General features: G+C 70.4%; 54 protein-coding genes, 1 tRNA gene and 1 pseudogene (1 of these 56 only partly in view). 36 read left to right on the top strand and 20 right to left on the bottom strand.

Annotation, left to right across the window (positions count from 1 at the left end; translation table 11 throughout):
• On the bottom strand, positions 1-2,530 hold the 5' portion of the coding sequence (locus tag ACIHFD_RS45965; RefSeq protein ID WP_397372266.1) for an alpha-L-arabinofuranosidase C-terminal domain-containing protein. It extends 878 nt beyond the left edge of the window; the window shows 2,530 of its 3,408 coding nt (coding positions 1-2,530); its start codon is at positions 2,528-2,530; the stop codon falls past the left edge of the window.
• A gap of 337 nt (positions 2,531-2,867) precedes the next feature.
• Here ACIHFD_RS45965 and ACIHFD_RS45960 point away from each other — a divergent pair, with 337 nt between their 5' ends.
• The 11 genes from ACIHFD_RS45960 (at position 2,868) to araA (ending at position 16,510) form a co-directional block, all read left to right on the top strand.
• Positions 2,868-3,839, top strand: a complete 972-nt coding sequence (locus ACIHFD_RS45960) for an ABC transporter substrate-binding protein (RefSeq protein ID WP_350741722.1) — start codon at positions 2,868-2,870, stop codon at positions 3,837-3,839.
• Between the two features lie 184 nt (positions 3,840-4,023).
• Positions 4,024-5,535, top strand: a complete 1,512-nt coding sequence (locus tag ACIHFD_RS45955) for a sugar ABC transporter ATP-binding protein (RefSeq protein ID WP_397372265.1) — start codon at positions 4,024-4,026, stop codon at positions 5,533-5,535.
• Complete coding sequence (locus tag ACIHFD_RS45950; RefSeq protein WP_355204847.1) at positions 5,532-6,545, top strand: ABC transporter permease; 1,014 nt, start codon at positions 5,532-5,534, stop codon at positions 6,543-6,545. Before ACIHFD_RS45955 ends, ACIHFD_RS45950 begins: the two co-directional genes overlap by 4 nt.
• The gene (yjfF, locus tag ACIHFD_RS45945) at positions 6,542-7,525 is read left to right on the top strand and encodes a galactofuranose ABC transporter, permease protein YjfF (RefSeq protein WP_363966436.1); all 984 of its coding nucleotides are present in this window, start codon (positions 6,542-6,544) and stop codon (positions 7,523-7,525) included. The genes ACIHFD_RS45950 and yjfF overlap by 4 nt, the downstream gene beginning before the upstream one ends.
• A 192-nt stretch (positions 7,526-7,717) precedes the next feature.
• A complete protein-coding gene (chvE, locus tag ACIHFD_RS45940; RefSeq protein WP_363966434.1) occupies positions 7,718-8,833 on the top strand; it encodes a multiple monosaccharide ABC transporter substrate-binding protein in 1,116 nt (371 codons plus the stop codon).
• Positions 8,834-8,892: 59 nt separating this feature from the next.
• Complete coding sequence (gene mmsA, locus ACIHFD_RS45935; protein ID WP_397372264.1) at positions 8,893-10,425, top strand: multiple monosaccharide ABC transporter ATP-binding protein; 1,533 nt, start codon at positions 8,893-8,895, stop codon at positions 10,423-10,425.
• Positions 10,422-11,681, top strand: a complete 1,260-nt coding sequence (gene mmsB / locus ACIHFD_RS45930) for a multiple monosaccharide ABC transporter permease (protein ID WP_350741734.1) — start codon at positions 10,422-10,424, stop codon at positions 11,679-11,681. The genes mmsA and mmsB overlap by 4 nt, the downstream gene beginning before the upstream one ends.
• 63 nt (positions 11,682-11,744) lie before the next feature.
• Entirely contained in the window at positions 11,745-12,728 is a 984-nt protein-coding gene (locus ACIHFD_RS45925; protein WP_355205051.1) for a LacI family DNA-binding transcriptional regulator, read from the top strand.
• A gap of 58 nt (positions 12,729-12,786) precedes the next feature.
• Entirely contained in the window at positions 12,787-14,409 is a 1,623-nt protein-coding gene (gene araB / locus ACIHFD_RS45920; RefSeq protein WP_397372328.1) for a ribulokinase, read from the top strand.
• Between the two features lie 2 nt (positions 14,410-14,411).
• Positions 14,412-15,059: an L-ribulose-5-phosphate 4-epimerase gene (locus ACIHFD_RS45915; protein WP_350741736.1), complete on the top strand. Its 648-nt coding sequence runs from the start codon at positions 14,412-14,414 to the stop codon at positions 15,057-15,059.
• Complete coding sequence (araA, locus tag ACIHFD_RS45910) at positions 15,056-16,510, top strand: L-arabinose isomerase (protein ID WP_397372263.1); 1,455 nt, start codon at positions 15,056-15,058, stop codon at positions 16,508-16,510. Before ACIHFD_RS45915 ends, araA begins: the two co-directional genes overlap by 4 nt.
• Here the strand turns inward: araA and ACIHFD_RS45905 are convergent.
• Positions 16,507-16,851, bottom strand: coding sequence for a PLD nuclease N-terminal domain-containing protein (locus ACIHFD_RS45905; protein WP_363966426.1), 345 nt, complete (start codon positions 16,849-16,851; stop codon positions 16,507-16,509). The two genes, araA and ACIHFD_RS45905, sit on opposite strands and share 4 nt — an antisense overlap.
• A 79-nt stretch (positions 16,852-16,930) precedes the next feature.
• On the opposite strand from ACIHFD_RS45905, the gene ACIHFD_RS45900 reads away from it, so the two are divergent.
• From ACIHFD_RS45900 to ACIHFD_RS45890, 3 genes are all read left to right on the top strand, one after another.
• Positions 16,931-18,139 (top strand): FAD-binding protein, encoded by a 1,209-nt coding sequence (locus tag ACIHFD_RS45900; protein WP_397372262.1) that lies wholly within the window; start codon positions 16,931-16,933, stop codon positions 18,137-18,139.
• A gap of 91 nt (positions 18,140-18,230) precedes the next feature.
• Positions 18,231-19,007 (top strand): LLM class flavin-dependent oxidoreductase, encoded by a 777-nt coding sequence (locus tag ACIHFD_RS45895; RefSeq protein WP_397372261.1) that lies wholly within the window; start codon positions 18,231-18,233, stop codon positions 19,005-19,007.
• Positions 19,008-19,042: 35 nt separating this feature from the next.
• Positions 19,043-19,435: a DUF3224 domain-containing protein gene (locus ACIHFD_RS45890; protein WP_350741746.1), complete on the top strand. Its 393-nt coding sequence runs from the start codon at positions 19,043-19,045 to the stop codon at positions 19,433-19,435.
• Here the strand turns inward: ACIHFD_RS45890 and ACIHFD_RS45885 are convergent.
• Positions 19,411-20,214, bottom strand: a complete 804-nt coding sequence (locus ACIHFD_RS45885) for a hypothetical protein (RefSeq protein ID WP_397372260.1) — start codon at positions 20,212-20,214, stop codon at positions 19,411-19,413. The two genes, ACIHFD_RS45890 and ACIHFD_RS45885, sit on opposite strands and share 25 nt — an antisense overlap.
• Before the next feature lie 109 nt (positions 20,215-20,323).
• Positions 20,324-20,785, bottom strand: coding sequence for a MarR family transcriptional regulator (locus ACIHFD_RS45880; protein ID WP_350741750.1), 462 nt, complete (start codon positions 20,783-20,785; stop codon positions 20,324-20,326).
• 53 nt (positions 20,786-20,838) lie between these two features.
• On the opposite strand from ACIHFD_RS45880, the gene ACIHFD_RS45875 reads away from it, so the two are divergent.
• Both ACIHFD_RS45875 and ACIHFD_RS45870 read left to right on the top strand, forming a co-directional pair.
• Entirely contained in the window at positions 20,839-22,965 is a 2,127-nt protein-coding gene (locus tag ACIHFD_RS45875) for an LLM class flavin-dependent oxidoreductase (protein WP_397372259.1), read from the top strand.
• Positions 22,966-23,856 (top strand): annotated as a pseudogene (locus ACIHFD_RS45870) (LLM class flavin-dependent oxidoreductase); the annotation flags it as partial.
• Between the two features lie 12 nt (positions 23,857-23,868).
• Here the strand turns inward: ACIHFD_RS45870 and ACIHFD_RS45865 are convergent.
• A complete protein-coding gene (locus tag ACIHFD_RS45865) occupies positions 23,869-24,534 on the bottom strand; it encodes an SDR family oxidoreductase (protein ID WP_397372258.1) in 666 nt (221 codons plus the stop codon).
• A gap of 80 nt (positions 24,535-24,614) precedes the next feature.
• On the opposite strand from ACIHFD_RS45865, the gene ACIHFD_RS45860 reads away from it, so the two are divergent.
• A complete protein-coding gene (locus ACIHFD_RS45860) occupies positions 24,615-25,136 on the top strand; it encodes a TetR/AcrR family transcriptional regulator (RefSeq protein ID WP_397372257.1) in 522 nt (173 codons plus the stop codon).
• 6 nt (positions 25,137-25,142) lie between these two features.
• On the opposite strand, the gene ACIHFD_RS45855 is transcribed toward ACIHFD_RS45860, so the two are convergent.
• Positions 25,143-25,559: a hemerythrin domain-containing protein gene (locus ACIHFD_RS45855; RefSeq protein ID WP_355204815.1), complete on the bottom strand. Its 417-nt coding sequence runs from the start codon at positions 25,557-25,559 to the stop codon at positions 25,143-25,145.
• A 22-nt stretch (positions 25,560-25,581) separates the two neighbouring features.
• On the opposite strand from ACIHFD_RS45855, the gene ACIHFD_RS45850 reads away from it, so the two are divergent.
• Positions 25,582-26,220 (top strand): helix-turn-helix domain-containing protein, encoded by a 639-nt coding sequence (locus ACIHFD_RS45850; protein ID WP_350741756.1) that lies wholly within the window; start codon positions 25,582-25,584, stop codon positions 26,218-26,220.
• 44 nt (positions 26,221-26,264) lie between these two features.
• On the top strand, positions 26,265-27,353 hold the full coding sequence (locus ACIHFD_RS45845; RefSeq protein WP_397372256.1) for a methyltransferase: 1,089 nt from the start codon (positions 26,265-26,267) through the stop codon (positions 27,351-27,353).
• Positions 27,354-27,356: 3 nt separating this feature from the next.
• Here ACIHFD_RS45845 and ACIHFD_RS45840 read toward each other — a convergent pair whose 3' ends face one another.
• On the bottom strand, positions 27,357-28,328 hold the full coding sequence (locus ACIHFD_RS45840) for a helix-turn-helix domain-containing protein (protein ID WP_397372255.1): 972 nt from the start codon (positions 28,326-28,328) through the stop codon (positions 27,357-27,359).
• Here ACIHFD_RS45840 and ACIHFD_RS45835 point away from each other — a divergent pair.
• From ACIHFD_RS45835 to ACIHFD_RS45825, 3 genes are all read left to right on the top strand, one after another.
• The gene (locus tag ACIHFD_RS45835; RefSeq protein WP_397372254.1) at positions 28,327-29,391 is read left to right on the top strand and encodes a type III polyketide synthase; all 1,065 of its coding nucleotides are present in this window, start codon (positions 28,327-28,329) and stop codon (positions 29,389-29,391) included. The two genes, ACIHFD_RS45840 and ACIHFD_RS45835, sit on opposite strands and share 2 nt — an antisense overlap.
• On the top strand, positions 29,388-29,891 hold the full coding sequence (locus tag ACIHFD_RS45830; RefSeq protein WP_397372253.1) for an isoprenylcysteine carboxyl methyltransferase family protein: 504 nt from the start codon (positions 29,388-29,390) through the stop codon (positions 29,889-29,891). The genes ACIHFD_RS45835 and ACIHFD_RS45830 overlap by 4 nt, the downstream gene beginning before the upstream one ends.
• Before the next feature lie 153 nt (positions 29,892-30,044).
• Positions 30,045-31,520 (top strand): von Willebrand factor type A domain-containing protein, encoded by a 1,476-nt coding sequence (locus ACIHFD_RS45825; RefSeq protein WP_397372252.1) that lies wholly within the window; start codon positions 30,045-30,047, stop codon positions 31,518-31,520.
• Positions 31,521-31,525: 5 nt separating this feature from the next.
• On the opposite strand, the gene ACIHFD_RS45820 is transcribed toward ACIHFD_RS45825, so the two are convergent.
• Both ACIHFD_RS45820 and ACIHFD_RS45815 read right to left on the bottom strand, forming a co-directional pair.
• Positions 31,526-32,047 carry a hypothetical protein gene (locus ACIHFD_RS45820; RefSeq protein ID WP_397372251.1) on the bottom strand — a complete coding sequence of 174 codons (522 nt, stop codon included), beginning with the start codon at positions 32,045-32,047 and terminating at the stop codon, positions 31,526-31,528.
• Between the two features lie 27 nt (positions 32,048-32,074).
• Positions 32,075-32,758: a tRNA-dependent cyclodipeptide synthase gene (locus ACIHFD_RS45815; protein ID WP_397372250.1), complete on the bottom strand. Its 684-nt coding sequence runs from the start codon at positions 32,756-32,758 to the stop codon at positions 32,075-32,077.
• A gap of 105 nt (positions 32,759-32,863) precedes the next feature.
• On the opposite strand from ACIHFD_RS45815, the gene ACIHFD_RS45810 reads away from it, so the two are divergent.
• Positions 32,864-32,936, top strand: a tRNA-Ala gene (locus tag ACIHFD_RS45810).
• Positions 32,937-33,001: 65 nt separating this feature from the next.
• On the opposite strand, the gene ACIHFD_RS45805 is transcribed toward ACIHFD_RS45810, so the two are convergent.
• On the bottom strand, positions 33,002-33,487 hold the full coding sequence (locus tag ACIHFD_RS45805; RefSeq protein WP_397372249.1) for a DUF6653 family protein: 486 nt from the start codon (positions 33,485-33,487) through the stop codon (positions 33,002-33,004).
• Positions 33,484-34,080 (bottom strand): TetR/AcrR family transcriptional regulator, encoded by a 597-nt coding sequence (locus ACIHFD_RS45800; protein ID WP_397372248.1) that lies wholly within the window; start codon positions 34,078-34,080, stop codon positions 33,484-33,486. The genes ACIHFD_RS45805 and ACIHFD_RS45800 overlap by 4 nt, the downstream gene beginning before the upstream one ends.
• 84 nt (positions 34,081-34,164) lie before the next feature.
• Here ACIHFD_RS45800 and ACIHFD_RS45795 point away from each other — a divergent pair, with 84 nt between their 5' ends.
• Complete coding sequence (locus ACIHFD_RS45795; protein WP_397372247.1) at positions 34,165-34,398, top strand: hypothetical protein; 234 nt, start codon at positions 34,165-34,167, stop codon at positions 34,396-34,398.
• 38 nt (positions 34,399-34,436) lie between these two features.
• Positions 34,437-35,336 carry a GNAT family N-acetyltransferase gene (locus ACIHFD_RS45790; protein ID WP_397372246.1) on the top strand — a complete coding sequence of 300 codons (900 nt, stop codon included), beginning with the start codon at positions 34,437-34,439 and terminating at the stop codon, positions 35,334-35,336.
• On the opposite strand, the gene ACIHFD_RS45785 is transcribed toward ACIHFD_RS45790, so the two are convergent.
• The 3 genes from ACIHFD_RS45785 to ACIHFD_RS45775 all read right to left on the bottom strand — a co-directional run bounded on the left by ACIHFD_RS45785 (position 35,275) and on the right by ACIHFD_RS45775 (position 37,258).
• Positions 35,275-36,177 (bottom strand): pyridoxamine 5'-phosphate oxidase family protein, encoded by a 903-nt coding sequence (locus ACIHFD_RS45785; protein ID WP_397372245.1) that lies wholly within the window; start codon positions 36,175-36,177, stop codon positions 35,275-35,277. The genes ACIHFD_RS45790 and ACIHFD_RS45785 overlap by 62 nt on opposite strands.
• Complete coding sequence (locus ACIHFD_RS45780) at positions 36,177-36,620, bottom strand: VOC family protein (protein ID WP_397372244.1); 444 nt, start codon at positions 36,618-36,620, stop codon at positions 36,177-36,179. Before ACIHFD_RS45780 ends, ACIHFD_RS45785 begins: the two co-directional genes overlap by 1 nt.
• Before the next feature lie 74 nt (positions 36,621-36,694).
• Positions 36,695-37,258 carry a CGNR zinc finger domain-containing protein gene (locus ACIHFD_RS45775; RefSeq protein WP_397372243.1) on the bottom strand — a complete coding sequence of 188 codons (564 nt, stop codon included), beginning with the start codon at positions 37,256-37,258 and terminating at the stop codon, positions 36,695-36,697.
• Positions 37,259-37,358: 100 nt separating this feature from the next.
• Here ACIHFD_RS45775 and ACIHFD_RS45770 point away from each other — a divergent pair, with 100 nt between their 5' ends.
• Positions 37,359-37,964, top strand: a complete 606-nt coding sequence (locus ACIHFD_RS45770; RefSeq protein ID WP_397372242.1) for a TetR family transcriptional regulator — start codon at positions 37,359-37,361, stop codon at positions 37,962-37,964.
• 9 nt (positions 37,965-37,973) lie between these two features.
• On the top strand, positions 37,974-39,425 hold the full coding sequence (locus ACIHFD_RS45765) for an FAD-dependent monooxygenase (RefSeq protein WP_397372241.1): 1,452 nt from the start codon (positions 37,974-37,976) through the stop codon (positions 39,423-39,425).
• On the opposite strand, the gene ACIHFD_RS45760 is transcribed toward ACIHFD_RS45765, so the two are convergent.
• Positions 39,422-40,252, bottom strand: coding sequence for an SAM-dependent methyltransferase (locus tag ACIHFD_RS45760; protein ID WP_397372240.1), 831 nt, complete (start codon positions 40,250-40,252; stop codon positions 39,422-39,424). The two genes, ACIHFD_RS45765 and ACIHFD_RS45760, sit on opposite strands and share 4 nt — an antisense overlap.
• Before the next feature lie 70 nt (positions 40,253-40,322).
• Positions 40,323-41,270, bottom strand: a complete 948-nt coding sequence (locus ACIHFD_RS45755; protein ID WP_397372239.1) for a GlxA family transcriptional regulator — start codon at positions 41,268-41,270, stop codon at positions 40,323-40,325.
• A gap of 71 nt (positions 41,271-41,341) precedes the next feature.
• On the opposite strand from ACIHFD_RS45755, the gene ACIHFD_RS45750 reads away from it, so the two are divergent.
• Positions 41,342-42,607: an MFS transporter gene (locus ACIHFD_RS45750; protein WP_397372238.1), complete on the top strand. Its 1,266-nt coding sequence runs from the start codon at positions 41,342-41,344 to the stop codon at positions 42,605-42,607.
• Positions 42,604-43,263: a peptidyl-tRNA hydrolase gene (locus ACIHFD_RS45745; RefSeq protein WP_397372237.1), complete on the top strand. Its 660-nt coding sequence runs from the start codon at positions 42,604-42,606 to the stop codon at positions 43,261-43,263. Before ACIHFD_RS45750 ends, ACIHFD_RS45745 begins: the two co-directional genes overlap by 4 nt.
• On the opposite strand, the gene ACIHFD_RS45740 is transcribed toward ACIHFD_RS45745, so the two are convergent.
• Positions 43,253-44,221 carry a DUF3616 domain-containing protein gene (locus ACIHFD_RS45740; RefSeq protein ID WP_397372236.1) on the bottom strand — a complete coding sequence of 323 codons (969 nt, stop codon included), beginning with the start codon at positions 44,219-44,221 and terminating at the stop codon, positions 43,253-43,255. The genes ACIHFD_RS45745 and ACIHFD_RS45740 overlap by 11 nt on opposite strands.
• A 162-nt stretch (positions 44,222-44,383) precedes the next feature.
• On the opposite strand from ACIHFD_RS45740, the gene ACIHFD_RS45735 reads away from it, so the two are divergent.
• The 5 genes from ACIHFD_RS45735 to ACIHFD_RS45715 all read left to right on the top strand — a co-directional run bounded on the left by ACIHFD_RS45735 (position 44,384) and on the right by ACIHFD_RS45715 (position 49,282).
• The gene (locus ACIHFD_RS45735; RefSeq protein WP_397372235.1) at positions 44,384-45,169 is read left to right on the top strand and encodes a hypothetical protein; all 786 of its coding nucleotides are present in this window, start codon (positions 44,384-44,386) and stop codon (positions 45,167-45,169) included.
• A gap of 36 nt (positions 45,170-45,205) precedes the next feature.
• Complete coding sequence (gene ftsH, locus ACIHFD_RS45730) at positions 45,206-47,140, top strand: ATP-dependent zinc metalloprotease FtsH (protein ID WP_397372234.1); 1,935 nt, start codon at positions 45,206-45,208, stop codon at positions 47,138-47,140.
• A 67-nt stretch (positions 47,141-47,207) separates the two neighbouring features.
• Positions 47,208-47,921: a DUF937 domain-containing protein gene (locus ACIHFD_RS45725; RefSeq protein WP_397372233.1), complete on the top strand. Its 714-nt coding sequence runs from the start codon at positions 47,208-47,210 to the stop codon at positions 47,919-47,921.
• A 34-nt stretch (positions 47,922-47,955) separates the two neighbouring features.
• A complete protein-coding gene (locus ACIHFD_RS45720) occupies positions 47,956-48,537 on the top strand; it encodes a Maf family protein (protein WP_355204750.1) in 582 nt (193 codons plus the stop codon).
• A gap of 10 nt (positions 48,538-48,547) precedes the next feature.
• Positions 48,548-49,282, top strand: coding sequence for an EI24 domain-containing protein (locus tag ACIHFD_RS45715; protein WP_397372232.1), 735 nt, complete (start codon positions 48,548-48,550; stop codon positions 49,280-49,282).
• A gap of 534 nt (positions 49,283-49,816) precedes the next feature.
• On the opposite strand, the gene ACIHFD_RS45710 is transcribed toward ACIHFD_RS45715, so the two are convergent.
• The gene (locus ACIHFD_RS45710; RefSeq protein ID WP_397372231.1) at positions 49,817-50,038 is read right to left on the bottom strand and encodes a hypothetical protein; all 222 of its coding nucleotides are present in this window, start codon (positions 50,036-50,038) and stop codon (positions 49,817-49,819) included.
• Positions 50,039-50,048: 10 nt separating this feature from the next.
• Between ACIHFD_RS45710 and ACIHFD_RS45705 the strand changes: the two genes are divergently transcribed.
• On the top strand, positions 50,049-51,062 hold the full coding sequence (locus ACIHFD_RS45705; RefSeq protein ID WP_363966364.1) for a DUF4192 domain-containing protein: 1,014 nt from the start codon (positions 50,049-50,051) through the stop codon (positions 51,060-51,062).
• A 768-nt stretch (positions 51,063-51,830) separates the two neighbouring features.
• On the opposite strand, the gene ACIHFD_RS45700 is transcribed toward ACIHFD_RS45705, so the two are convergent.
• Positions 51,831-52,178 (bottom strand): hypothetical protein, encoded by a 348-nt coding sequence (locus tag ACIHFD_RS45700; protein ID WP_350741812.1) that lies wholly within the window; start codon positions 52,176-52,178, stop codon positions 51,831-51,833.
• A gap of 180 nt (positions 52,179-52,358) precedes the next feature.
• Here ACIHFD_RS45700 and ACIHFD_RS45695 point away from each other — a divergent pair, with 180 nt between their 5' ends.
• Positions 52,359-52,907 carry a DUF1707 and DUF4870 domain-containing protein gene (locus ACIHFD_RS45695; RefSeq protein ID WP_397372230.1) on the top strand — a complete coding sequence of 183 codons (549 nt, stop codon included), beginning with the start codon at positions 52,359-52,361 and terminating at the stop codon, positions 52,905-52,907.
• Between the two features lie 850 nt (positions 52,908-53,757).
• On the opposite strand, the gene ACIHFD_RS45690 is transcribed toward ACIHFD_RS45695, so the two are convergent.
• Complete coding sequence (locus ACIHFD_RS45690; protein WP_397372229.1) at positions 53,758-54,480, bottom strand: septal ring lytic transglycosylase RlpA family protein; 723 nt, start codon at positions 54,478-54,480, stop codon at positions 53,758-53,760.
• Positions 54,481-54,999: the final 519 nt, after the last annotated feature.

Here is a 54,999-nt window from a genome sequence, read left to right as displayed (position 1 = left end):
AGTAGTTCGGCGAGCCGTAGACCTGGTCGTTGTCGAACCAGATGAGGTCCGGCGTCCAGTCCACGTAGTCCACGTTGGCCAGCAGCGGCGCGTACGACGCCAGCCGCACGACGTCGGAGTTGCGCTCCAGGCCCGTCATGTACGACGCCTCCGCCAGCGCGTTGTGCCACGTGTTGCCGCGCGAGGCGTACTCGCCCACGAACACCTTCGGCCCGCCGCGGTCATAGGCGTCGTAGCGGTGGTTGTTGGTCAGGAACCACTCCGGGCTGTTGTAGTAGTGCTCGTCGACGAGGTCGGCCTTCTGGTCGCGGGCGAACTGCCACATCCGGTCGAACCAGGCGCCCTGTGACGTCTGCCCCGCGTTGCTGATGATCTTGACGTCCGGGTACCTGGCCCTGATGGCGTCCGCGAACTTCGGGTAGTTCGCGAAGAACTCGGGGTAGATCTCCTCGTTCCCGAGCCCGATGTACTCCAGCCCGAACGGCTTCGGATGCCCGAGCCGGGCCCGCTTCCCGCCCCACTCCGAGGTGACCGGCCCGTTGGCGAACTCGATCAGGTCGAGCGTGTCCTGCACCCACCGGGCCAGCTTGGCCTCGTCGGTCAGCGGCCGGTTCTCGCCGCACCCGTTCACGCCCACCGACAGCACCGGCAGCGCCCGCGCCCCGATGTCCTCGGCGAACTGGAAGTACTCGTAGTAGCCGAGGCCGTAGGACTGGTTGTAGCCCCAGAAGTTGAAGTTGGTGGGCCGCTCCTCGACCGGGCCGATCGTCTCCTTCCACTGGTAGATGCGCCGCCGGTCCTGGTTGTCCGCGTACGGGTCGTACGTGCCGACGTTCGTCACGCACCCGCCGGGGAAGCGCAGGAACCTGGGCTTCAGGCCGGCGACCATCCTGGCCAGGTCCGTCCGCATGCCGTGCCCCTTGAACGTGTCACGCGGGAACAGCGACACCATGTCCAGGTCGGTCCGGCCGCCCGGCGCCAGCACCACCAGCCGCCCCGCGTCCGTCGTCCCCGAGGCCGTGAACGACGCGGTGTACTTCGCCCAGCCGCCGGCCTTCACCCGCAGCGTGGCCGTACCGAGTACGGTGGAGCCGCTCTCCACCGAGACCGTCAGCGGCCCCGCCGCGTCACGCCTGGCCCAGAGCGACACGTCGTACCGCTTGCCCTGCTTCACGGGGATGCCGCGGTTGAACCCGGCGTTGCTCGCGCCCGCGGTGCCGTCGCCGGTCACGTCGAGCCGCAGGTAGTTGCGGTTGGCGGCGTTCAGCGGCCGGTCGGTGCCGATCGCGAGCTCGGCGGTGGCGCCGCGTTCGGCCTTGGACCACGCGGTCAGGCCCGTGTAGGAGGGCTCGTCCACGCTGTTGAACTCGAACGAGCGGTTCTGCACCAGCTCGGCGTAGAGCCCGCCGTCGGCGGCGTGGTTGATGTCCTCGTAGAAGACCCCGTAGAGGTCGGGGCTGACCTCGGTGCCCCTGGCCCCGGTGTCCACGGCCAGCTTGCCCGAGCTGTAGCCCTCGACCCTGAACTTCGTGATCGCGCTCCCCACGACCAGGGTGCCGTCGCCGACGGAGACGTTCTGGCCGCCCGAGGAGAGCACGACCTTGCCGCCGCCCGCGTCCTTGAGCCGGAAGACCGACGCGGTCCCGCCCAGCCGCACCTTCCCGGTGGCGACCCGCAGGAATTCGCCGCTCGCCACGTCCTTCAGCGTCACGCCGTCACCGGCGACCGTGGCCGTCAGGGCCAGGCTGGTCATCCCCGCCTTCGCCGACGCCCGCACCACCCCCGACGGGCCGGCCGACAGGTACGGCAGCGAGCCGGAGCGCAGCGTGAACGCCCCGGACGGCACCACCGGCCTGCCCTCGCTCACCTTGATCGCGATGTAGTCGAACGCCGCCGTCATCGACGTGCCGTTCTGCGCCGACAGCGCGAACAGGCCGAGCTGCTTGACGTCCAGCTTCGCGCTCACCTTGGCCGCCTGCACCCAGGCCGAGCCGTCCCAGTACGAGGAGACGAACTCGTCGCCGGTCCTGGCCAGCTTGACGATCTCGCCGGTCGAGCCGGGCCGGGCCGCGAAGCTCGCGTTGAACGAGGCCCCGACCTCGGTGTCCGTCTCGATCACCGGCCCGCCCGCGGACCCGACGTGGGCGAGCCCGGCGCGTACGTAGTTGTCCCAGTCCTGCCAGGCCAGCAGGCCCGCGCTCTGGTAGTCCAGCGCGACCGGGGCGCTCAGCTTGGTGACCACCTCGAAGTCGCCGGCGGGGACGTCCACGAGGAAGAGGTTCCTGGCGGTGTTGGTGCCCTGGTACGTGTCGCCGGTCAGGCTCTCCACGCGCAGCGCACCGCCCGACAGCGACCAGCGGGAGCTGTCCGGTGACAACACCGTCCAGTCCTCGCCGAGCGTGGTGCCGTCGAACTGGTCGACCACGGCGCCGTCCGGGATGGGCTCGGCAAGCGAGGCCGCCGCGGTCGCCGGCGGTGGCGCCACCAGCGAGGCCGCCAGGAGCAGGGCGGATAAGGCGATTCGCGTCATGAGTGGGGGGCTCCTCAAGGTTGTTAGCGTTAACAAGGCAAGTGAGCGTTAACAACGGCGATCCGCGACAAGTTAAGGACTGGCCCAGACCCTCGTCAAGGCCCAGCCCATGTGATCCGACCGTAATCAGGCGGCCCCTTGACGAGACCGGTTGTTAACGTTCACAGTCGGGGCGAGCTCACCAAGCACTTCAAGCATCCTCAGCACATCGAAAAGTAGGCGTCGGCGACGCCCTCGGGGACCGGTGTGGCCGGTGCGTAGGCCGTTGCGCAAGGCAGGAAGGCGCCGGCGTCCCGCGTTGGGATGTTAGCGCTCACATGAGAAGGGAACCCCCCACGTGTTGAAGAGGATCTCGGCTTTAGTTCTCGCCGGTCTGACCGCGATGTCCATGACCGCCTGCGGCAGCGGCGGTGGCGGCGGCGGTGGCGGCGGCTCGATCACCATGGGCTTCTCCCAGGTGGGCGCGGAGAGCGGGTGGCGTACCGCGAACACCAAGTCCGTGCAGGACTCGGCCAAGACCGCGGGCATCACGCTCAAGTTCTCCGACGCCCAGCAGAAGCAGGAGAACCAGATCAAGGCTATCCGCTCCTACATCCAGCAGAAGGTGGACATCATCGCCTTCTCGCCGGTGGTGGAGTCCGGCTGGGACACGGTGCTCAAGGAGGCCAAGGACGCGAAGATCCCGGTCATCCTGACCGACCGCGCCGTGGACTCCAAGGACACCTCCCTCTACAAGACCTTCCTCGGCTCGGACTTCGTCGAGGAGGGCAAGAAGGCCGGCCAGTGGCTGGTGAACGAGTACAAGGACGCCAAGGACCCGGTGAACATCGTCGAGTTGCAGGGCACGACGGGCTCGGCCCCGGCCAACGACCGCAAGTCCGGCTTCCAGGGGGTCATCGGGGCCGATCCCAAGTTCAAGATCATCGCCTCGCAGACCGGCGACTTCACCAGGGCCAAGGGCAAGGAGGTCATGGAGGCCTTCCTGAAGTCGAACCCGGACATCGACGTCCTCTACGCCCACAACGACGACATGGGCCTGGGCGCGATCGAGGCCATCGAGGGCGCGGGCAAGGTGCCCGGCAAGGACATCAAGATCATCACCGTGGACGCCGTCAAGGACGGCATGCAGGCGCTCGCCGACGGGAAGATCAACTACATCGTCGAGTGCTCGCCGCTGCTCGGCCCGCAGCTCATGGACCTGGCCAAGAAGGTCGTCAAGGGTGAGCAGGTGCCGGCCCGCGTGGTGACCGAGGAGACCACGTTCACGCAGGAGCAGGCCAAGCAGGTCCTCTCCTCCCGCCAGTACTGACCCGCCTTCCGGCTGCGCGCCTCCGTACTCCGGCTGGGGCCTCCGTGCTCCGGCTGGGTGCTCCCACCGGTCGGAGTGCGGGGGCGCGGCCGTCCTTCCGGATGCCCCCGGGCCCTGGACCGGGGCGCAAGGGAGGCGTAGTGACGAGGCAAGGCGGCGGTTTTCCTGCCATATGAGGAGAGACATGGTCACACCCGCGCCGGTCCTGACGATGAGCGGGATCGGCAAGCAGTTCCCTGGCGTGAAGGCCCTGGATGGCGTCGACCTGCGGCTGCTACCGGGCGAGGTGCACGCGCTCATGGGAGAGAACGGCGCGGGCAAGTCCACCCTGATCAAGGTGCTCACCGGCGTCCACCCCGCCGACGCGGGCACCATCGAGCTGGGCGGCGCGCCCGTCGCGTTCGGCAGCCCCCTGGAGGCGCAGCAGGCCGGCATCAGCACGGTCTACCAGGAGGTCAACCTCTGCACGAACCTCTCGGTGGCCGAGAACATCTTCATCGGCCGCGAGCCCCGGAAAAGGGGCCGTATCGACTGGAAACGGATGCGCACCAGGGCCGCCGAGCTGCTGTCCCGGCTGGAGCTGAGCGTGGACGTGGCGGCGCCGCTGTCGACGTACTCGCTGGCCGTCCAGCAGATGGTGGCCATCGCGCGGGCGATCGACATCGAGGCGAGGGTGCTCATCCTGGACGAGCCCACCTCCAGCCTGGACGCCGACGAGGTCGAGCAGCTCTTCCGGGTGATGAGGCGGCTGAAGGAGGAGGGCATCGCCATCCTCTTCGTCTCCCACTTCCTCGACCAGATCTACGAGATCTCGGACCGCATGACGATCCTGCGCAACGGCAGGCTCGTCGGCGAGTACCTCACCGATCGGCTCCCGCAGGTCGAGCTGGTCGCCAAGATGATCGGCCAGGAGCTGGCCGCGCTGGAACGGCTGCACGGCGAGGCCAAGGTCTTCGACCGGCCGCTGGTCGAGGCGCGCGAGCTGGGCCGGCCGGGAGCCATCGAGCCGTTCACGCTCACGATCCACGAGGGCGAGGTGGTGGGCCTGGCCGGGCTGCTCGGCTCCGGCCGTACGGAGATCGCGCGGCTGCTGTTCGGCGCCGACCACGCGGGCACGGGCGAGATCGCGGTCGGCGGGACCCCGGCGTCGTTGCGCACGCCCCGCGCGGCCATGAACCACAAGATCGCGTTCTGCTCCGAGAACCGCAAGGCCGACGGCCTCATCCCCGACCTGACCGTGCGCGAGAACATCATCCTCGCCCTCCAGGCGACCAGGGGCTGGACCAGGCCGGTGCCGCGCGAGCAGCAGGACGAGCTGGTCGGCAGGTACGTCAAGGCCCTGAAGATCAGCCCGCCCAACCCCGAGCACCTCGTACGCAACCTCAGCGGCGGCAACCAGCAGAAGGTCGTGCTGGCCAGATGGCTCATCCTCGAGCCGCGCCTGCTCATCCTGGACGAGCCCACCCGGGGCATCGACGTCGGGGCGAAGACCGAGATCCAGCGCCTGGTGGCCGAGCTGTCCGACGGCGGCATGGCGGTGCTGTTCATCTCGGCCGAGCTGGAGGAGGTGCTGCGGCTCAGCCACAAGGTCGAGGTGCTGCGCGACCGGCGGCTGGTGGCCGAGCTGCCCAACGACGACGAGCTCACGACGGACGTGCTCATGGAAACGATCGCGAGCGGAGGCCGGACCTCATGAGGCGGCTGCTCTGGCCGGTGGTGGTCCTCGTACTGCTGCTGGCGCTGAACGTGTTCTTCACGCCCAGCTTCTTCTCGATCCAGGTCAGGGAAGGCCACCTGTACGGGAGCCTGATCGACATCCTGCGCTTCGGCGCCCCGCTGATCCTGGTCTCGCTCGGGATGACGCTGGTCATCGCCACCGGCGGCATCGACCTGTCGGTGGGCTCGGTGGTGGCGATCTCGGGGGCGCTGGCCTGCCTGCAGATCAGCGAGGACGCGAGCGTGTTCACCGCCGTGGCGGCCGCGCTCGGGCTCTGCCTGGTGCTGGGCGCCTGGAACGGGTTCCTGGTCGCGACCGTCGGCATCCAGCCGATCATCGCCACGCTCATCCTCATGGTCGCTGGGCGCGGCCTGGCTCAGCTCATCACCGACGGGCAGATCATCACCGTCAACAGCCCGGCGTACAAGGTGATCGGCGGCGGCTACTGGCTGACCGTGCCGTTCGGCATCATCATCGTGCTCGGCGTGCTGGCGATCACCGCGTTCCTCACCCGGCGGCTGGCGCTGGGCATGCTGATCGAGTCGGTCGGCGGCAACGCCGAGGCCAGCCGGCTGGCGGGCATCAGGGCACGCGGGATCATCATCATGGTGTACGCGTTCGCCGCGCTGTGCGCGGGCGTGGCCGGGCTGATGATCAGCTCGAACGTCTCCAGCGCCGACGGCAACAACGCCGGCCTGTGGATCGAGCTGGACGCCATCCTGGCCGTCGTGATCGGCGGCACGTCGCTGTCCGGCGGCCGGTTCTCGCTCGGCGGCACCGTGCTGGGCGCGCTGATCATTCAGACCCTGACCACGACGATCTACTCGATCGGCGTGCCACCGGAGACCACGCTGCTGTTCAAGGCGCTGGTCGTGACGGCGGTCTGCCTCATCCAGTCCCCGTCCTTCCGTGAGAAGGCGTTCCGCAGACGCGGCCGCGCCGCGCCCGCCGGTCCGGTGGCCGAGGAGAAGGTGCGAGTGACCACATGAGCACGCTGACGATCGGGCGGGCGAGCGTGCCCGCCAAGTATTTGCCGGTCCTCGTGACCGGGTGTCTGTTCCTGGCCATGTTCGTGGTCGGCGGGATCCGCTACGAGGGGTTCGCCAGCGGGCAGGTGGTGCTCAACGTCTTCATCGACAACGCCTTCCTGCTGGTGGTGGCCGTCGGGATGACGTTCGTGATCCTGACCGGGGGCATCGACCTGTCGGTGGGGTCGGTGGTGGCGCTGTCCACGATGATCTCGGCCAGCCTCATGGCGGGGCCGGGGTGGCCGCCGTACCTGGTGATCCCGCTGGTGTTGGTCATCGGGTCGGGGCTGGGGCTGGTGATGGGGTACATCGTGCACGCCTTCGACATCCAGCCGTTCATCGTGACGCTGGCGGGCATGTTCCTGGCGCGGGGGCTGTGTTACACGATCGGCACGGACTCGATCCCGATCAACGATCCCACCTTCACGGCGTTCGCGCAGGCGAGGATCGACCTGTTCGCCGACATGTGGATATCACCCAGTGTGATCATCGCCGTGGTGGTCGTGCTGGTGGCGGCGTACGTGCTGCACTACACCCGCCTCGGCCGCGCGGTGTACGCGACCGGCGGCAGCGAGCAGTCCGCGCTGCTGATGGGGCTGCCCGTGGGCCGGACGAAGATCGCGGTCTACACGATCAGCGGGTTCTGCTCGGCACTGGGCGGCGTGCTGCTGTCGTTCTACATGCTCTCCGGCTACGGGCTGCACGCCGTGGGCATGGAGCTGGACGCGATCGCGGCGGTCGTCATCGGCGGCACCCTCCTGACCGGCGGCAGCGGCTTCCTGCTGGGCACCGTCCTCGGGGTGCTCGTGCTGGGCCTGATCCAGACGATCATCAGTTTCGAGGGGACACTGTCCTCATGGTGGACCAAGATCTTCATCGGAATGTTGCTCTTCGTCTTCATCTTGCTGCAGCGCCTTTTTTCGGCCCGTGCGAGGCGCTGACCTGCGGTGAAAGTTACCTGAAAGTTTCCGGTAGGTTATGCCTGCCCGTTGACACGAGCGTTGTTAGCGATAACAATCGGCGGAAGCGAACGAGAATTATGTTCTGATTCGTTACTTTCTGTAATCGAATTCCTCGCTCTACCGGCAGTTGCCGCGTCCAGCGCTGCCGGACCCCCATCGCAAGGAGATGACATGAGGTTGGGACGAATCGGGGGCGTGGTATCCGTCATCGCGCTCGCCGCGACGATGACGGCCTGCGGGTCGAGCACGAAGACCGTCGACGCCCAGGCATCCGCCTCGGCCTCCGCCGGAAGCGGGGGCGCCCTGATCGGCGTCACCATGCCCACGAAGTCGTCGGAGCGCTGGATCCACGACGGCGACAACGTCAAGCAGCAGCTGGAGAAGCTGGGCTACAAGGTCGACCTCCAGTACGCGGAGAACGACATCCCGACGCAGGCCAACCAGATCGAGAACCAGATCACCAAGGGCGCCAAGCTCCTGATCATCGCCTCGATCGACGGCACCGCCATCACCTCCCAGCTCCAGCAGGCCGCCGACAACAAGATCCCGGTCATCGCCTATGACCGTCTGATCCGCAACAGCCCGAACGTCGACTACTACGCCACGTTCGACAACTTCAAGGTCGGCGTGCAGCAGGCGACCTCGCTGCTCAAGGGCCTCGGCGTCGAGGACGGCAAGAAGGGCCCGTTCAACGTCGAGCTGTTCGGCGGCTCGCCCGACGACAACAACGCCACGTTCTTCTGGAACGGCGCCATGTCGGTGCTCAAGCCGAAGATCGACGACGGCACCCTGAAGATCGCGAGCGGTCAGACCGACTTCAAGCAGGCCGCGATCCTGCGGTGGGACCCCGCCACGGCGCAGAAGCGCATGGAGGACATCCTCACCAAGACCTACGGCGGCAAGAAGGTGGACGGCGTGCTGTCGCCGTACGACGGTCTGTCGATCGGCATCCTGTCGGCGCTCAAGAGCTCCGGCTACGGCACCAGCGGCCAGCCCTACCCGATCGTGACCGGTCAGGACGCCGAGCTCGCGTCGGTGAAGTCGATCATCGCCGGTGAGCAGTACTCCACCATCTTCAAGGACACCCGCAAGCTCGCCGAGCAGACGGTGAAGATGGCCGACTCCGTGCTCAAGGGCCAGAAGCCCGAGGTCAACAACGAGAAGGACTACGACAACGGCAACAAGGTCGTCCCGTCGTACCTGCTCGACCCGGTGATCGTGGACAAGAGCAACTACAAGGAAGTCATCATCGGCGGCAACTACTACACCGAGGACCAGCTCAAGTAAGGGCCAGAGCCCCGGGGACCCCAGGGGTCCCCGGGGCTTCCTCTCTGAGCGAGGGAAATATGACCGAGCACATCTTGCGGATGAGCGGGATCACCAAGACGTTCCCCGGCGTCAAGGCGCTGCAGAACGTCAACCTGTCTGTCCGGCGGGGCGAGATCCACGCGATCTGCGGCGAGAACGGCGCCGGCAAGTCGACGCTGATGAAGGTGCTTTCCGGGGTCTACCCGCACGGCGAGTACGACGGCGAGATCACCTTCGAGGGCAGGACGGTCGAGTTCGGCGGCATCCGCGACAGCGAGCACGCCGGCATCGTCATCATCCACCAGGAGCTGGCGCTCAGCCCGCAGCTGTCGATCGCCGAGAACATCTTCCTCGGCAACGAGCGCGCCAAGCGCGGCTTCATCGACTGGAACCGCACCAACTACGAGGCCGGCGAGCTGATGAAGCGGGTCGGCCTGCGTGAGAACCCGACGACGCCGATCGCCGACATCGGCGTGGGCAAGCAGCAGCTCGTCGAGATCGCCAAGGCGCTCTCGAAGGAGGTGAAGCTGCTCATCCTCGACGAGCCGACCGCCGCCCTCAACGACGACGACTCGGCCCACCTGCTCGACCTGCTGCGCGGCCTGCGGGACGAGGGCATCACCTGCGTGATCATCTCTCACAAGCTGAACGAGGTCACCGCCATCGCCGACTCCGTCACGATCATCCGCGACGGGCAGACGATCGAGACCCTCGACATGGCCACCGACACAGTCACCGAGGACCGCATCATCGCCGGCATGGTCGGCCGGGCGCTCGACAACCGCTTCCCGCCGCACGAGCCGACCATCGGCGACGAGGTGCTGCGCATCGAGGACTGGACGGTCTACAGCCCCAGCCAGCCGGGCCGGAAGGTGGTCGACGGCGCCGCCCTCACGCTGCGCCGGGGCGAGATCGTCGGCCTCGCGGGGCTGATGGGCGCCGGGCGCACCGAGCTCGCGATGAGCGTGTTCGGGCGCGCGTACGGGGTGCACATCTCCGGCAAGATCTTCAAGGACGGCAAGCCGATCGAGATCCGCAACGTGCAGGACGCGATCAAGCACGGCATCGCCTACGCCACCGAGGACCGCAAGAGGTACGGCCTCAACCTCATCGAGGACATCAAGCGCAACATCTCGGCGGCCGGGCTCACCGGGCTGTCCAAGCGCGGCTGGGTCAACGAGAACGAGGAGTACAAGGTCGCCGAGCAGTTCCACAAGAGCATGAACATCAAGGCGCCCACGGTCAACAGCATCGTGGGCAAGCTGAGCGGCGGCAACCAGCAGAAGGTCGTGCTCTCCAAGTGGATCCTGACCGAGCCGGACGTGCTCATCCTCGACGAGCCCACCAGAGGCATCGACGTCGGCGCCAAGTACGAGATCTACACGATCATCAACCGGCTGGCCGACCAGGGCAAGGCCGTGCTCGTGATCTCTTCTGAGCTGCCCGAGCTGCTCGGTCTGTGCGACCGCGTCTACACCCTCTCCGAGGGCCGGATCACCGGCGAGGTGCCGCGCCAGGAGGCCACCCAGGAACACCTCATGTACCTGATGACCAAGGGACAGGAAAAATGAGTAGCATCACGCCCACCGACGTGGAGGTCGGCGCCAAGGGCGACGGAGGAGCTCCACGGCAGCCGGGCAGGGTGTCGCTCGGCGGAGTGTCGCTCAACCTGCGATCCAGCGGCATCTACATCGCCTTCGCGCTGATCGTCGTGCTGTTCTCGGTGCTGACCGACGGCGCGATGCTCACGCCGCAGAACATCTCCAACATCATCGTCCAGAACTCCTACGTCCTGATCCTCGCGATCGGCATGATCCTGATCATCATCGCCGGGCACATCGACCTGTCGGTCGGCTCGGTGGTGGCGGTCACGGGAGCTCTGGCGGCCGTGCTCATGGTGAACATGGGCTGGCCGTGGCCGCTGGCCCTGCTCGTCACGCTGGTGGCCGGGGCGCTCATCGGGGCCTGGCAGGGCTACTGGATCGCGTACTTCGGCATCCCGGCGTTCATCGTGACGCTGGCCGGCATGCTGCTGTTCAGGGCGCTGACCCTGACCGTGCTGGGCAACCAGGGCATCGGCCCGTTCCCCGACCAGGTCCGTACGCTGGCCAACGGCTTCACCAACGGCTACCTCGGCAACATCGGCCTCGGCCCGCTCGGCGGCGCCGACCTGTTCAGCCTGCTGATCGGCGTCGTGGCCATCGCCGGCATGGCGACCTCCCAGTGGCGCACCCGCAACGCGCGCCAGGGCTACGGGCAGGCCGTGGAGCCGATGGCGCTGTTCGTGCTGAAGCTGGCGGCGGGGGCCGCGCTGATCCTCTTCCTGGTCGTGCAGCTCGCCCGCTTCAAGAACCTCCCGTGGGTGCTGGTGCTGCTGGCGGTGCTCGTGCTCGGCTACTCGCTGATGGCCAACCGCACGGTCTTCGGCCGGCAGATCTACGCCATCGGCGGCAACCTCCAGGCGGCCGTCATGTCCGGCGTGAAGGTCAAGTCGGTGGTCTTCTGGATCTTCGTCAACATGGGCGTGCTGTCGGCCATCGCCGGCATCATCTTCGCCGGCCGGCTCAACCAGGCGGGTCCCACCGCCGGTAACAGCTTCGAGCTGGACGCCATCGCCGCGGCCTTCATCGGCGGCGCGGCCGTCCAGGGCGGCGTCGGCAAGGTGGTCGGCGCCATCACCGGCGGTCTGATCATGGCGGTCATCAACAACGGCATGTCCCTGATCGGCTCGCCCAGCGAGCGGGTCATGCTCGTCAAGGGAGCGGTCCTCCTGGCGGCCGTCGCGTTCGACGTGTGGACCAAGCGCAGGGCAGGTGCCGCGCGTTAGTAAGATCCCCTGAGCCCAGCGAAAGGAGAGACCGTGACGACCCCCAAGCGCCGCCTGCCGGTCATGGCCGATGTGGCCAAGGAGGCGGGCGTGTCGCACCAGACGGTCTCCCGGGTGCTCAACGACCACCCGAACGTCCGGGCGGACACCCGCGCCCGGGTGGAGGAGGCGATCACCCGGCTGGGCTACCGACGTAACCTGGTCGCCCGCGCCCTGGTCACCAAGCGGTCGAGGACGCTCGGCGTGGTGAGCTTCGACACCACGCTGTACGGCCCGGCCAGCACGATCTACGGCATCGAGCAGGCGGCCAGGACCGCGGGCTACTTCGTGAGCATCGTCAGCCTGAAGTCCATCGACGCGACCAGCGTGCGCGACGCCATCGACTACCTCGCCGAGCAGGGCGTGGACGGGGTCGTGGTGGTCGCGCCGCAGCGCTCGGCCGGGCGCGCACTGGAGAACCTGCCGAGCGGCATGCCGGCGGTCGCGGTCGAGGGCACTCACGCCGCCGACGTGTCGGTGGTCTGCATCGACCAGGTCCAGGGCGCCAGGCTTGCCACCCGCCATCTCCTTGAGCTGGGTCACGAGACCGTCTGGCATGTCAGCGGCGCCCCCGACTGGCTGGAGACCGAGGGCCGGATCGAGGGCTGGCGCGCGGCCCTGGAGGAGGCGGGCCGTCCGGTGCCCGAGCCGCTGGCCGGTGACTGGAGCCCGCGCGCGGGTTACGAGGCCGGCAAGAGCCTGGCGGCGATGGAGGGCGTCACGGCCGTGTTCGCCGGCAACGACCAGATGGCGCTCGGCGTGCTGCGCGCGCTCAGCGAGGCGGGCGTACGGGTGCCCGACCAGATCAGCGTGGTGGGCTTCGACGACATCCCCGAGTCGGAGTTCTTCTCGCCGCCGCTCACCACGGTCAGGCAGGACTTCGACGTGGTGGGCAGGCACTGCATCGAGGTGCTGCTGCGCCAGATCGACGCCGGGCCCACCGCGTACGAGCGCCTGGTCGTCCCTCCCAGCTTCGTCGTGAGGTCGAGTACCTCGGCTCGGCGGTAGATGATGTGCAGGCCACAGAAAAAATCCCCTGGAGTGGAATGTGAACGCTAACAGTTACGTGGTCGGAGTCGACTTCGGCACGCTCTCGGGGCGTGCCGTCGTCGTCCGCGTGAGTGACGGCGCGGAGCTGGGCAGTGCCGTCCACGAGTACGCCCACCGCGTCATCGAGCACAGCCTGCCGGGATCCGACGAGAGGCTGGGCCCGGACTGGGCGCTGCAGTCGCCGCAGGACTGGATCGACGTGCTGAAGATCGCCGTACCCCAGGCGGTCGCCGCCTCGGGCGTCGCGCCCGAGCGGATCATCGGCATCGGCACCGACTTCACCGCCTGCACCGTGCTGCCCACGACGGCGGACGGCACGCCGCTGTGCGTCGAGACCCCGTCCGAGCCGCACGCGTGGCCGAAGCTGTGGAAGCACCACGCCGCGCAGTCGCACGCCGACCGGATCAACGAGCTGGCCGCGCGCCGGGGGGAGAGCTGGCTGCCGCGCTACGGGGGCAAGATCTCCTCGGAGTGGGAGTTCGCCAAGGGCCTGCAGGTCCTGGAGGAGGCCCCCGAGGTGTACGCCAGGGCCGAGCGCTGGATCGAGGCCGCCGACTGGATCATCTGGCAGCTCACCGGCGTCGAGAGCCGCAACATCTGCACTGTGGGATACAAGGGGATCTTCCAGGACGGCTCCTACCCGTCCGAGGAGTTCCTCGCCGAGCTCAACCCCGGATTCGCCGGGTTCGCGAGCAAGCTCGCCACCGGTCAGGTCGGCGACCAGGTCAACGGCACCACGCTGGCCCCCCTTGGCGGCCTCGCCGGGCGCCTGACCGCGCAGGCCGCGCAGTGGACGGGCCTGTCCGAGGGCGCGGCCGTGGCCGTCGGCAACGTGGACGCGCACGTCACCTCGGCCGCCGCCGACGCCGTCAGGCCCGGCCAGATGGTGGCCATCATGGGCACCTCCACCTGCCACATCATGCCCAGCGACCAGCTCGCCGAGGTGCCCGGCATGTGCGGCGTCGTACGCGACGGCATCGTGCCCGGCCTCTGGGGCTACGAGGCCGGCCAGTCCGCGGTCGGTGACATCTTCGCCTGGTTCGTGGACAACTTCGGGGGCGACCTCGACCACGAGAGCCTGACCGCGCTGGCCGAGAAGCAGGCGGTCGGCGAGCACGGCCTGGTCGCGCTTGACTGGTTCGGCGGCAACCGCTCGGTGCTCGTGGACCACAACCTCTCCGGCGTGATCATCGGCCAGACGCTGGCCACCAAGCCCGAGGACGTCTACCGGGCGCTCATCGAGTCCACCGCGTTCGGCGCCCGGATGATCGTGGAGACGTTCGAGAAGTCGGGCGTGCCGGTCGAGGAGTTCGTGGTCGCCGGCGGGCTGCTGAAGAACCGCTTCCTCATGCAGGTCTACGCCGACGTGCTGCGCCGCCCGCTGTCGGTCATCGGCTCCGACCAGGGGCCCGCGCTCGGCTCGGCCATCCACGCGGCCGTCGCCGCCGGTGCCTACCCGGGCATCCAGGAGGCCGCCGCGGCCATGGGCAAGCGCACCGAGGCCGCGTACGTGCCCGACGAGGTCAGTGCCGACGCCTATGACCGGCTCTATGCCGAGTACCACAGGCTCCACGACTTCTTCGGGGACGGGAAGATGCTGCACACCCTCCGCGCGATCAGGAACGAGGCCCAGGCATGAGCATGAGGAAGATCGTCGCCGACCTGCACGCGGAGCTGGTCCGCTACAACCTGGTCGTCTGGACCGCGGGCAACGTCTCGGGCCGGGTCCCGGGCGAGGACCTGTTCGTCATCAAGCCGTCCGGGGTCTCGTACGACGAGCTGACCCCGGAGAACATGGTCGTGTGCGACCTCGACGGCAACCTCGTGGAGGGTGAGCACTCGCCGTCCAGCGACACCGCCGCGCACGCGTACGTCTACCGCAACATGCCCGACGTCGGCGGCGTCGTGCACACCCACTCCACCTACGCCTCCGCCTGGGCGGCGCGCGGCGAGGCCATCCCCTGCGTGCTGACCGCGATGGCCGACGAGTTCGGCGGCGAGATCCCCCTCGGCCCGTTCGCGCTGATCGGCGACGACTCGATCGGCCAGGGCATCGTCGAGACGCTCAAGGGCCACCGCTCCAAGGCCGTCCTCATGCAGAACCACGGCGTGTTCAGCATCGGCAAGGACCCGAAGGCGGCCGTGAAGGCCGCCGTCATGTGCGAGGACGTGGCCCGCACCGTCCACGTGGCCAGGCAGCTCGGCGAGCCGCTGCCGATCCCGCAGGACGACATCGACCGCCTGTACGACCGCTATCAGAACGTCTACGGACAGAGGAGCCCGCGTTGAAGATCTGGTTTCTGACCGGCAGCCAGGGGCTGTACGGCGAGGACACGCTGCGCCAGGTGGCCGAGCAGTCTCAGCGGATCGCCGAGCAGCTGCCCATGCCCGTCGAGTGGAAGCCCGTGCTCACCGACGCGGCGGCGATCAGGCGCGTGATGCTGGAGGCCAACGCCGACGACTCGTGCGCCGGCGTGATCGCGTGGATGCACACCTTCTCCCCGGCCAAGATGTGGATCGCGGGGCTCGACGCGCTGCGCAAGCCGCTGCTGCACCTGCACACGCAGGCCAACGTGGAGCTCCCGTGGAGCACCATCGACATGGACTTCATGAACCTCAACCAGGCCGCGCACGGCGACCGCGAGTTCGGGTTCGTGCAGACGCGGCTGGGCGTGCCGCGCAAGACCGTGGCCGGGCACGTCAGTGACCCGTCCGTGGGCGAGCGCATCCTGACCTGGGTGCGGGCCGCCAAGGGCCTGGCCGAGGTGCGCACGCTGAAGCTGGCCCGCTTCGGCGACAACATGCGCGACGTGGCGGTCACCGAGGGCGACAAGGTGGAGGCGCAGCTCCGCTTCGGCGTCTCGGTCAACACGTACGGCGTGAACGACCTGGTGGAGGCCGTGGACGCGGCCTCGGACGCGGACGTGACGGCGCTGGTCAAGGAGTACGCCGAGCAGTACACCGTCGCTCCCGAGCTGCTCGGCGAGCGCAACGAGTCGCTGCGTTACGCGGCCAGGATCGAGCTGGGCCTGCGCGGCTTCCTGGAGACGGGCGGCTTCAGGGCGTTCACCACGAACTTCGAGGACCTCGGCGGCCTGCGCCAGCTCCCCGGCCTGGCCGTGCAGCGGCTCATGGCCGACGGGTACGGCTTCGGCGGCGAGGGCGACTGGAAGACCTCGGTCCTCCTGCGCACCCTGAAGTCCATGGCGCCCGGCGGCACGTCGTTCATGGAGGACTACACCTACGACCTGTCGCCCGGCCAGGAGCTCATCCTGGGCGCGCACATGCTGGAGGTCTGCCCCTCGATCGCCTCCGGCACGCCGTCGTGCGAGATCCACCCGCTGGGCATCGGCAACCGGGAGGACCCGGTCCGGCTCGTGTTCGACGCCGAGCCCGGCCCCGGCATCGTGGTGGGCCTGGCCGACATGGGTGACCGGTTCCGGCTGGTGGCCAACGAGATCGACCTCGTGGCCCCGCCCCAGCCGCTGCCCAAGCTGCCGGTCGCCCGCGCGGTCTGGAACCCCCGCCCCAACCTGCGTACGTCCACGGAGTCGTGGCTCACCGCGGGCGCGCCGCACCACACGGTGCTCTCCACGGCGATCGGCCGCGCGGAGCTGACCGACCTGGCCGACATGCTCGGTGTGGAGCTGCTGATCATCGACGCCGACACGACGACCGAGCGGTTCACCAAGGAGATCCGCTGGAACCAGGCGTACTACCGCCTGGCCCAGGGCTTCTAGTCCTCGGGCGGTTTCTTGGGGGCGTTCCTGCGCTGCTCCTCGGCGCGTTCGCGGCAGCGGCGCAGGAACTCCTCGTCGTCGTCCGGGTTGCCGGCGGCGAAGCGGCCCGGGCGGTCGTACTCGGGAAACGCGTTCGGCCGCGTGGCCGCCTGCGACCGGTCCGGCCGGCCCGCCACCAGCCAGGCGATGGAGCCGATCAGCGGGAACAACAGCACGACGACCACCCAGACGATCTTCGGCAGGTTCCTGCAGAGCACGTCGGGTGTGGTGATCGCGTCGAAGAGGCAGTAGAGCCAGAGCACGAGCGTGACAAGGCCGACAGCCTCGGACAGGTAGAGCACGGCACACCTCCGTCAGCGGCTCCCGAAGCTAGCGGCACCCGGGCGGGGCTGACAAGGTGGTTTGTGGGAAGGTAATGCCGTGACGCTGACCAATTGGGCGGGAAACACCGCATTTCGGGCGCAAGATGTCCATCACCCGACCTCGCTCGACGAGCTCCAGCGGCTCGTCTCGGCCGGCTCCCGCGTGCGGGCGCTGGGGAGCGGCCACTCGTTCAACGACGTCGCGGACACCGACGGCGACCTCGTCGTGCTCGACCGGATGCCGGACGCGGTGGAGATCGACAGCGCGGCGGCCACGGTGCGGGTGCCCGCGCGCATGACGTACGCGCGGCTCGCGCCGCAGGTGCACCGGGCCGGGTTCGCGCTGGCGAACATGGCCTCGCTGCCGCACATCTCCGTGGCCGGCTCGGTCGCGACCGGCACGCACGGATCCGGCGACGCCATCCCCGGCCTGGCCTCGGCCGTGTCCTCGCTCGACCTCGTCACCGCCGACGGCTCCGTGCTCACCCTCTCCCGCGGCGACACCGACTTCCCCGGCGCGGTGGTGGCCCTCGGCGCGCTCGGCGTCGTCACCTCGCTGACCCTCGACCTGGTGCCGGCCTTCGAGCTGCGCCAGTACGTACGCGAGGGCCTGACCGTGGCCGCGCTCGCCGACTTCGACCAGATCATGTCCGCCGCCTACAGCGTCAGCCTCTTCACCGACTGGCGCGACACCCGCGTCTGGCTGAAGAGCACCGAGGAGCTGACCGGCGCCGACTGGCACGGCACCACCCCGGCCGACGGCCCCCGCCACCCCCTGCCCGCGATGTCGGCGGAGAACTGCACGGTCCAGCTCGGCGTGCCCGGGCCGTGGCACGAGCGGCTGCCGCACTTCCGGCCGGACGCCGAGCCGAGCGGCGCGGGCAACGAGCTGCAGTCGGAGCTCATCCTGCCCCGGGAGCACGCGGTCAAGGCGCTGCGCGAGCTGTACGCGATCGGCGACCGCATCCGGCCCGTCCTGCAGATCTCCGAGGTGCGCTCGATCGCGTCCGACGACCTGTGGCTGAGCCCCTTCCGCGGTCGCGACAGCGTCGGCATCCACTTCACCTGGATCAGGGACGTGGCCGCGGTGCTGCCGGTGCTGGAGCTGGTGGAGGAGACGCTGGCGCCGTTCGCGCCCAGGCCGCACTGGGGCAAGCTGTTCACCCGCCGGCCCGAGTGCCCCGGCGACTTCCGCTCGCTGGCACGGCGGCTCGACCCCGAGGGCAAGTTCGCCAACGACTTCACACGGATACTGCTGCAGGAGTAGCACTCTCGCGCGGGTATGCGCCCCCGGATGTAGGAGACCACCGGTCCGGGGGACGATGTCGCCGGGGCGCGGATCCGCGATCGTTGGTGGCATGACCGATCACCCGTTCAGGTTCGGCGCGGTCGCCGGACATGCCACCGACGCCGGCGCGTGGACCGGCCTGGCCCGCAGGGCGGAGAGCCTCGGCTACTCGACGCTGCTGGTCCCCGACACGCTCGGCACGCTGTCGCCCTTCGTCGCCGCCGCCGTGGCCGCGACGGCCACGACGACCCTGCGCGTCGGCACGTTCGTGCTGAGCGCCGCCAACCGGACTCCCGAGGCCGTGGCGTGGGAGACCGCCACCCTGCACGCGCTCACCGACGGGCGCTTTGAGCTCGGCCTGGGCGCCGGACGCCCGGACGCGGAGCGGGACGCCGCGGCGCTCGGCGTCGGGTACGGCACGCCCGGCCAGCGCATCGAACGCGTCGCCCGGACGATCGAAGCGGTCAAGGACGTACGCGTCCTGGTCGCCGCGTCCGGGACCAGGCTCCTCAAGCTCGCCGCCCAGAGGGCCGACACCGTGGCGCTCGGCCTGCCGCCGCACTACACGGAGGATCAGGTGGCGGCGAAGCTGGACGAGCTGTACGAGCTGGCCGGCGACCGCTTCCACGACCTGGAGCTCAGCATGAACCTCGCGGCCGCCGGGGCCGAGCCGCCCTCCTGGCTGAACGTCCCGGCCGGCGGCACCGGCGTCCTGCTGGGCACCGTGGACGAGATGGCGGACACGCTGCGCAGGCGCCGCGACCGGCTCGGCGTCTCGTACGTGTCGGTGAACGCCCAGTACCTGGACGAGTTCGCGCCCGTGGTGGAACGCCTCACCGGTACCTGACGGGACCTGACAGGTATGACCGGCACGATGGAGCCATGACCGCCAAGGGAACCTTCGACACCGCAGGCTGGGACGCCAAAGCACCGTTCGTGGAGCGTGACGGCGTCTCGATCGGGCTCGTGACCATGTCCAAGACCTTCCACGGGGACCTGACGGCCACCAGCGTCGTCCACCTGCTGACGGCCTCGACGCAGGTCGAGGACTCGAGGTCGTACGTGGCGCTGGAGCGCATCGAAGGCACCCTCGACGGCCTCGCGGGGGCCTTCGTCGTGCAGCACAACGCGGTCAGCGACCGCGGCGAGCGGTCGCTGAGAATCTCGGTCGTCCCCGACTCGGCGACGGGGGAGTTGCGGGGGCTCAGGGGCGAGATGGACATCATCATCGCCCCTGACGGCTCGCACTCCTACACATTCGACTTCACTCTCTGAAGCGCCACGACCAGCAGCGCCACCGCTCCCAGCCCGAACACCAGGTGGCTGGCGAGGTCGAGCCCGAGGGACGACGGCACCAGCGGGTGGGAGAAGAACGCGTGCCAGGCGTAGGTCAGCAGCGCCCCGCCGGCCAGCGCCATCCGGTGCCTGCCGTCCCACCCCTCGCGCGCCGCCCAGGTGAGCGCCGCCCAGGCGATGCCCGCCTCGGCCGCGACGAGCCCGGCGATGGTCAGCCAGACGGGCAGCCCCTGGATCACCGTCTGCAGCTCGAACACCAGCCCGGCGACCAGCGCCGCCCCGAGCACCAGCCACGGTGACGGCGCCCGCCCGGCGGCCCGGCGCGGGCGCGGCAGCCGGAAGGCCGCCACCACCAGCAGGACCACGATCACCACGATGGACACGAGCTGCGGCACGGACGCGAGGAAGTGCCCGCTCTGGTAGGAGAACAGCGTGGTCGACGCGGCTCCCAGCACGGCCAGCGCCGCCGCCACGCTGAGACCGGCCCTGCCCAGCCACGGGGTGGTCCGCCGCTCGCCGGCCAGCTCCTCCATGACCGCGATGGGCACGCTCACGCTCCACACCGTGTGCAGGGCCAGCACGAGCAGCGTCCACGGCACCCCGATCCCGAGCGCGGAGACGTAGCCGGGGTCGAGCAGCCGCTGCCCGGCGTAGTCGGGGTTGAAGAGCGACCTCGTCATGATGCCCTCCTCGAACACGCCGTAGGCGAGGGCCATGAGCACGATGCTCGGCCACCCGAGCCCCTTCCTCCTGGCCACCTCCGGATCACCACGGCGGCGCCGCCGTACGTGGGGGCGAGCAGGAGCAGGAAGCGATTTCGCGGCGTTGACCGGTGCCATCGATCCTGACCTTGGCATGACAATCGTCCTATGCCTGGTGCTCCTCATCCGTGAGCTGCCCCAGCACGGTCTCGGCGATGGCGCCCAGCGCCTCCAGCTGGGCCGGGGTCAGCACGTCGACGACGTAGCGCCGTACGGCCCTCTCGTGGTGGAGCCTGGCCTCGGCGGCGAGCCGGCGGCCCTCCTCGGTGACCCGGATGACCGACCCCCGGTTGTCCTCCTCGCACTCGGCGCGCGTGACCAGCCCGCGCTGCTCCATGCGCCGCAACTGGTGGGACAGGCGGCTCTTCTCCCATGCCAGCCCGCACCGCAGCGCCAGCGCCCGCATCGACTCGTCGGGCGACTCGGTGAGGTGGGCGAGGATCTCGTAGTCGGCCTCCGACAGGCCGGTGGCCCCGGCGAGCTCCCGGTTGATCCGCCCGGTGAGCTGCACGCGCATGCGCTGATAGCTGGCCCACTGGGCCGCCTGACGGGTGGAGAGCGTGGACATGACGACAGTCTAGTATGGTTGATGCATCAACCTAATTGTGTGAGAGGGCTCGGATGAACTACGGCCATCCACTGACGTTCGGCACGTTCATCACCCCCGGAGCCGACCCCGGAGCCGATGCCGTGTCGCTGGCGGTCCGGAGTGAGGAACTGGGGTACGACCTGGTCACCTTTCCGGATCATCCGGACACCATCGACACGTGGACGCTCTTGTCATGGGTGGCCGGACGGACCTCGCGGGTGGGCCTGTCGGCCAACGTCCTGGACCTCGCGCTGCGCCCGCCCGCCGTGCTCGCCCGCGCGGCGGTCAGCCTCGACCTGCTGTCCGGCGGCCGGTTGTCGCTCGCGCTGGGCGCCGCTGAGGGGGCCGGCGAGGCGATCGACGTGATCCGCGGCATGTGGGACGAGGACGGCGGGCCGCTGCGGTTCGACGGCGAGCACTACCGGCTCGGGGGCGCGCAGCCGGGGCCGCCGGCCGCGCACGACGTGCCGATCTGGCTGGGCGCGGACGACGCGGGCTCGCTGCGGCTGGTGGGGGAGCGGGCGGACGGCTGGCTGGTGTCCCTCGACGAGCGCGGGCCGGACCGGATCAGGGCCGGGAACAAGCTCATCGACGAGGCCGCGGTGGCGGCCGGGCGCGATCCCCGGGAGATCCGCCGGCTGGTCAACGTCCCGGCGCGGTCCGGCGTGGAAGACCTGCTCCCGCTGGCCGTCGAGGACGGGATCGGGACGTTCATCCTCAGGTCGGACGACCCGGAGGCCGTCGAACGGTTCGCTCTGGAGGTGGCGCCCGCGCTGCGCGAGGCCGTGGGACCGACCGGCCGTCAGCTGCGCCGCGCCTCCGTGCGCGCCGTGCGGCGAGCCGGGATCGACTACGACCTGGTGCCCGCGTCGCTCCCGGTGATCGAGCCGGGCGACCCGGGGTATTCGCGGGTCAGGTCGACGTACCTGCGGGGCGGGGCGCCAGGGCTGGTCATCCGGCCGGGCGACGCCGGCCAGGTGGCCGAGGCGCTGGCGTTCGCGCGGGCCCACCCGCACCTGCCGTTGGGGGTGCGCAGCGGCGGCCACGGGATCAGCGGCCGCTCCACCAACGACGGTGGCATCGTCGTCGACGTGTCCGGGCTGAACTCCATCGAGGTGCTCGACCGGGCGAACCGCCTGGTCAGGGTCGGGCCCGGCGCGCGCTGGACGGACGTCGCCGCGGCCCTGGAGCCGTACGGGTGGGCGCTCAGCTCCGGCGACTACGGCGGGGTCGGCGTCGGCGGCCTGGCCACCGCCGGCGGCCTCGGGTTCCTGGCCCGCGACCACGGCCTTACCATCGACCACCTGCGTGCCGTCGAGATGGTGCTCGCCGACGGCTCGGTGGTGCGGGCGAGCGAAGCGGAGAACGCGGACCTGTTCTGGGCGGTACGCGGCGCGGGCGCGAACTTCGGCGTCGTCACGGCGTTCGAGTTCGAGGTGGACGAGGTCGGCGACGTGGGGTGGGCGCAGCTCGTCATGGACGCCCGGGACACGGCCGCGTTCCTCGAAAGGTGGGGCGCGGTCCAGGAGTCGGCCCCGCGCGACCTCACGAGCTTCCTCATCGTGAGCCCGCCGCGCGCCGGACGTCCCGCGACCGGGCACGTGATGGCCATGGTCAACGCGGGCGTGCCGGAGACCGTCATCGACCGGCTCCAGCCGATGGCGGACATCGCCCCGCTGCTCGACCAGCAGGTCGTGATCACCTCGTACGCCGCCGTCATGGCCAACGCGGCCGGCGACGCCCACAACGGCCAGGGGGAGCCGGTCACCCGCTCCGGGCTGGTCGAGCACATCACCCCGGAGTTCGCCGCCGCCGCGGCGCGGCTGATCCACAGCGGCGCGGTCTACTTCTTCCAGATCCGCTCGGTCGGCGGCGCGGTGGCCGACGTCCCTGCCGACGCCACCGCCTACGCCCACCGCTCCGCCAATTTCTCGGTCATCGCGTTCGGGGCGAACCGGCAGCGGGTGGACAAGGAGTGGGCCCGGCTGGAGCCGTACGTCAACGGCCTCTACCTCAGCTTCGAGACCGACGGGCGGCCCGAGCGGCTGGGCGACGCGTTCCCGCCGGGCACCCTGCGGCGGTTGCGCGAGCTCAAGGCACGGTACGACCCGGACAACGTCTTCCGCGACAACTTCAACATCCGACCTGAGGAGTCATAGATGACCGACTACGGGCACGACCTGCTGTTCGGCGCGTTCGTCACCCCCACGGCGCAGCCCGCCACCCACGCGGTGGAGGTGGCCGTGGCGGCCGACCGCGCCGGCCTGGACCTGGTGACGTTCCAGGACCATCCGTACCAGCCGAAGTTCCTCGACACCTGGACCCTGCTGTCCTACGTCGCCGCCCGCACCGAGCGCGTCCGGCTCAGCGGCAACGTGCTCAACCTGCCGCTGCGGCACCCGGCCGTGCTGGCCCGCAGCGCGGCCGGCCTGGACCTGCTCAGCGGCGGCCGCTTCGAGCTGGGCATCGGCGCGGGCGGGTTCTGGGACGCCATCGAGGCCATGGGCGGCCGGCGGCTGTCCCCCGGCCAGGCCGTGGACGCACTGGAGGAGGCGATCCGGATCTTCCGCGAGATCTGGGCGGCCGACGAGCCGGGCGGCGTCCGGGTGGACGGAGAGTACTACCAGGTCAAAGGCGCCAAACGCGGCCCCGCCCCGGCCCATGACATCGGGATCTGGCTCGGCGCCTACAAACCGAAGATGCTCAAGCTGACCGGCCGCGCCGCCGACGGCTGGCTGCCGTCGCTGTCCTACCTGCAGGGCGGCCCCGGGGACCTCACGGAGGGGAACAAGCACATCGACGAGGCCGCGCTGTCCGCCGGCCGCTCGCCCGCCGACGTACGCCGGCTGCTGAACCTCTCGGGCCGCTTCGCGAGCTCCAGCCGCGGGCTGCTCGACGGGCCGCCGGACCAGTGGGCGGAAGAGCTCGCCGGCCTCGCCCTGGACCACGGCGTCAGCACGTTCATCCTGATGGCGGACGACCCCTCGGTGGTGGAGCTGTTCGCGGCCGAGGTCGCTCCGGCCACCCGCGAGCTCGTCACGGCCGAACGCGAAAAATGACCGTCAGAGCGCCCTGATCGCCGCCTTGACGGTGGCCAGGTCGCCGAGGACGACCTCGTGGAGGTCACGGGCCGCGTGGAGGCGCCAGTGGGTCTCGGCCACCGCTTCGGGGGAGGCGGGGGAGCCCGGGGCGACGGCGGCGGAGATCGGCACGTGGCCCACGTGGACGCCCCGGCCGGCCAGCGCCTCGGCCAGGGACAGGGCGTAGTTGCGCAGGCCCGACGCGGCGATGCCGACGTTGCCGAGGAAGGGCAGCGGATGGACGGCCGAGATGCCCGAGGTGAAGAGCAGGGTGCCGGAGCCGCGCTCCAGCATGGGCGGCAGGACCGCGCGGACCGCCGTCACCGCCCCGAGCACCGCGCTGTCGAAGGCGTCCTGGGCGCTCTCCCTGGTGACCTCCAGCGCGGAGGTGAGGGACCGCACCGCGCCCGCGCCGTTGTAGACCAGGACGTTCACCGGGCCGATGTCCGCCAGGGCCGCCTCCAGCGAGCGCCCGTCCGTCAGGTCGGCGGCGTGGGTGGTGACCCGGATGTCCCCGAGCTGTGCGGCCAGGGCGGCCAGGCGGTCCTGGCCGCGGGAGACGAGGGAGACGTCGAAGCCCTCCTTGCCGAAGCGGCGGGCGACCGCCAGGCCGATGCCGGGGCCCGCGCCGATGATCGCGACCTTCATGGGAGTCTCCTTAAGTCGAGGGTTGGCCTCACGTTAACACATAACCTGAGGGTCACCCTCGACTTCATTAGGATGGAGGCATGATCCGTCGCGACGCGCAGCGCAACCGGGACGCCCTCGTGGAGGCGGCCAGGGAGGTGCTGGCCGAGCGGGGTGTCGAGGCGCCGTTGGAGGCCGTGGCCAAGCGGGCCGGGGTCGCGATCGGCACGCTCTACCGGCACTTCCCCGAGCGCGGCGACCTCATCGACGCGCTCCTCGACGAGAAGGTGAGCGACTGGGCCGAGCTGGCCCGGCGGGCGCTGGAGGAGCCCGATGCCTGGGAGGGGCTGGTGCGGTTCCTGGAGCGCACGTGCGAGCTCCAGGCCAGGGACCGCGCCTTCACCGAGCTGGTGTGCCTGGCGCACCGGAGCGACGAGTCCGAGGTCAACCGGTTGATCGTCCGGCTCGTCGAGCGGGCCCAGCGGGCGGGGGCGCTGCGGGCGGACGTCGGGCCGATCGACCTGGCGTTCTTCATGATGGCCAGCTCGCGGGTGGCGGAGGCCGATCCCGAGCGGTGGCGCCGCCACTTCACGCTGAGCCTCGACGCCCTGCGCGCCAGATAGTCCGGGTCAGACCTCGTCCGGGAGGGTCTCCATCGTGTTCAGGATGGGCACCAGCTGCTCCTCCTCGTAGTCCAGGTGTGCCTCCAGTTCGCGGGCCAGGCGGTCGAGCTCGGCCGCCACGCCGTCGCCGTCCTCGTCCAGCAGGACGCGGATGCGCTCCATGAGCCGCGCCACCACCACGTGCTCCGCCCGTAGCCGCTCCAGCGCCTGTGCCAGCTCGGGGTGCTCGCCCGCGAGGTGGGGGAAGAGCGCGCCGTCCTCTCCCTCGTGGTGGGCGTGGAGGGCGTCGCAGAACGCCAGGCAGTGCGTACGCAGGTCCGTCCCGCGCGACGAGCGCAGGTTGGCCAGGTCGCGCCGGAAACCGTCGTGCAGCTTGATCAGCTCGTCACCCCAGGCGACGAGCCGCGCCGAGTTTTCGTACATGTATAGAAAGTAGCATGGCAGGATGCCCGCACGTACAGGAAGGCCGCCCAGGATCTCCCGGGCGGAGATCGTGGCCGCCGCTCACCGCGTCATCGAGGAGGACGGAGTCGGCGGCCTCACCATGCGCAGGCTCGCCAAGGAGGTCGGCAGCACGGCGATGGCGCTGTACCACCACGTACGCGACAAGGAGGAGCTGCTCCTGCTCCTCCTCGACGACTACGCCGCCGGCATGCCCAGGCCCGAGCTGCCGGACGAGCCGCGCGAGTGCGTGGTGGCCGTGGCCACTGCCATGCGCGACGGGCTGTCCGGCTGTCCGTGGATCGTGGACGTGCTCAGGGCCGACGACCTGCTCTCGGTCGGCGCGCTCTGGTATCCGGAGAAGATCATCGACGCCGCCGTACGCGCCGGGCTGTCGGTCGAGCGGGCCGTGGACGCGTACCGGATCATCTGGCACTACACGGCAGGGGAGCTCGGCTCCCGGGCGGCGGCCGGGAAGCGGCGGGCGGAAGGGGGACCGACGTATCGGGAGCGGGTGTTCGCCGAGCTGGATCCCGAAGAGTTCCCGCTGATCAGCGCGGTGGGCGTACGGTGGGAGGAGTTGACCGCGCAGGACACCTACGCCCGGGGGCTGCGCGCCCTGGTGGACGGCCTGCTGCCGTAAATGGGTGGCCGCGCGGGCGCGGCATGTGAAACGGTCGGGTTCTGATGATCCACTGGACCGAGGCAGGGCAGGAACGTTCGGCGATCTGGCGTTCCGCGCTGGGCGCGCCGCCACCCAGGCGGGTGGTCACGGCCGACGACCGGATGACGGCCGACACCGCTTACCGGCTGGCCTGCGAGGGCACCGCGCTGCTCTGGCAGGGCGACTTCCAGAACGCTCGCCAGCTGCTGTCGGCCATGGGGCGCCGGTGCAAGCCCGCCGCCCCCGGCACCGGGTTCCACCGCTACCGCCAGGCCCGCTCCCAGCGCGCCCGCACGCTGGGCATGCTGCTCGTCCCGTTCGCGGAAGGCCACGTGGTGCCGCTGCGCAGGGCGCCGGACGTGCGCGAGGCGTGCGCCGAGGTGTACGGCGCCGAGGCCCCGCCGGCGGTCGGCCAGCTGCGCGAGCTGCTCGGCCTGATCGGGGCCCACGAATGGCGGCACAAGGGTGTCTACGTCCCCGCGCTCGAGGCCCGCATTTACCCGCACCACGGCGTGTTCTCGCCGATCAGGGGCGAGTACGTCGACCTGGTCGCGCGGGCGCCGCTGCCGGAGGACCACCGGCTGGCCTTCGACATCGGCACCGGCACCGGCGTGCTGGCCGCCGTGCTGGCCAGGCGGGGCGTACACCGGGTCGTGGCCACCGACCTCGACCGGAGCTCCGTCGAGTGCGCCGAGGACAACCTCGCCCGCCTCGGTCTGGACGACCGGGTGGAGGTCGTGCGCGCCGACCTCTTCCCGTCCGGCCGAGCGCCGCTGGTCGTGTGCAACCCGCCGTGGTTGCCCGCCAAGCCGGTCTCGCCCCTCGACCAGGCCGTCTATGATCCCGGCGGGCGGATGCTGAACGGGTTCCTCGACGGTCTCGCCGGGCATCTGGAGCCGGGCGGCGAAGGCTGGCTCATCCTCTCCGACCTGGCCGAGCACCTCGGCCTGCGCACCAGGGCCGACCTGTCGGCCGCGTTCGAGCGGGCGGGGCTGCGCGTGGCCGGGCGCCTGGACGTCCCGCCCCGGCACCACCGGCCGAAGGACGAGCAGGACCCGCTGCACGAGGCCCGCGCCGCCGAGGTCACCTCCCTGTGGAGGCTCACGACCTGAGGGTCACGCGCTGAAGGCCCGCCGGTACGCCGACGGCGACGTCCGCATGGCCCGCGTGAAGTGGTGCCGGAACGTCACCGCGCTCTCGAACCCGACCGCCGCCCCGATCTCCTCCACCGGAGCCCCGGTGGACTCCAGCATCGGCAGGCTGGCCGCCACCCGCTGCGAGATCACCCACCGCAGCGGGCTGGTGCCGGTCTGCCGCTTGAAGTGCCTGATGAACGAACGCTCCGACATGTGCGCAACCCTGGCCAGGTCTGCCACGGCGATCGGCCCGGCCAGGTGCTCCAGGGCCCACGACATCGCCCTGGCCACCCCGCCGTCGTCCGCCACCGGCGTCACGGCGGCCTGGATGAACTGCGCCTGACCGCCCTCCCGGTGCGGCGGTATGACCAGGCGGCGGGCCACGGAGTTGGCCACGTTCGGCCCGTGGTCGCCGCGTACGAGGTGGACCAGCAGGTCGAGGCCCGCCGCGCTGCCCGCGCTGGTCAGCACGTCGCCGCCGTCCACGTACAGGACCGAGGGGTTGACCCGGACGAGCGGGAAACGCTCCTGGAGCAGCTCGGCGTACTTCCAGTGGGTGGTGGCCTCGCGCCCGTCGAGCAGCCCGGCCGCCGCCAGCGCGAACGCGCCCGAGCAGATCGACACCAGGCGCGCGCCGCGCGAGTGCGCGAGCCGCAGCGCGGACACGAGCGCGCCGGAGACCTCTCCACGCACGTTCGCCACCCCGGGCACGATCACCGTGTCGGCCTCGGCCAGCACGTCCAGCCCGTGCGCCGCCTGCATGGTGAACCCGCCCACCACCCGCAGCGGCTCCGGCGTCTCCGCGCACACCGCGAGCGAGTACCACGGGAGGTCCAGCTCGGGCCGGGCCAGCCCGAAGAACTCCACGACGCAGCCGAGCTCGAACGGCGCCATGCCGTCGAACGCCAGCACGGCCACCCGGTGCGGCCTGGAGGGATGCGGCAGGAGCATGCCTCGCATGTTAGCCCCAGCCTTTCAGCGGCAAGAGAGGTATATGCATATATCGGCTGTGCAGACCGTTTTGCCGGATCATCGCTACGCGCAGGTGGAGATCACCGAGGCGTTCTCCCGGCTGACCGACTGCGACGAGGAACTGCTGCGCCGATTCCATGCGGCGGCCGGCGTGGAAGGCCGCAATCTCGCGCTCCCGCTGGCCGACTACACCAAGCTCGACTCCTTCGCCCGCGCGAACGCCATCTACCTCGAAACCGCCCTCGACCTGACCGAACAGGCCGTCAAGGGCGCCCTGAACAAGGCCGGCGTGCGCCCGGAGCGGGTCGATCACCTGCTGCTCTGCTCGACCACCGGCATCGCCACGCCCTCGCTCGACGCCAGGCTGGCCCAGCGGGTGGGGCTGCGGCCGGACGTCAAGCGGGTGCCCGTGTTCGGCCTCGGGTGCGCGGCGGGCGCGTCGGGGCTGTCGCGCCTGCACGACTACCTGCGCGGCTGGCCCGACCACGTCGCGATGCTGGTGTGCGTCGAGCTGTGCTCGCTGACGATCCAGCGGGACGACACCTCGGTCGCGAACCTGGTGGCCAGCGCCCTGTTCGGGGACGGCGCGGCGGCCGTCGTGGCGACCGGGCGCGGGCAGGGTCCCGAGGTCGTCGCCACCCGCAGCCGGCTCTATCCGGACACCGAGCACCTCATGGGCTGGGAGGTCGGGCCGCACGGGTTCCGGATCGTGCTGGACCCGGACCTGACCACGTTCGTGGAGCAGGTGCTGGCCGGTGACATCAAGGCGTTCCTGGCGGACTACGGCCTGACCCCCGGGCAGGTCGCCACCTGGGTCTGCCATCCCGGCGGCCCCAAGGTCATCGAGACGATCGCGCGGACCCTCGACCTGCCTCCCAAGGCGCTCGACGTGACCTGGCGGTCGCTGCGCGAGCACGGCAACCTGTCCTCGGTCTCGGTGCTCCACGTGCTCCAGGAGACGCGGGGCCGGCCGGACGCGCCTGCCGTGCTCCTCGCGCTGGGGCCGGGGTTCTCCGCCGAGCTGTTGCTGCTGCACTGGTGAGCGCGTACCTCGTCCTGATCGGGCTGGTCGCGCTGGAGCGGCTGGCCGAGCTGGCGGTGGCCCGCCGCAACCTGGCCTGGGCCAGGTCCAGGGGCGGCGTCGAGTACGGCCGGCGGCACTACCCCTGGATCGTCCTGGCCCACGCGGCGCTCCTCGGGGCGGCGCCCGCCGAGGTGGGGCTGCTCGGCCGCCCCTTCGTCCCCTGGCTGGGCTGGCCGATGCTGGCGGTCGTCGTCCTGGCCCAGGGGCTGCGCTGGTGGTGCGTCGGAACGCTGGGCAGGCAGTGGAACACCCGCGTGGTCGTGGTGCCGGGAATGCCGCTGGTGGACCGGGGGCCGTACCGGTGGCTGCGGCATCCCAACTACGTGGCCGTGGTCGCCGAGGGCCTCGCGCTGCCGCTGGTGCACTCGGCCTGGCTCACCGCGACGGCCTTCGCCGCCGCCAACGCGGTACTGCTCACCGTACGGGTGCGGGTCGAGGACGCGGCATTGTCACGCTAGGGCCACAGCCCGATGGCCCGGACGTACTCCTGGTCACCCCAGCTGTCGCGGCAGTCACGACTGATCACGCGTCGATCGCGGTTTGTGCTCGCTTACGTCACCGGCTCGGCCTGGGCGGATCAAGTTCCGTCGTAGGGCATGGAGGTGGTTGCAATGAAATTTCGCCCTTTAGCGGCGGGAATCGGCATTGTTGCGCTGCTCGCCCTCACTGCGTGCGGAGGCGGCTCCGGAAGCTCGACCAGCGGTGAACGCGCGGCGAAAGCTCCGGCGAACGCGGAACCGGCCCCGGTCCGCCCGTCCGCGTCACCCGCCAAGACGAACGGCGAGGAGGACACGACCACGGCCCAGATCTCCACGTTCGCCCTCGACGTGGACACGGCCTCGTACGGTTACGCCCGGCAGACCCTCCGGGGAGGCCGCTGGCCCGCGCCCGGCGAGATCCGCCCGGAGGAGTGGATCAACGCGTTCCGGCAGGACTACGCGCCGCCGTCGGACGACGGCTTCGCGGTGCACGTGGACGGCGCGAAGCTGCCGGAGCGCGACCAGGCGATCCTGCGCGTGGGCCTGCAGACGCGCGGATCGGACGCGGCGGCGCGGCGGCCCGCCAACCTCACGTTCGTCGTGGACGTGTCCGGCTCGATGGCCGAGACCGGGCGGCTGGACCTGGTCAAGTCGGCCCTGCTCAAACTGCTCGATCAGCTCGCGCCCGGCGACCAGGTGTCGATCGTGTCCTTCAGCGACGACGCCGAGGTGCTGGCGTCGATGACCCCGCTGACAGCGCGGCAGGAGCTGCGCGACGCGGTGAACGAGCTGACCGTCTCGGGCGGCACGAACCTCTCGGCCGGGCTCGTCACCGGCTACCAGGAGGCGTCCAAGGCATTCCGTCCCGCCGCCACGAACCGGGTCATCCTGCTCTCCGACGGCCTGGCCAACCAGGGCTCCACCGAGTGGCGTACCATCCTCGACCAGGTCAAGGAGTACGCGGGCAAGCAGGTCACGCTGCTCACCGTCGGCGTCGGCCGCGACTACGGCGACGAGCTGATGGAGCAGCTCGCCGACAACGGCGACGGCATGGCCGTGTACGTCAGCAGCCAGGAGGAGGCCGACAAGGTCTTCACCACGCAACTGCCCGCGAACATCGAGCTGCGGGCGCGCGACGCCAAGGCCCAGGTGGTCTTCAACCCGTCGGTCGTGGAGAGCTACCAGCTCATCGGGTACGAGAACCGCGCGCTGAACACGGAGGACTTCCGCGACGACACCCAGGACGGCGGCGAGATCGGCCCCGGCCACTCGGTGACCGCGCTCTACTCGCTGCGTCTCAAGCCGGGCGCCGACGGGCAACTCGCCCAGGCCACCGTGCGCTGGCAGGACCCCGACACCCGGTCCGCCTCCGAGGCGAGCAAGTCGCTGCGGGCCGACGAGCTGGCCGCGTCGCTGGACAAGGCGCCGGTCAGGTTCCAGGTGGACGTGGTGGTGGCCGCGTTCGCGGTCTACCTGCGGGACCGCAAGGCGTTCGGCATGGACCTGCCCGAGCTCAAGGAGCAGGCCGCCCGGCTGGCGCCGGCCACCGAGGACCCGATGGTGACGGAGCTGGTCCAGCTCATCGACCAGGCCCGATCGGTGGGGTAGGGGCTTCAGCCGAGTATGGGGGCGGCGGTGGCGGAGCTGTAGTAGAAGTCGTACATCGCCTGGGCGAACCCGTCCTTCGACACGTGCGCCACCTTGTTGCCGCGCAGCCGATCGAAGGACGCCCGTGACGCCGCCCCCGCCACGTCGTACGCCGACCACAGGCGCAGGAACTCGGCCCGGTCGAGCCGGTCGTCGCCGTCGTCGTCGAGCGCGTCCCAGAGGGCGTCGGTGATCGGCCTGACCACGTTGGCCACGAACTCGGCGCGGTCGAGCTCCGGGGCCAGCGCGTAGCCGATGTAGGACTCCCTGCTGATGCGGCCCTCGGGGTCGGTGCCGATGTTGTGGACGGCGTACTGCCAGACCCGCTCGTACGCGTCCGCGACCCGCTGTGCGCCCTGCCCCGAGAGCCCGAGCCGGGCGCACAGCGCCGAGGCGACCACGATCATGTCGCGGTGGTCGAGATAGCCGTTGTGATCCATGTCGCTCGTGTCGAACGCATGTCCAGCATTTCGAGCATCCGCATCCATAGCCGGCCACCTTTGGTGACGATGATTTTACAGAGTGTTACTGAGATGGTCGGCGGGGCGGGCCGCCTGTGTCAATGCGGTGGAGACGAATCCCTGTGCGGATGCCGGGCGCACCGCCAGCAGGCCGGCGTAGAGCAGGTCCACCATCGGCATCGGCCTGGGGTAGCAGAACACCGACGAGCCCGTGCCGAGGATCGACGGGGTGTCGATCACGAAGGGCAGCTCGGCCAGGAGGAACGGCAGGGCGTTCTCGGCCTGCTCGCGGGAGAGCTCCGGCGCGCCGACGATCGGCCGTACCGCGTCCATGCAGTGCTCCCTGAAGACCGGATCGGTGGCGAACAGCCGCTCCAGCCTCGTCCGCGCGCAGTCGTAGGCCGGGACGGAGGCCAGCTCGTTCCAGTCGAACACGGTGGCGTTGGGCGGGTCGAGGGCGTCGAGCGCGCGGACCACCCGGTTGCGCGTGTTGTTGGCCGCCGCCCTCGCCTTGGCCCCGGCCTTGGCCTCCGGACACCCCCTGGCGACCAGCGTCCCGGCCAGCTCGACGCCGGGCACGAGGACGTGCACCCGGGCGAACGTCCGGGTCGCCCAGTCGAGCAGGTGTCTGATGGTGCGGGGGGTGAAGTACCCGTTGAGCGCGCTGACGCCGATCACGGCATGCTCGCGGCGGTCGAGGAGCTGGGCGCATCGCGGGGTCAGGGGCAGTGGTTGCACGCTGGGCACGGCAACGGACAGTAGCAAGCTTTTACCCTGCGTATGCTTACTTTTTAACGTGTGCTTGAGGGGTCCGTAAGTCGGATACACTCGTACACGCAGCAAGGGGCTATGGCGCAGTTGGTAGCGCGCCTCCATGGCATGGAGGAGGTCTGGGGTTCGAATCCCCATAGCTCCACCCCGACCTGACCGCCTCTGCCCCAACTCGATGGGCAGGGGCGGTTTCGCGTTGTCCCGGCGTTCCTACTCGCCGGCGGTGTCGCGGTGGGCCAGGTAGAGCTGGCCGAGCCGGTCGATGCGCCAGAGCTGGCCGAGCGTGACCAGCGTGGCGCCGAACATCGTCGGCCAGATGTCGAGCGTGATCAGCCCCCAGATGAGCAGCGCGAACCCCACCGAGCCTACCCCGATGAGCAGCCGCTGCACGTTGCGGTGGTCGCCGGTGACCAGCGACCGGTCGCGCAGCCACAGCTTCTCGCCGTAGATGCCCCGAGCCGACCAGCTTCCGGGCTGCTCGATCGCCGGGAAGACGTGCGGGTTGACCGCCAGCCAGACGACGACCAGGCCCACCGGGGCGAGGGCCCACCAGCCGAGCCACTCCCTGCTCCAGATGGCCGCGATCATCAGCGGGATGGCGGCGAACCGGGTCCAGACGCTCCACGGGTTGGCGTGCCGCTTCCACGCCTCGTCCGTCATGCCCGCGGCCTGCGCGTACTTCTTCAGCACATTCATGCGACGAGCCCCCTGGCCAGCGCGTTGATGGTGGCCTCGACCACCTGGGAGTGGTCGGGCCCGAACCTGTCGCGGTTGAGCACCAGCAGGCCGGCCGTGCGCAGCACGCCGACCAGCACCTCGGGCGGGACGTCCGCGACGAAGACGCCGTCGGCCTGCCCCCGGGCGAGGTAATCGAGCAGCGGCGTCAGCAGGTGGGGCGTGATGCGGGCGACCTCCTCGGCCCCGACCCTGCGCGCCACCGCCTCCAGCTCCTCGGGCCGGGTGAGCAGCCGCCGGTAGAACGGGTCGGTGGAGAGCACGTCGATCAACTCGCGCATGATGTGGGCGAGCGCCTCGACGCCGGGCGGCCGGTCCAGGGCGGCGGCCAGCCGCCTGCCGAGCATGGGCGCCCTGCGGATCATCACCTCCTTGTACAGCTCCTCCTTGGACTCGAAGAACGCGTAGAAGCTGCCCTTGGCGATGCCCGAGGCCGCGACCAGCTCGTCGAGCGAGGTCTTCTTCAGGCCCTGGGTGGCGAAGAGCTCTTCGGCGGTGTCGAGCAGGGACGCGGTGATGCGCGCCCGGTCCTCGGTCGTGAATGCCACAGCCATGTGTGTCCCTATGACTGGATCGGATATTCAGTCATAGCCTAGCACTCCTGGAGATATCGAATGCGTGTTCGTATAATGATCGGTATGGATACCGACACGCAGGACCTGCCCGAGCTCTGGCGCCCGCCCGTCGTGGAGCACGCCACGGCGGCCCGCTACCTGCTGGCCTGGGGCGACGATGCCGAAGGGGTGCGATGGGGATTCCTGCTCTGGCCGCCGCAGGCGAGCGAGGGCGCGCGATGGGTGCACTGGAAGGACATCCGCCCGGTCACGGGGGAGGACTACAGCACGGTGCCGGTCGCCGGTCCGTGGATGTGACCTCGCGAAGGAGAGATTCCCTGACTAAAGTCAGAGATATGGACGGTGCGGCGATCGGCCAGGTGCGCAGGTTCCAGCGGACCGTGACGCAGCGGATCGGGGCGCTCAACGACAGCTTCCTGGCCAGGGATCGGGCGCTCGGGCAGTCGCGGGTGCTCTGGGAGATCGGCGCGGAGGGCAGCGAGGTGCGCGTCCTGCGGACGCGGCTCGACCTCGACTCCGGCTACCTGAGCAGGCTGCTGCGGTCGCTGGAGGCCGACGGGCTGGTGGTCATGGACGACGGCGGCTCCGACGGCCGGGTTCGCACGGCCCGGCTCACGCCGACGGGGCTTGCCGAGCGGGAGGAACTGGATCGCCGGTCCGACGAGGCGGCGGCGGACATCCTCGAACCGCTCTCCGACGCGCAGCGCGACCGCCTCGTGGCCGCCATGTCCGAGGTCGAGCGCCTGCTGCTCGCCTCCATGATCGCCATCGACGTGCTCGACCCGCGCCATCCCGGCGCCCGCCGCTGCCTGCAGGCCTACGCCGACGAGCTGGCCCGCCGGTTCGAGGGCGGCTTCGACCCGGCCCGCAGCATCTCCGCCACCGACGCCGAGCTGCGGCCGCCGGCCGGGATGCTGCTGGTCGCCGCGCTGCACGCCGAGCCGGTCGGGTGCGTGGCGCTCAAGCTCCACCCGGAGGCCGGGTCCGCCGAGATCAAGCGGATGTGGGTGGACCCGGCCGTGCGCGGGATGGGGCTGGGGCGGCGGCTGCTCGCCGAGGCGGAGGGGAAGGCGGCGGCCCAGGGCGTCCGCACGCTACGGCTGGAGACCAACCGGGCGCTCACGGAAGCCGTCGCCCTCTATCGGGCGAGCGGCTACCGGGAGGTGGCGGCGTTCAGCGACGAGCCGTACGCGCATCACTGGTTTGAGAAGCGGCTGCCTCGACCGGGGGGTTGAAGCGGTGATAGCCGGGGGCGGTCCAGCCGGCCGACATGGTCCCGCCCAGGTGCGCGTACTCGTCCAGCTCGAAGCGCACCGTCCGCTGGTCCCCCCATTCCACCCGGGCCCGGCCCGTGAGCTGCAGCGTCTCCCCACGCTCCCAGTCCACGAACAGCAGCCCGGCCGCCGGGTCCAGCTCCAGGTTGCCCAGCGTCATGTACATCGCGTTGCCCTGGTAGTCGGGGAACTCCAGTGAGCGCGCCCCCGTCACCCGGACGAATCCGGGGTTGCCGCCCCGGTGCGACACGTCCGCCCCGAGCCCTTCGGTCCGCGTGGCGATGAAGAACGTGTCCGCCTCCGCGATCCACGTACGGTGCCGGTCCGGCAGCGCGATCCCGCGCCCCAGCCCCGCCGGCTCGCCCGGAGCGGAGGTGGGGGAGCGGGTCTGAATGTACTTGGGGCAGTTGGAGTAGACCTGCTCCGTCCACACCACCAGGGCGTCGCCGGCCCGTACGGCGGTGCCGTTCACGCGCATCCGGCGCCGCGTGTGCGGCTCGATGGCGATCAGGCCGACGTCCCGTTCATGCTCGAACAGCCCGTGCAGCGGGTCGTCGGCGCCCGGCAGGGCGTGCAGCACGATCGTGCGGTCGTCCGTCGCGGAGGCGAACCCCGCGGGGCCCGTGAGCACGCCTGCCCACACGCGCCCGCCGTCGTCGGCCGCGCCCAGGACGACCATGTGCTGGTTCCGCAGGAACTCGGCGGCCGGCTCCGGGATCTCCGGGCGCGTCCGCGAGCTCCCATGGTCCTCCAGTCGCACCCCCGTCCGGCGCTGCACGGCGACCTCGCCCGGATGTCTCATTAGAAGAACCCGCAGGTCGGCGCGTCAGAGCTGGGCGCGGGCCGGTCGCCCGCGCCGTCCGGGGCGAAGATCTCCAGCCGGATGCCGTCGGGGTCGGCGAAGAACACGCCGCCCGACGAGGCGCCCTCGCGGTGCGGCACGACGCCGTCATGGAAGAGGGTCGCGCCGATCTCCCTGATCACCGTCTCCGCCCGGCGTACCGCGTCGAGGTCCGCCACCTGGAACGACAGGTGGTGCAGGCCCGGCCGGTCTGCCTCGAAGCGGCCCGCGCTCTGCTGCCAGAGCGTCAGCACCAGCGTGCCGTCCTGGGTCAGGAACGCGTACCGGCGGCCGTCCTCCTGCGACTCGCCCGCCACCGTGAAGCCGAAGACCCGCGTGTAGAACTCTTTGGACTTGTCGAGATCGGTGACGTTGAGCCCGACGTGCCCGGTCTGGAAGGACATTCCCCACTCCTCTAACGCATGCGCGGCCGAGTTGCCGTTAGAAATACTATAACGGCAACTCGGTCTTGCAAACGTTAGATTTTCTTGTGCTCCCGGTAGTGCCTGGCCGCCCGGGCGCGGTTGCCGCAGCCCGTCGAGCACCACTCCTGGCGCGGGTGCTCCTTGACGAAATAGAGCACGCAGCGCGGGGCCTGGCAGGTGCGGACCAGTGCGCGGTCCGGCCCCGCGAGGAACTCCACGGCCGCCGTGGCGAGCTCGGCGAGCAGTCGTGTGCCGGGGGAGGCCTGCGTCGCGGGCGCGGTGGCGAGGGACGGCTCGCCGTCCCAGAGCAGTTGGGGTGCGGTGGGGGCGGCCAGGGCGGTGGCGTTGACCAGGGCCAGCGACTCCTCGAACCCGGGCAGGCTCGCCGCGTCCGCCCGGCTCGGCGGGCCCGGCGCCACGGCCTTGGCGAACAGGGCGCGTACGGCCTGGCGCAGGCGCACCGTCTCCAGGCGCAGTTCCTCCGTGACGGTGAGGTCGCCGAGGTCGGGCGCGTGCGTCCGCACCCAGGCCGTCATGCCGTCCGTGTCGGCCAGCCTGTCGACCAATCCGGACCGCTCGGCCCTGATCGTGCTGACGAATTCGAGGGTCAGGGACATGCTCCCAATCTAACGCGCCTGGGCTCTGCCATCCGTTAGTTTAAAACATGCGTGATCCGAAAATTTGCTGACTCCGCACTTTTTTCGATACGGTGAGCCCATGAGCGGACTGAGAGAGCGGAAGAAGCAGGCCACGCGCGAGGCGCTGATGACGGCCGCCCTCCGGCTGGCTCACGAGCGCGGGCTGGAGCGCGTACGCGTCGAGGACATCGCCGCCGAGGTCGGCGTCTCGCCCCGCACGTTCAACAACTACTTCTCCAGCAAGTACGAGGCGATCGCCGCCCGCCACACCGACCGCATCACGCGTTCGGTGGCGGCGCTGCGGGCCCGGCCGCCGGCGGAGCCGCTGTGGGAGGCGCTGACCGAGGCCATGGTCGAGCCCTGGGCGCTGGCCCGCACGGAGGTGGCGCCCGATCCCGAAGTGCTGGCGAGCATCAGGATGCTGGCGGAAGAGCCCGCGCTGCGGGCCGAGTCGCTGCAGATGGTGTTCGCCGGGAACAACGAACTGGCCGCGGCCGTGGCCGAGCGCACCGGCACCGACGCCGCCCGCGACCTCTACCCCCACCTCGTGGCCGTCGCCGTGGGCTCCGCCGTGCAGGCGGCCGTCGCCCACTGGCTGCGCTCCGACCCGCCGGTCCCGCTCGTACCCCTGCTGCGCGAGGCCCTGGGTGCGCTGGCCGCGGGGCTGCCCGATCCTTCCCTCTGAGGAGAACGCATGGACATCGTGATCATCGGCGGCGGCCCCAACGGGCTGATGCTGGCCTGCGAGCTGGCCCTGGCCGGAGTCCGCCCGACCGTCGTCGAGCGCCTGCCCCGGCGCAGCGACCAGCCCAAGGCCAACGGGATCGTCGGCCAGGTCGTCAGGCTGCTCCACCAGCGCGGCCTCGCCGTGGGGGACGCGCCGATGCCGGGGTTCGTGTTCGGCGCGCTGCCGCTGAACCTGGCCGGGCTGGAGGACAACCCGCTGTACGGGATGGGGATCAAGCAGCCCGCCCTGGAGGAGCTGATCGAGCGGCGGGCGGTCGAGCTGGGTGTGGAGATCAGGCGCGGGCACGAGCTGCTCGGCTTCACCCAGGATCCCCACGGCGTCTCGGTGGAGCTCCGGGGGCCCGAGGGCGCGTACGAGCTGCGCACCCGCTACCTGGTGGGCTGCGACGGCGCGCACAGCACGGTCAGGAAGCTCGCGGGCATCGGCTTCCCTGGAGTCACCTCGACCGACGTCGTGAGCCGCAGCGCCCACGTGACCGTGCCGGGTGCGGTGATCTGGCCCGGCACGGTGGAGCTGGAGGTGCCGGGGCTGGGCACGTACGTGATGTACGCCTGGCACAGGACAGAGCGCGGCGCGTACGCGATCCTCCCCGCGGACCACGGGATGCTGCTGGTCAGCGCCATGGAGTGGGACGCCTCCGCGCCCGACGACGACGAGCCGATGACCGTCGGCGAGCTGCGCGCCGGCCTGGCCCGCGTGCTCGGCGCCGACCTGCCGCTCGCCGAGCCCACCGTCGAGGGCCCGCACCTGCTCAGGCGGCTCAAGGGCCGCAACACCCGCGTCGCCGACCGCTACCGGGAGGGCAGGGTCTTCGTGGTGGGCGACGCCGCGCACGTCCACTCCGCCATGGGCGCGCCCGGCCTCAACCTTGGCCTGCAGGACGCCGCCAACCTGGCCTGGAAGCTGGCCGCCGAGGTGCGGGGCTGGGCGCCGCCTGGGCTGCTCGACACCTACGACGCCGAGCGCCGCCCGGCCGCCCTGCGCGTCGCCGTGCACACCCAGGCGCAGCTCGCGCTGGCCGCGCCGGGGCCCGAGATCACGGCCCTGCGTGAGGTGTTCGGCGAACTGCTGGGCGACGACGGCGCCCGCCGCCGCGTCGCCGCCATGATGGCCGGAGCGGACCTGGCCTACCCGGTGCCCGCGCCGGCGCATCCGCTGGCGGGCCGGTTCCTGGCCGACCTGCCGGCCGAGCCGGCCGCGCGCGCGTGGCCCATGCTGCTCGACGGGACGGGCGGCCTGCGGGTGCGGCACGGGCGCGTGCACGTGGTGCCCTTCGAGGGCGACGGCGCCGTGCTGGTGCGCCCCGACGGCTACGTGGCCTGGGCCGGCGAGCCCGACGAGACCCTCGACGAGGCCCTGAGGACCTGGTTCGGCGAGGGCCTGGAGGTGGCGGCCTAGGCCGGGCGGCGACCCACGCCGGCCAGGATGCCGCCCTTGGAGAGGTCGTACGAGCCGCCGGGGGAGGCGTCGGGGGTCCAGTCGGCCACCGGTACGACGCCCGGCCCGAGCAGCTCCAGCCCGTCGAAGTAGGAGGCGATCTCGTCGTAGCCGCGCCGCGCCAGGCCGCCCGAGGTCGTCCTGGAGTAGACCTGCTGGCCGGCCGTCGCGACGTCGTCCATGTCGTGGCCCGCGTACAGCAGGTGCGACAGCACCAGGTGGCCCCCGGGCCGCAGGCGCTCGCGGATGCGCGCGGCGATCCGATCGGCCTCGGCGTCGTCGTGGATGAAGTGCAGCACCGCGACCAGCAGCACGGCGTACGGCTGGGAGAGGTCAAGGTGCTCCGCGACGCGCGTGTCGTCCAGGATGGCGTCGGGATCCTTGAGATCGCCCTCGATCGCCACGACGTCCGGGTCTCTGGCCAGCAGCGCGCGGGCGTGGACCAGCACGATGGGGTCGTTGTCGACGTAGACGACGCGGGAGCCGGGGGCGTGCCGCTGGGCCACCTGGTGCACGTTGTCCTGGGTGGGCAGGCCCGCGCCGATGTCGACGAACTGGCGCACCCCGGCCTCGGCGAGCATGCGTACGGCATGACCGATGAAGGCGCGGTTGGCCAGGGCGATCTCGCGGGCGTCGTTGCCCATCCGCCGGCCGATCTCCATCATCTTCTCGGCCGCCTCGCGGTCGGCGGCGAAGTTGTCGCGGCCCCCGAGGTAGTAGTCGTACATGCGGGCGACGCTGGGCACGTTCGGGTTGATCCCGGCGGGTACGCGATCCGCCTCGGCCATGTGACGACCCTTTCTAGTCGATCTTCCTGGGGCCGATTGTAGGGCCGAAATGTGGCTTTTGCCGGAGGAATCAGAGTCGCCGGAACGTGTGCCGGTACGCCAGCGGCGAAACCCCCACGGCCGCGTGCAGATGCTGACGGAGAGAGACCGCCGTCCCGAACCCCGCCTTCCTGGCCACCTCCTCCACGCCCAGCTCGGTCGTCTCCAGCAGGTGCCTGGCGTGCTGGACCCGCTGGCCGTTCAGCCACCTGGCCGGACTCACGCCGGTCTCGTCGCGGAAGCGCCTGGTGAACGTGCGCACGCTCATCCTGGCGTGCTCGGCCAGCGCGGTCAGGTCGAGCGGGCGCTCCAGGTGGGCCAGCATCCAGTCGCGGGTGGCCGCCGTGCCGCCGCCGGCCTCCGGCAGGTGCCGGTCGATGTACTGGGCTTGGCCGCCGTCCCGCCACGGCGGCATGACGCAGCGGCGGGCGGCGCGGTTGGCCACCTCGCTGCCGTGGTCGTTCCTGATCACGTGGAAGCACAGGTCGAGCCCGGCCGCCACGCCCGCCGAGGTCAGCACGTCGCCGTCGTCCACGTACAGCACGTCGGGATCGAGCTTGACCTGCGGGAAGAGCCGGGCGAACCGGTCGGCCTCGCGCCAGTGGGTGGTGGCCGGGCGCCCGTCGAGCAGGCCCGCCGCCGCCAGCACGAACGCCCCCGTGCAGATCGACAGGATCCTGCGCCGTCCTCGGAGCGCCGCGGCCAGCGTGTCCGAGATCGTCCCGTCGAGCAGCGCCCGGCCCGCGTGGATGCCGGGCACCACGACCGTGTCGGCGGTGTCGAGGACGTCGAGGTCGTGGTCGGGCAGCACGCTGTAGCCCGCCGAACAGCGGACCGGCATCCGCCCCTCCGAGCAGGTCACCACCTCGTACAACTTCTCGCCGTCCGCCGTCTCGGCCGTCCCGAACACCTGGCCGGGCACGCCGAGGTCGATCGTGGCGAAGTGGTTGAGCACGACGACTGCCACGCGATGTGTCATGGCCGAATTCTTTCACATATTGACCATCCGGCCACTCGTGACCTTGTAAGGGGATAAAGCAGGATTGGCGCATGACGTTGAGCACCACCGCCCCCACGCGCCGCCTGCACCGGGCCTGGTTCGTGGCGGCCGTCGCCTTCGTGGCGATCCTGGGCGCGGCCGGGTTCCGCGCCACCCCCGGCGTACTGATCACCCCCTTGCAGGAGGAGTTCGGCTGGTCGGCCGGCACGATCTCCCTCGCGGTCTCCATCAACCTGGTGCTCTACGGCCTGACCGCCCCCTTCGCCGCCGCCCTGATGGACCGCTTCGGCATGCGCCGCGTGGTCTCCCTGGCGCTGCTGCTGATCGCCGCGGGCAGCGGCCTGACCGTGCTGATGACGGCGAGCTGGCAGCTCCTGCTGTTCTGGGGCGTGCTCGTCGGGCTCGGGACGGGCTCGATGGCGCTGGTGTTCGCCGCGACCGTGGTGGACCGCTGGTTCGTCCGGCACCGCGGGCTGGTCACGGGCGTGCTCACCGCGGCCGGCGCCACCGGGCAGCTGATCTTCCTGCCCGTGCTGGCCCAGCTCGCCGAGGGGCCGGGGTGGCGCTTCGCCTCGCTGACCGTGTCCGGTGCGGCGCTGGCGGTGGTGCCGTTCGTGTGGTGGCTGCTGCGCGACCACCCCGCCGACGTGGGCACGACGGCCCTCGGCGCGGAACCGGACGCGGTCCGCACCGCGCCCCCGAGCAAGGTGAACGCGGCGGTCAGGGCGGTCACCGTGCTGGCCTCGGCGGCCAGGACCCGGCCGTTCTGGCTGCTCGCCGGCGGCTTCGCGATCTGCGGCGCCAGCACGAACGGCCTGGTCGGCACCCACTTCATCCCCGCCGCGCACGACCACGGCATGGCCGAGCCCGTGGCCGCCGGCCTGCTGGCGGTCATCGGGATCTTCGACATCGCGGGCACGATCGCGTCCGGCTGGCTCAGCGACCGGGTCGACCCCAAGGTGCTGCTCGGCGTCTACTACGCGCTGCGCGGGCTCTCCCTGATGGTGCTGCCGAGCCTGTTCGCGGCCACGACCGAGCCCAGCATGTTGATCTTCATCGTGTTCTACGGGCTGGACTGGGTGGCGACCGTGCCGCCCACGGTGGCGCTGTGCCGGCGGATCTACGGGGCCGACGGAGCCGTGGTGTTCGGGTGGGTGTTCGGCTCGCACCAGGTGGGGGCCGCGTTCGCCGCCGTCGCCGCCGGGCTCACCCGCGACCACCTGGGCAATTACGACCTCGCCTGGTACGGCGCCGGCGCCTTGTGCCTCCTCGCCGCGGGCATGTCCATGGCCATCGTGCATGCTAGAGGGCGATGAATTCTGAGCTTTATGTCCTGCCGCTGGTCGTCAGGATCGAGAGAGCCGCGCCTCCCGAACGCGCCGACGCGCTGGAAGCGGCCGCCATGGCCGTGCTGAGCCTGCTGGACGACCCCGGCGAGTGGGCCGCCGAGCTGCACTCCTGGGAGTCCACCGGCAAGATCCGCAAGGTGGTCCGCCGGGCCAGGGGCGCCGAGTGGCGCAGGGCGGTCGCGCTGCCGGGGCGCACCGTCGAGCACCGCACGGCCGAGGTGCGTGTCCATCCGCCCGTGCCGCTCGACGGCTGGCCGCGCGACCTCGCGCGGCTGCAGGTGGGCGGCACCGAGCTGAGCGACACCGCCGATCCGCCGCCCGCGGAGCCGCCGGTCCTGTGGGCCAACCCGGGCCTGGCCATGTCCGCGGGCAAGGCCATGGCGCAGGCCGGGCACGCCGCCCAGCTCGCCTGGTGGGCCAGCGACGCGGCCGAGCGGGAGGCCTGGCGCGCCCGCGGGCTCGCGGTGTCCGTGCGCACCGCGGCCTCCCAGGGCGACTTCGACGCCATGGCCGCCGCGGGGCTGCCCGTGGTGCGCGACGCCGGGTTCACGGAGATCGAGCCGGGCTCGTGCACGTTCGTGGCCGAGGCGCCCTGGTTGCGCGGACGCGTGGCTAGATCGTGAAGACGTCCGCCAGCACGCCGCCCGCCGGGGTGAACCGCGCGGGCGACGGGCTGTCGTACACGACCATGAGCCTGCCGTCGGCCAGCAGCGCCAGCCCTTCGGGGTGGTCGCACTTCACGCCGTAGGGGAGCTCGATCACCGTCTCCAGCTCGCCCTCGGGGACGACCCCCTGCCTGGTGCCGGGCCGCCAGCGCACGATCCGTACGGGACCGTCGAGGTCCATGGTCGGGCCGGCGAGGATCAGCAGCGAGTCCCCGTCCGGGCAGAGGTCCCGCACGCCCAGCCCGCCCAGGTCCAGGAAGTGCTTGCGGTACGGCTCCCGCAGCCGCAGCCGTGACCTGCTCGCCTCCTCGAGCCGCAGCTCCAGCAGCACCGCCCAGCCCCGCAGCACGGGGCCGCGCAGCCCGAGATAGATCCGCTCGGACACGACGGCGATGCCCTCGACGTCGAGCCCGTTGTCCTTGCCCGGCAGCTCCAGGAACGGCGCCAGGTGCCGGTCGTCGCGCATGTGCGTGGTCAGGTTGTCCCTGCCGGCGAGGATCGTTCCAGGGCCCGGAGTCTCGTCGTGGAGCGGAAGCCGGGTCAGGATGAACCGGTTCTCCTCCCTGACCACCGTGGCCAGCCGGTCGGCGGCCTTCTCCGGGTCCTTCGACTTGGCCTTCTTGCGCTTGAGACTGTGCGAGCCGACCAGCCAGAGGTAGCCGTTCGCGCGGGCCAGCCCCTCGATGTCGGCCTCGTCCTCGGGGCCCGCGGGCAGCTCGACGTAGTCGGCCAGGGGGAACGTGCGCTGGGCGCCGAAATGGTCGCCCAGCCATGTCAGGTGCTCGAAGGTCGCGGTCTCGTCGCCGGCCACCCAGAGCCCGGCGGAGCCCTGCCGGATCGCTGAGAGGTTCGTGTGCGTTTGGGCCGCTCGCGCGGCGTGGTCGAATCGCAGCTCAACCTGTTCCACGCCGTCCATGATTGCACTTCGGTAGCTTCCAAGGCGCAATGGCTGGATATGTCGTACGCTCCGCTCGTGCTCGATGGGGAAGAAGAGATCAAGGGTTCCCAAGTGAGGACCGCGGCGAGGCCCGGAACCCCTGCTTCTCCGCCCAAACGCTCCCGTATCGGAGATATCCGGATGCGGGTGGTGTACCGGGGGCTCGCCGCGATCGGCCTGGTCGTGGCCGCGGCCGCGACGCTGGTCGTGGTGCTCCCGTCAGGGCCGGACGAGGTCGCGGCGGGGCCGGTAACCGCGCCGCCGGCCGCACCGTCCTCGTCCGGCCCCGCGCCTTCCACCGCGCCTTCCACCGCGGCTCCTCCGTCTGCGGCCCCTCCGGCTGTGACCCCCACAGCGGAGGCGACGCCTTCGCCCGGCTCGTCGCTCGCGCCCGGTTACACGGCCATGCAGGCCCTGTACGCCGACCCGCGCGTCCCCAAGCTGACGGGCCGGATCAAGCGGATGTCCCTGGCCTCCCCGTCCAGGAAGGTCGTCAAGGACAGGCGCATCGGGCTGGCGGTGCCGAACCTCTCCAAGCCGTGGAAGTCGTACGGCGCGGCGCCGTTCACCTCCAAGCAGGTGCTCCCCAAGACGCGCGCCGGCCTGCGTGGGATGTTCGTCACATGTCCGCTCCCGATCATGCGGCAGAAGTCCCCACGTGACACGGCGCTGCTCGCGGCCCGCTGGACGCTCAACCACCACCCCGAAGGCTCCAGGATCACCTGGCTCGCCTCGCAACCCGTCAAGCGCGGCTGGATGCTCGTATATCGCGTCAAATACGGAAAGCATCAGTCGCGGGCGGCCGTCGTCGTGATGGACGGGGGAATGAGTAAGCCGGGGCTGGCGTTCGTCACAGTGCCTGACTCGCAGCGCAAGCAGTGGCGTGACATCAGCCGCGTGGTCGCCGGGGTGCGTGTTCTAGGCTAAAAGGATCATGTATGCGGCGATGTGGGGAGTGACGCCGTGGAACGCTCGGGACAGCCGCAGGCACCGAAGAACGGCAAGGGCAAGCCGCCCTGGCGTTCGGAGGGCCTGCCCGGCACGCCCGGAGGCCGGCCCAAGATCAACTGGTGGCGATTCGTCGTCACCTTGCTCGTGGTGTACGCGGGCTTTTTCGTCGTGTCGTCGTTCGTCGACAGCGGATCCGTCGAGACGATCTCGTACACCGAGTTCACCAAGCAGGTGAACTCCAAGAACGTCAAGGACATCTACGCCCAGGGCCTGTCCGTCGAGGGTGACCTGCGGTCGGCGGCGAAGAACCCCGAGAGCAACGAGTCCTACACGAAGTTCGCGACCGAGATCCCGGCCTTCGCCAACACCGACCAGCTCGACCAGCAGCTGTCCACCGGCCAGGTCGAGATCACTTCCAAGCCGATCACCCGTGGCTTCTTCTCCAACCTGCTGCTCTCGCTGCTGCCCGTGCTGCTGCTGGCCGGGTTGTGGATCTGGGTCATGCGCCGCGGCGCCAGCCTGATGGGCGGCGGCCTCGGCGGCATCGGCAAGTCCAAGGCCGCCAAGCCGGTCGAGGCCGGGCAGGTGCGGGTCACGTTCGACGACGTCGCGGGCATCGACGAGGTCGAGAACGAGCTCGTCGAGATCGTCGACTACCTCAAGGACCCCGGGAAGTACCGCAGGCTCGGCGCGAAGCTGCCCAAGGGCGTGCTGCTCGCCGGCCCTCCCGGCACCGGTAAGACGCTGCTGGCCAGGGCGGTCGCGGGCGAGGCCAAGGTGCCGTTCTTCTCGGCCAGCGCCTCCGAGTTCATCGAGATGATCGTGGGCGTGGGCGCCTCGCGGGTGCGCGACCTGTTCGAGGAGGCGCGGAAGGTGGCGCCGTCGATCGTGTTCATCGACGAGATCGACGCCATCGGCCGGGCCCGCGGCGGTGCCGGCGGCCTCGGCGGCCACGACGAGCGCGAGCAGACGCTGAACCAGATCCTCACCGAGATGGACGGCTTCTCCGGCGCCGAGGGCGTGATCGTCATCGGGGCCACGAACCGTCCCGAGGTGCTCGACCCGGCGCTCCTGCGTCCCGGGCGCTTCGACCGTACCGTCCAGGTGGGGCTGCCTGACGCGGCCGGCCGCACCGCCATCCTGCAGGTGCACACGCGGGGCGTGCCGCTGGACGGCGAGGTCAGCCCTGACCAGCTCGCCAAGACCACCCCCGGCATGACCGGCGCCGACCTGGCCAACCTGGTCAACGAGGCCGCCCTGCTGGCCGCCAAGCGCGGCAAGGAGAAGGTCACGATGTCCGACTTCGCCGACGCGCTGGAGAAGCTGCAGCTCGGCGCGGCCCGCAGCATCGTGATGCCGGAGGAGGAGCGCACCAGGACCGCCTTCCACGAGGCCGGTCACGCGCTGCTCGGCATGCTCCAGCCGGGCGCCGACCCGGTCAGGAAGATCTCGATCATCCCGCGCGGGCGGGCGCTCGGGGTCACGCTGTCCACCCCCGACACCGACCGGTACGCCTACGACGAGCAGTACCTGCGCGGGCGCATCACCGGCGCGCTCGGCGGCATGGCGGCCGAGCAGGTCGTGTACGGGGTCATCACCACGGGCGCCGAGAACGACCTGGAACAGGTCACCATGATCGCCCGTGGCATGGTCGGCCGCTGGGGCATGTCGGAGAAGGTCGGCCCGCTGACCATCCTCCCCAACGACGGACAGCAGCCGCAGGCCTCGCCCGCGACGCTCGCCACCGTCGACGAGGAGGCGCGGCGGATCGTGGACGAGTGCTACGAGCGCGCGATCCAGATCCTCGCCGACAACCGCGACAAGCTCGACGCCATCGTGAAGGCCCTGCTCGAACACGAGACGCTCGACGAGGCCGGCGCTTACACGGCGGCGGGCCTGACCTCGTCGGCCACTCCCGTCCCCGTGAGCGGCTTTTCCGAGAATTAGCGCAAATCGGGCATTGCTCCGGCCCTGATCAGGGCAGCTCTCCCGGAACAACGATCGGGGGACTGTCGTGACACTGACGGACGAGCTCCTCACCGAGCTCGGAGACTCAGGGCTGGAGCAGATCGCAGGGATGCTCAGCACGGACACGACCATGGCCCGCGACGTGGTCGAGGCCGTGTCGGGCGTCATCGTCGGGGGCATGGCCCGCAACGCCCGTCACCCGGACGGCGCCGACGCCCTGCGCGCGGCCCTGGACGACCACGTGGACACCGATCCGTTCACCGGCGACGTGGCCTCGCTGACCCGCGACGGGCACAACATCCTCGGCCACGTCCTGGGCGGCCAGGGAACGGAGGAGGCCGCGGACGCGCTGGCGCGGTTCGCCGGAGTCGACCCGGGGATCATCATGAGGCTGCTGCCCCTCGTCGCGCCCATGATCATGTCCCTGCTCGCCGACCGGGCCGAGAGCCGCGGCATGAACGCGGGCGCTCTGGCCGACGACCTGGACCGCGAGCAGCCGGCCTGCCCGGGGGAGCTGGGCGAGCTGCTCCAGGGGCTGCTGGACGCCGTCTTCGGCGGCGGGGTGCCCGCGCAGGGCGGGCCGTACGAGTCCCGCCCGCCCTCCGGCATCAGCCCTGACACCGGCCGCGGCACCGGCCGCGGCACCGGCCCCGACGCCGGCCCCGACGCCGGCACCGTGGGCCGCCGCGGCGCCCCGGACGGTCATGAGGAGGGGGACCCGCACGAGGTGGCCCCCGGCACCTCGAACCCCGACTGGTGAATGACGCGGCGCAGGTCAACGGTAGGCTTATGCGGTGATCGTTCTGGCCTCAGCCTCCCCCGCCCGCCTCGCCCTCCTCCGCAGCGCCGGGCTCGACCCCAAGGTGATCGTCAGCGGCGTCGACGAAGACTCGTTCTCCGCGCACACCCCGGCGGCACTCAGCCTCGTGCTCGCCAAGGCCAAGGCGGAGGCGGTCGCGAACGAGCTCGACGAGGGCCTGGTCATCGGCTGCGACTCGATCCTGGAGCTGGACGGCCGCCCGTACGGCAAGCCCGCCACGCCGGAGGAGGCCGCCGAGCGGTGGCGGCTCATGCGCGGGCGCACGGGACGCCTGGTGACGGGTCACTGCGTGATCGACGTGGCCGCGGGCAAGCAGGCGGCGCAGGTCGCCACCACCGTGGTTCGCTTCGGCCGACCGTCCGACGAGGAGATCACCGCGTACATCGCCACGGGGGAGCCGCTCAGCGTGGCCGGGGCCTTCAGCATCGACGGGCGCGGCGGGTGGTTCGTCGAGGGCATCGAAGGCGACCACGGCAACGTGATCGGCATCTCGCTGCCGCTGCTGCACGACCTGTTCGCGGAGCTGGGCTACGCGGTGACGTCGTTCTGGCGCTAGCCTGCCGGGCATGCGATCACTGCGCGACTTCACGTCCGGCGTCGGCTTCTTCTTCCAGGGGTTGGGGTGGGTCGCCAGGCATGGGCGGTGGTGGCTGTTCGGGCTGATCCCGGCGCTGATCGCGTTCGCCGTGTACGTCGCGGCGCTGATCTTCCTGGGCACGCACGCCACCGACCTGGCCGCGTTCCTGACGCCGTTCGCGGAGTCGTGGGGCTGGCGTGACCTGTTCCGGACGCTGGTGGGGATCCTGCTGTTCCTCGGAGGGCTGGCGCTGGCCGTACTCACTTTCACCGCGCTCACGCTGGCGATCGGGGAGCCGTTCTACGAACGGCTGTCGGCCGAGGTGGACCCGCTTCCGGACGCCGACGAGCAGCCGTGGTGGCGCACCCTGCCGCGCTCGCTCAGAGACAGCCTGATCACGCTGTTCTACGTGCTCCTTTTCACGATCCCGCTGTTCTTCCTGGGTTTCGTGCCGGTGGTCGGCCAGACGGTGGTGCCGGTGCTCGGGGCGCTCGTCTCAGGCTTCTTCCTGACGGTGGAGCTCACCACCCTGGCGCTGGAGCGGCGGGGGATGGCCCGCAAGCAACGCTTCGCGCTGCTGCGCGCGAACAAGGCCAGCGCGTTGGGGTTCGGGGTGGTGGGATTCCTGCTGTTCCTGGTGCCGTTCGTCGCGGTCATCGCCATGCCCGCCGCCGTAGCCGGCGCCGCCCTCCTGGTCCGCGCCCACCTGACCCCCACCTCATAACCCTCACTTCCACCCGATCCCCCCGTCTCGTAGCCCCCCACCTCATCCCTTCTCGGCCAGCGCCTTCTCGGCCAGCCTTCGCCCCCAGCGCCTTCACCCCCAGCGCCTTCACCCCCAGCGCCTTCACCCCCAGCGCCTTCGCCCCCAGCGCCTCCACCCCCAGCCCTTTGACCTCAGCCCTTCGACCCCAGGGCCTTCACCCCCAGGGCCTTCACCCCCAGAGCCTTCGGCTCGGCCCACCCCTCGGCCCGTCCTCCTCCGGCTCCGGTCACCTCCTCCGGCTCCGGCCACTTCGCTTGGGGCCTCGCGGGCCCAATCACCCGTCATCACCCATCGGGCACCAGCCGTCGCCGCCGCCCGCTACCAGCACCAGCCCTGGCTTGGGCAGCCATGGCTTGGGCAGCAAGAACCACCATCACCCAAAGAGCCCCAGCCGAAAACCGGCGGGCAGTTATCCACAACGCCACTCCTGGACGTCCCCACCATCCCCAGAATCGCATTCGGGCCCGATCCCACAGCCCTCGCCCGGGCACCCTAAGGGCCCATGACGACCAACCACTCCACCCCCGCGACCACCCCAACCCCCAACCCCACTCCCACTTCCACCTCCGAGGACTCCGACCCCACCACCGTCGCTCCCTCGCCGTCACCCTCCACCTCCCCTACGTCACCATCCTCGCCCTCCCCTCCCTCCTCCCCCTCATCCAGCTTCACGTCGCTGGAGCCCTGTCTCACCCTCACCAGCCCCACCGACATCCTGGCCGCCGTGCCATACCTCGTCGGTTTCCACCCGAAGACCAGCCTCATCGTGATCGGCCTCGACCGTCGCCAGGCCAAGCTGGTGGCCAGATGGAGCCTCCCGTTCCCGCCCGGCACTCTCGCCTCCTTGGAGCCGGTCTTCGACCGGGAGGGCGTGACAGAGATCGTCGTCGTCGGCTACGGCCCGGGGGAGCTGGTGACCCCGGCAGCCGACGAGGCCAGACTCCTCGCCGCCAAGACCGAACTCCATGTAGGCGAAGCACTACGAGCACACGAGGGCCGTTACTGGTCCTACATCTGCGATCTCGCGACATGCTGCCCGGCCGAAGGCACTCCGTACGACCTGACCACCAGCCAGATCTCCGCCGAGGCGACCATCCGAGGCCTGGTAGCCCTCCCCGATCGCGAATCCCTGGAACGTACCATCGCCCCCATCGCAGGCCCCGTACGCATGGCCATGCGCCGAGCCACAGCCGACGCGATCGCAGAATTCCGAGTCGACCTGACAGCCACCACAAACCTCGACACCTTCGCGACACAGTTCATCGCCGAAAGCCTGAACAGAGTCCGATCAGCCCTCCAGACCCACGAGGAAGGCGGCCGCCTGGACGACGCGGAGGCGGCGAAACTGGGCCTGGCCCTATCGATCACCCGAGCCCGCGACGAGGCCTGGACCCTCATGCAAGATTCCCACGTACTCCTCTGGAAGGACCTGACCCGCAGGCTGGAGCCCCGCTTCATCCCACCGGCCGCATCCCTCCTGGCGATGGCTTCCTGGCGCGCGGGAAACAACGTCCAGGCCACCATCGCCCTGGAACGCGCCCTGACCATCGACCCCAGCTACTCGATGGCCAACCTCCTCATGCACGCCCTCCAAAACCTCCTGTCTCCCACGATCCTCCGAGACCGCCTCCCCACCCCGGCCGAACTCGACGCCGCCATGGGCCCACCCCACGCCTCCTGGCTCCTCCCCCTGGTGAACCTCCTGGACGAAGACGACCCGCACTCCCCACCCGAATAACGCCCACCCACCACCCACAAGCACCCTGCCAAGAGCACCAATCGAGACCACCGAGCAACAACGCAATGGGGGACGACCTAATCCACAGGGAGGCGCCGATCGTCGCCATCCACCAGCCGCGAAAAAGCGGATCGTCGCCAACTGCCCGCCACGCGGAAGCGGATCGTCACCAACCGCCAGTCGTAAACCACCGACTGCCGGTTGCAGGTCGCGGGCCACCGACCGCTGGCTGTCAGTCGCGGGTTGCCGATTGCGGACGGTTGGTCGCGGTCGTGAGCGATTGGCCGCGGGCGGCTGGCGTGAGCTGGGGCGGTCGGTCGCGGGTTGCCGATTGCGGGGTTGCTGATTGAGGGCTGCCGACTGACGGCTATTGGCCGTGAACGGTTGGCTGCCGGTCGCTGGCCGCGAGGTGGCGGTTGTTGGTCGGGTCGCAGTTCGGAGGGTTGTCGGTCGCCGTTTGCCAATCGTGAGCGGTTGGCCGCCAGCCGCGGGCTGCTGTTTGCGCTTGACGGTCGCAGTCGCAAGCGGGGTTGGTCGCCGATCGCCGATCGCCGATCGCCGGTTGTTGGTCGCCGGTCGCGCTGGCCGTGGGACGGCGGCTGTTGGTTGTGAGCCGCAAGCCTGGCCGCAGGTCGGGTGGCTGCCGGTCGCTGGCCGCCGGTTGTGAGTTGGCGGCCGCCAGTGTGAGCCGACACTGCGCCAATCACCAATCGCCAGTCAGTCAGTGGTCCGCCAACGGGTGACCCGCTGGCGGACGGTTGTCGGGGGTCAGCTGCCGGTGCCTTCTTCGCGGCGGCGGCGCTCGTTGTAAGCGCGCATGCGCGGCGGATAGCCGGTGAGTTGTACGTCATAAACCGGGAGGGCAAGATCGCGGGCAACCTTGTGGATCACGGCAGGGGAACCGACCCTGCGCCTGGTCCATTCGCCGTCGTCGGCGACCGCCACGGCGGTCGTGTCGGTGGCGAAAGTCTCTGGCTCGACGTAAAACTCGACGCCGCGGCGCGAGCGGGCAAAAGCGATAAGCGCTTCGATGTCGGCGTCAGTCGCCTCGCGGTCGAACTTCGCGACCTTGGGGCCGCGCAGTCGACGAATGCCGTAGCGGTCTCGCCATCTCATGCATCCTTTTTATACCGTCTGGAGCCTCCGTGCGTCGGGGATGATCTAGGGGTCACATCCGGGATTCTCCCGATAGCACCGAGGGTCCGAGGGACGCAGTATGAGAGGTGACTGCCCGATTCTCAAAGGAGAGGCATGGCGATTATGGCTGGGGTACCACAAACCCCTGGGCCGGGACAGGTGCAGCCAGCTCATCTGCGCGTCACCCACCAGGACAGAGAGCACGTGGTCGAGCACGTCAAGGCCGCCTACGCGGAGGGCCGCTTCGACAAGCTCGAGTTCGACGACCGGCTGGAGCGCGCGATGACGGCGCGCACGCACGGTGACCTGATGCCCATCATGACCGAGCTGTACGGCGCTCAAGCCGTACCCCGGCTCGCCCCGCTCCCGCCCCCGGTCCACCCTGAGCGGGCGCCGGAGAGCAACGAACGTCTCGCTGCCGCCGTCGGCCACCTGCTGATGGTCGTCGGCATCCCGATCGCCGGCCCTCTGATCCTGCTGCTCACTGGCGCGAAGACCTCGCCCTACATCCGCAGGCAGGCGCTCGAGGCGCTCAACTTCCAGCTCACGGTCGTGGGGGCCACGGTTCTCCTGCCGTTCACGGTCATCGGTGTCGTGCTGCTCCCGGTCATCTGGGTCGCCGCCGTCGTCCTCTCCATCGTCGGTGGCATTACGTCCCTGACGGAGGGCAACTTCCGCTACCCGATGACGCTGCGCCTGGTGAAGTGACTCCACTCGCCAGCACCCGCCGAGATCTATACGAGCCCGGCCTGGTCCAGCCCAGCAAAGGGCCGCATCCAGTTAGGCCCTTTCGGAGTGGCGGCTGGGTCGGGGTTCAGCGCGAGAAGTGCGCTGGTTTGGTGTGACGAACGCACGCCGGCCAGCTTTGGGGTGGGTGTCGGGGTTGGGGGTTGATGCAGGCGGGCGCAGGTTCGTTAGAACGGTCGTGCCGGCTGGCTTCGGGGTGGGTGTCAAAGCTGAGGCTTGATGTCGGGCGCGTGCTGGTTTGGTAGAACGGTCGCGCCGGCTGGTTAAGGGTGGAGGTCTGGGCGGGGCTGGTGCGGGGTGGGTGGTGGTTCGGTGTGACGACCGTGCCCCGTCTGGTGCCATCGAGTGAGTGCGTTGGGTGCGGTGGAAGGGCTGCAGGGCTCCGGCCAGGCGTAGAGGTGCGGTGGACTGACGTCACCGTTGAGCCGGGCGCCCCGTGCTGGCGTCACACTGAATGGCTGCGTGGTTCAGATGCGGTCAGGGGGCTGCGGTAGCTGGGCAGGAGCTTTGAGGGTGCTGGCGGTAGTGGGGCAGGAACTCGGGACGGGGCGGCGTTACCGGGCAAGGCCTTGGGGTGGGTTGCGTACGTGGGGCGGGACCTTGGGGTGGGGTGGCGTACGCGGGTCGGGACCTCGGGGGGCGTACGCGGAGCAGGGCCTTGGGGTGGGGTGGCGTACGCGGGTCGGGACCTCGGGGGGCGTACGCGGGACAGGGCCTTGGGGTGGGTGGCGTAAGCGGGGCAAGACCTTGGGGCGGGTGGCGTACGCGGGTCGGGACCTTGGAGGCGGGGCAGGGTCTTGGGGAGACGGGGTTAGCGGGACAGGACCTCGTACTTGACGCGCATGACGCCGGCGCTGGTGTTGCCGATGGCGGAGAAGGCGGCTTCGGAGAGGTCGAGGCAGCGGCCGCCCACGTACGGGCCGCGGTCGTTGATGCGGACCGTGACCGATTCGCCCGTGCTGGGGTTGGTGACGCGGACCTTGCTGCCCAGGGGGAGGGTCTTGTGGGCGGCGGTCATGGCAGAGGGGTCGAAGCGCTCGCCGCTGGCTGTCATCTGGGGGTCGCCGTAGTAGGAGGCGCCGCAGGTTCCGGATGAGAGTACGCGGGTCTTCGGCATGTGGGTCGGGGACTTGGTGGCCTTCGTGGGCGTGGGCGACGTGGTCCCGGGGGTTGAGCGCTTGGTCGCCGTGGGCTTGGCGGCCGGGCTGGAGGAGGCCGTCGCCGGGGAGGCGGTGGTGTTCGGCTGGGCGGTCGCCGGGGACTTGGTGGGCCTCGGGCGGGCCGCCGCGGGCTTGGGGAGCGGCGAGGGCGACTGGGGGGTCGCCTGGCGAGCGGCTTCGTTAAGCGGCTTGGCCTGGAGTGGGGTGGGGGCTGCCGAGGGGTGGTTGGGGGAGCCGGTGGTGTCCATGGCGGCCCAGGCAGCGGTGGAGGCGGCGGCCACGACGGCGGCGCCGGCCGCGAGGGTGATCCAGCGGCGCTTGCCTGCGATGAGCTTGCGGTACTGAGGGGTCGGCTTGAGGGAATGCTGGCCCAAGGTAAACCACAGTCCTAGCTAGGGGATAGGGCAGGGAAAGGCCGGGCCGGAGGGGGTGGAGGGCGTACGGCGGCCGATCCGTAGGCGGGAAGGGGGCTCCCGCGCAGTGAGGACGAACATATGCGACAAAGCCCGAGTAAAGGCAACTTAATGCGACAGCCAGTGACATATCTCACTTAAGCCACAAGATTGCTAAGAACGCCCAGCATGCGCCGTGGATCTTTGGGACTCCGGGAAACGCGAGAAAGTGGGCTTGATCGGCAAATGGTGCAGCTCGGGAGGGTGATAGGCCGAGTTGGGTGGGTGATATGCCGAGCGCCTGGTGATCAAGCCGTCAATCGTGGGTGTTTGTTCTCGACGGTTTGCTGCTTCCTGACTTCCGGCAGGCCCGGCTACCGGAATGCGGGTCAGTGCTCCGGCCTTCAGGACCCCGTTGGGGATCTCTCATTGCGGCCATTGTGTTCATTGAGCTATCAAATCGACACTGATGGTGAAAGTCGGCGGGTGGGCGAGGGAGGC

The organism is Nonomuraea sp. NPDC051941, from assembly GCF_044593615.1.
This window is presented reverse-complemented; position numbering and strand designations above follow the sequence as displayed.

What these genes read in the sequence shown, in the direction of transcription:
- ACIHFD_RS45955 (WP_397372265.1), top strand. Translation starts at nt 4,024, where the DNA reads ATGGTCACACCCGCGCCGGTCCTGACGATGAGCGGGATCGGCAAGCAG.
- ACIHFD_RS45950 (WP_355204847.1), top strand. Translation starts at nt 5,532, where the DNA reads ATGAGGCGGCTGCTCTGGCCGGTGGTGGTCCTCGTACTGCTGCTGGCG.
- yjfF (WP_363966436.1), top strand. Translation starts at nt 6,542, where the DNA reads ATGAGCACGCTGACGATCGGGCGGGCGAGCGTGCCCGCCAAGTATTTG.
- chvE (WP_363966434.1), top strand. Translation starts at nt 7,718, where the DNA reads ATGAGGTTGGGACGAATCGGGGGCGTGGTATCCGTCATCGCGCTCGCC.
- mmsA (WP_397372264.1), top strand. Translation starts at nt 8,893, where the DNA reads ATGACCGAGCACATCTTGCGGATGAGCGGGATCACCAAGACGTTCCCC.
- mmsB (WP_350741734.1), top strand. Translation starts at nt 10,422, where the DNA reads ATGAGTAGCATCACGCCCACCGACGTGGAGGTCGGCGCCAAGGGCGAC.
- ACIHFD_RS45925 (WP_355205051.1), top strand. Translation starts at nt 11,745, where the DNA reads ATGGCCGATGTGGCCAAGGAGGCGGGCGTGTCGCACCAGACGGTCTCC.
- ACIHFD_RS45915 (WP_350741736.1), top strand. Translation starts at nt 14,412, where the DNA reads ATGAGGAAGATCGTCGCCGACCTGCACGCGGAGCTGGTCCGCTACAAC.
- ACIHFD_RS45895 (WP_397372261.1), top strand. Translation starts at nt 18,231, where the DNA reads ATGACCGATCACCCGTTCAGGTTCGGCGCGGTCGCCGGACATGCCACC.
- ACIHFD_RS45890 (WP_350741746.1), top strand. Translation starts at nt 19,043, where the DNA reads ATGACCGCCAAGGGAACCTTCGACACCGCAGGCTGGGACGCCAAAGCA.
- ACIHFD_RS45880 (WP_350741750.1), bottom strand. Translation starts at nt 20,785, where the DNA reads ATGTCCACGCTCTCCACCCGTCAGGCGGCCCAGTGGGCCAGCTATCAG.
- ACIHFD_RS45875 (WP_397372259.1), top strand. Translation starts at nt 20,839, where the DNA reads ATGAACTACGGCCATCCACTGACGTTCGGCACGTTCATCACCCCCGGA.
- ACIHFD_RS45865 (WP_397372258.1), bottom strand. Translation starts at nt 24,534, where the DNA reads ATGAAGGTCGCGATCATCGGCGCGGGCCCCGGCATCGGCCTGGCGGTC.
- ACIHFD_RS45860 (WP_397372257.1), top strand. Translation starts at nt 24,615, where the DNA reads ATGATCCGTCGCGACGCGCAGCGCAACCGGGACGCCCTCGTGGAGGCG.
- ACIHFD_RS45855 (WP_355204815.1), bottom strand. Translation starts at nt 25,559, where the DNA reads ATGTACGAAAACTCGGCGCGGCTCGTCGCCTGGGGTGACGAGCTGATC.
- ACIHFD_RS45850 (WP_350741756.1), top strand. Translation starts at nt 25,582, where the DNA reads ATGCCCGCACGTACAGGAAGGCCGCCCAGGATCTCCCGGGCGGAGATC.
- ACIHFD_RS45845 (WP_397372256.1), top strand. Translation starts at nt 26,265, where the DNA reads ATGATCCACTGGACCGAGGCAGGGCAGGAACGTTCGGCGATCTGGCGT.
- ACIHFD_RS45835 (WP_397372254.1), top strand. Translation starts at nt 28,327, where the DNA reads ATGCCTCGCATGTTAGCCCCAGCCTTTCAGCGGCAAGAGAGGTATATG.
- ACIHFD_RS45840 (WP_397372255.1), bottom strand. Translation starts at nt 28,328, where the DNA reads ATGCTCCTGCCGCATCCCTCCAGGCCGCACCGGGTGGCCGTGCTGGCG.
- ACIHFD_RS45825 (WP_397372252.1), top strand. Translation starts at nt 30,045, where the DNA reads ATGAAATTTCGCCCTTTAGCGGCGGGAATCGGCATTGTTGCGCTGCTC.
- ACIHFD_RS45820 (WP_397372251.1), bottom strand. Translation starts at nt 32,047, where the DNA reads ATGGATGCGGATGCTCGAAATGCTGGACATGCGTTCGACACGAGCGAC.
- ACIHFD_RS45805 (WP_397372249.1), bottom strand. Translation starts at nt 33,487, where the DNA reads ATGAATGTGCTGAAGAAGTACGCGCAGGCCGCGGGCATGACGGACGAG.
- ACIHFD_RS45800 (WP_397372248.1), bottom strand. Translation starts at nt 34,080, where the DNA reads ATGGCTGTGGCATTCACGACCGAGGACCGGGCGCGCATCACCGCGTCC.
- ACIHFD_RS45795 (WP_397372247.1), top strand. Translation starts at nt 34,165, where the DNA reads ATGGATACCGACACGCAGGACCTGCCCGAGCTCTGGCGCCCGCCCGTC.
- ACIHFD_RS45790 (WP_397372246.1), top strand. Translation starts at nt 34,437, where the DNA reads ATGGACGGTGCGGCGATCGGCCAGGTGCGCAGGTTCCAGCGGACCGTG.
- ACIHFD_RS45785 (WP_397372245.1), bottom strand. Translation starts at nt 36,177, where the DNA reads ATGAGACATCCGGGCGAGGTCGCCGTGCAGCGCCGGACGGGGGTGCGA.
- ACIHFD_RS45780 (WP_397372244.1), bottom strand. Translation starts at nt 36,620, where the DNA reads ATGTCCTTCCAGACCGGGCACGTCGGGCTCAACGTCACCGATCTCGAC.
- ACIHFD_RS45775 (WP_397372243.1), bottom strand. Translation starts at nt 37,258, where the DNA reads ATGTCCCTGACCCTCGAATTCGTCAGCACGATCAGGGCCGAGCGGTCC.
- ACIHFD_RS45770 (WP_397372242.1), top strand. Translation starts at nt 37,359, where the DNA reads ATGAGCGGACTGAGAGAGCGGAAGAAGCAGGCCACGCGCGAGGCGCTG.
- ACIHFD_RS45765 (WP_397372241.1), top strand. Translation starts at nt 37,974, where the DNA reads ATGGACATCGTGATCATCGGCGGCGGCCCCAACGGGCTGATGCTGGCC.
- ACIHFD_RS45760 (WP_397372240.1), bottom strand. Translation starts at nt 40,252, where the DNA reads ATGGCCGAGGCGGATCGCGTACCCGCCGGGATCAACCCGAACGTGCCC.
- ACIHFD_RS45755 (WP_397372239.1), bottom strand. Translation starts at nt 41,270, where the DNA reads ATGACACATCGCGTGGCAGTCGTCGTGCTCAACCACTTCGCCACGATC.
- ACIHFD_RS45750 (WP_397372238.1), top strand. Translation starts at nt 41,342, where the DNA reads ATGACGTTGAGCACCACCGCCCCCACGCGCCGCCTGCACCGGGCCTGG.
- ACIHFD_RS45745 (WP_397372237.1), top strand. Translation starts at nt 42,604, where the DNA reads ATGAATTCTGAGCTTTATGTCCTGCCGCTGGTCGTCAGGATCGAGAGA.
- ACIHFD_RS45740 (WP_397372236.1), bottom strand. Translation starts at nt 44,221, where the DNA reads ATGGACGGCGTGGAACAGGTTGAGCTGCGATTCGACCACGCCGCGCGA.
- ACIHFD_RS45735 (WP_397372235.1), top strand. Translation starts at nt 44,384, where the DNA reads ATGCGGGTGGTGTACCGGGGGCTCGCCGCGATCGGCCTGGTCGTGGCC.
- ACIHFD_RS45715 (WP_397372232.1), top strand. Translation starts at nt 48,548, where the DNA reads ATGCGATCACTGCGCGACTTCACGTCCGGCGTCGGCTTCTTCTTCCAG.
- ACIHFD_RS45710 (WP_397372231.1), bottom strand. Translation starts at nt 50,038, where the DNA reads ATGTCGGTGGGGCTGGTGAGGGTGAGACAGGGCTCCAGCGACGTGAAG.
- ACIHFD_RS45700 (WP_350741812.1), bottom strand. Translation starts at nt 52,178, where the DNA reads ATGAGATGGCGAGACCGCTACGGCATTCGTCGACTGCGCGGCCCCAAG.